Source organism: Beijerinckia mobilis (assembly GCF_000745425.1).
Taxonomy (GTDB): domain Bacteria; phylum Pseudomonadota; class Alphaproteobacteria; order Rhizobiales; family Beijerinckiaceae; genus Beijerinckia; species Beijerinckia mobilis.
The window spans coordinates 1-57,671 of the sequence record NZ_JQJH01000004.1; the positions used below are offsets into that span (position 1 = coordinate 1).

Here is a 57,671-nt window from a genome sequence, read left to right on the forward strand (position 1 = left end):
TTCATCTATCATGGATTGTTCGAGGCACGGCCAAACGACGATATCGGCTTCGGCATCGGCACGACGCATGTCAATCCGGCTGTCGCGACCGGACAATCCCTGGCCAATCTCGGCTATACGCAGAGCGGAGAACTGACTCTTGAAACCTTTTACGGCTTACAGGCGACAGGCTGGCTGAACATCAAAGGCAGCCTGCAATATATCCATAATCCCGGCGGGTACGGCAATTATGGGCATTATAATGATGCCTGGATCAGCGGCCTTCGGGCGACGATCGTCTTTTAACGATAACAGGATCAAGCGAAGGGAGGACAATATGCCGAAAGCATTCTATTGGGGTGTATCCGCTGTCGCAATGACAGGCTTGTTTGTCGCGACGCTGCACGCCTTCGAGGTGCAGAGCGAAGAAGCTTTTCACCTCGAACACATGAAGGCGATTCCGGCAAAAATGCACGATGGCGACATGGCAACCGTTCACCTCTTAAAGGTGAATGGAAAAAAGATGATCGCCATCCCGCTGAAATCTATTCCGCCGGAATTACGGGACGAGCTCTGCGTCAAGGATCCCGTCGGCATATGCGACGAATAGCAAGTAAGTGTTACCAATCTGATAGAAAAACACACCGATTCATTTCCCACAGCCAAAAAGGCCGAGATAATTTCGTATAAACTGATTCGGAATTACTGTGTGGTAGATCCAGGGTCATCTTGAGGACCTTTACGGGATCGACGTCTCGCCGGATCTCACGTCATCCGTCACTGGCTCCGTTCTGGAAGAGGTAAAGGAATGGCAGAACAAGCCCCCCGACGCCTGCTATCCAATCATCTTCTTCGACGCGATCCGCGTCAAAATCTGCGACGAAGGTTTCGTGCGCAACAAGGCCGTCTACAACAACGTCGGCGTGCTGGCGCACGGCGTCAAAAAGATTCTGGGCTTCTGGATCAAGTAGATGGAGGGAGTTAAATTCTGGCTGCGCGTGATGAATGAATTGAAGAACCGCGGCGTCGGGACACGCTACTCGCCATCGTCTTCGGCGAACGCTTCGTCATTCAATGACGGAATAAGCGGCCTCAATCACTAAATGCCTGTCAGTCCCACTCTCAACAAAGGTCAACAGGACACTCAATGAAATCTGATTCAACCGCCATTCGTGTTGGTCTCATTGGTTACGGCTTTTCGGGGAAGACTTTTCATGCTCCGCTAATCAGGGCAACACCTGGCCTTGAACTTACCGTCGTCGCGTCTCGTGATCCTGACAAGGTTCAGGCTGACATACATGACCTTACCGTCATCTCAGATCCAATGCAGGTCGCGAGGTCCGACATGGTCGATCTGTTGGTCGTCGCGACACCGAATGACAGTCATGCACCGATCGCGAGAGCGGCACTCGAGGCAGGCAAACATGTTGTAATCGACAAGCCATTCACGCTCGACCTAGCCTCGGCCCGTGAGTTGATCGCGCTTGCGGATAGCAGGGGTGTGTTGCTATCGGTGTTCCACAACCGACGCTGGGACAGCGATTTCCTCAGTATCAAGAAGGTCATTAACGACGGTCTGATCGGTACCGTCACCCATTTCGAGTCCCATATAGACCGTTTCCGCCCAGAGGTCCGTGTCCGCTGGCGAGAACAGGGTGGTCCCGGAAGCGGGTTATGGTTCGACATCGGCCCGCATCTGGTGGATCAGGCACTTCAATTGTTTGGATTACCTCGTCGAGTGCAAGGCAATCTAGCCAGGCAACGCTTAGGTGCTGTCTCCGACGATTGGGCGCATGCCGTTCTTGACTATGAGGAACGTCGCGTCATCCTCCATGCTGGCTTGCTGACCGCTGGCGGTAGCTATCGCTTCGTCGCCCATGGTGAAGGTGGCAGCGTGGTCAAGCAGCAAGCTGATCGTCAAGAGGATCAGTTGCGCGGCGGCATGAAGCCAGGCGATCCGGGTTGGGGTAACGATCCTGATCCCGTCATCCTCTTTGATGGTAGTGGTGCATCGCGAATGTTGCCATCAGTGGCTGGAGATCAGCGACACTACTACAAAGGTGTGGTGGATGCGTTGAAAGGCATCGGACGAACGCATGTGACGTCACTTCAGGCCTTGGGGGTCATGGCAGTGATGGAAGCAGTGATAGAATCAGCGCGGATGCATGCGGCTGTTGAATTAGCATTGGAACCGGAGGAACGCGCAATATGGATATAAGTGCGCCTAAAAAATCGATTCGTTAACCATGTTTGGCTGACGATATTTGCATGGCGAAACAGCTTTTTTCCTGGCGGCTAATGGGCTGGAATCGGGGCGTCGTTTCGTCAGATCCACCGCGCCCGAAGGGCAGTCGGCCACAGGGCGAGAACCGCGAGGTGCTAAATAGCCGTGCTCTGATTGCAGAAATGCCGGAGCGTGTGACCATTAGCCCTGCCGGCATCCGGCTCACACTGAACGGCAAGGGGATGGTGCCGAAGCCGGAGGTATAGACGAGACCCTGGCAATTGCCTGGACGCTACAGCCGTATCGGCGGCGGCGGGAGATTCTTCAGCCCGAAACTGCTCCAGGTCCGCTGCAACCGATCCTGACGGGGGAACGCCAGAAACTTCTCGCCGCGATCCTTCAGGCACGAACCTGGCTCGTTGATCTCGTGGTGCTGCCCGGAAATTGCCCATCTCGCGCGCCGCGAGCAGCGGACCGAGCGTTCGGTCCGCATGATCCTTTCGCTGGCCTTTCTCGATCCGGCACTGGTTCGGGCGGCGGTCGAAGCCCTGTTCCGGCGCGGCTATGGTGTGACCCGGTTGGTCGATCTGCCGATGCACTGGCCGGAACAATGGTGGGTCCTGTCCCTGCCGTAGCCGCGATAGCCTCGAGCTTTCCGCAAGGCGTTAAATCTCGACGTAGAGCCTGATTCGTGGATCCCGTGGGGATAGCCAGCGAGAGGAACAGAACCCTCCGACCCCAACGGATGGTTCTGTTGTCATTGTGCCACGGGAAAGAAACAAGGAAACGTCAGCACGGGAATCTGCTCAATCGTCCTGCTCGGTCCATCCTCGCTGCCGCGCGCCACAAACCGGTCTCTGAGCTGATGATCGGGAAAAGCGCGGAAAGGAAAATCGGGGCGTCTGAGACAGGAGGCCGGAGAGTGCTATGAAAGCCCCGAAATCCGGGCGTTTATGTCGCCAGAGACGCGGCAGGTTACTGCAAGCCCCCTGAAACATCGGAGCTTTAGCACAAGCTTAAAAGCAAGTGAAAACAATGTATCGTGCTGGTGGAGCTGAGGGGAATCGAACCCCTGACCTCTGCAGTGCGATTGCAGCGCTCTCCCATCTGAGCTACAGCCCCCAGTGCGGATTTATCTACGCGAGTGTTCGACGCTGTGCAAGCCGGAGTTTGACGATTTCTTTGCTGAAAGCTTTTTCCCGACGGGATGGTTTGGAGGATCTCGCGGAAACACCCCTAAACCTCTACACGAAATACGGAAAAAGGGCCTTACTTGTGGGCAAGCGGTTGGCTGCTTAAACAAAGCAGGAGCCCTTCTGGCTGTTGCCGCGAAGATCCATCAAAAAGAGAGCATTTCCAATGTCTTTGAATCGCAAAGCGATTTTGTTCAAAGGGAAATGCTGTCGGCTGCTGTCGGGAGGGGCAGGCAGCTTAGAACGCTCTGATCCATGATCCGCCGGCACGTTTCTGCGATTTGGATAATTCTTCGATTCCGGTGCGGCCAGGCTGGTCTGGATGGCTCTATGTGCTTAAATAAAAGTGTTTTCCATCGTCTGGCATAATCATCGATACAAATCAGGCGGAAGATGCTTCGGTAAAAGAATCGGCGTCACTAAAGTTCAAGGATCCTTCATGCGCGCGTTACTTGATGTCCTGCTGCTCGTTCTTCATCTTTATAGTTACGTCATTATCATTGTTGCCATAATGTCTTGGCTCATCGCCTTTAACGTTATCAATATGTATAATGATCTCGTGCGCTCGATCTGGAATGCGTTGAATGCTCTGACGGAACCGGTTCTCCGGCCAATCAGGTCGGTTCTTCCGGATCTTGGGGGTATCGATATTTCGCCGGTTATCTTGCTGCTTCTCCTCTTCCTCCTCGAAGATGTCATTCAGCGATATATCTATCCGAATGTCTTCTAACCTCCCGGCCGAGTTCGCAAATCACTCCTGAGCCGTGACATCACGAGGCGGCCGAATCCTCATTATATTTCTCAGCGTAATTCACTCTTGATGGGATCACGGTGAAGTGTGAAGCCTGCCGGACCTGCATGTGCTATTTTAAAAACGAATTGAAGAAAGATCGTTCGTTAAAGGCGCATGCCGGCAGCTTCTCAGGTTAGTTTATGGAACTTGTTAAATATGCTCTGAAGTTCCGTATTTCCTTCTATGTTCTGGCCATCGTCATGATGCTAGGGGGAATCGGTTCGGCAATCGTCATGCCCAAGGATGTTTTGCCGAGCGTTGATATTCCTGTCGTCGTGATTGTCTGGACCTATACCGGTCTCAACACGACCGATATGAGTCAGCGTATCACTACCTATAGTGAATATTCCCTCTCGAATAATGTCAATAATATCAGGCGTATGGAAAGTACGACGCTGCAGGGAGTGGCAATCGAGAAGATTTTCTTCGATCCCGACGTGAGCGTCGATCTCGCTATCACCCAAGTCGTGTCGGCGATGAATTCGATACGCGCGGTCATGCCGCCCGGTGTTCAGCCTCCTGTCGTCATGCGTTTTTCGGCCTCTGCGGTGCCGGTTATCCAGCTTTCTCTTTCATCGCAGAAGGATTCGCAGGCGCAACTCTTCGATTACGGCATGTATCGTATTCGTCAGACGTTGGCACAGGTTCCGGGATCGACCCTGCCGACCCCCTATGGCGGTGCACCACGGCAGATCATGGTCGATCTTGATCTGAAGGCGTTGCAGGCCAATGGCATGACGCCGCTTGATGTCGCCAATGCGGTCGGCACGCAAAGTCTCGTCGTGCCGTCGGGGCTCTCCAAAATCGGCAGTACGCAATATCCCGTCCGGTTGAACTCGACGCCTGAAGCGATCGAGACCCTGAATGAAATGCCTATAAAGGTAGAAAAGGGTACGCCGGTCCTTCTACGTGATGTCGCCTTCGTCCGTGATGGGGCCCCGCCGCAATTGAACATCGTGCGTGCAAACGGCACGCGTTCCATTCTCCTGACGATCTTGAAGAACGGAACAGCGTCGACGCTTTCTGTGGTCAATAATGTCAAGAAATTTCTGCCGGATATTCGGGCGGCGGCTCCGCCAAGCATGAAGATTACGCCGCTGTTCGATCAGTCGGTCTTCGTTTCCGGGGCGATTCGCGACGTGGTGCGCGAGGCGGTCATTGCTGCGGCCCTGACGGGTTGCACGATCCTGTTGTTCCTCGGATCCTGGCGTTCGACATTGATCGTATTGGTGTCCATTCCGCTTTCGATTCTCACGTCGCTGACGATTCTTGCATTCCTTGGGCATACGATAAACATTATGACCTTGGGTGGACTTGCGCTTGCTGTCGGCATCCTCGTCGATGATGCAACCGTGGCCATCGAAAACACTTATCGTCTCATGGAGGAGGGGCATGGTTTTCGTGAGTCGGTGGTTTATGGCGCGGCGGGAATCGCCAAGCCGGCGCTGATCTCGACTTTGTCGATCTGCTCCGCTTTCGTTTCCGTGTTCTTTCTCACCGATACACCCAAATATCTGTTTACGCCGCAGGCCTTCGCGGTCGTGTTCGCGATGCTTACGTCTTATCTTCTGTCGCGTACACTCGTTCCGATCCTGATCGACGTGCTCGTGAAAAAGGAATTTGATCAGCGTTTCGGTGAAGGGCGCGGAGCGGGACATGGGAATGCCCATGCTGCGCTGACAGGGCCGCAGCCCGAAGGTATCTCCGGATTTTTCGTCCGTTTTCATGCAGGCTTCGAACGAGGCTTCGCCCGGTTCCACCGCTCCTATCTTGGACTCCTGCATGCGATCATCGCGCACCGTCTCGTAACCGTATCGACGGTGATGGTGGTGATCGCTTCGTCAGGCGTCTTGTTCACCTTTGTGGGCCAGGATTATTTTCCTCAGATCGATGCTGGGTCGTTGACGCTCCACATTCGCACCCGCTCGGGCATGCGCATAGAAGCTGCGGAGCAGATTTTTGCACAGGTTGAAAAGACGATTCATGAGGTTATCCCGGAGGAAGAGCTTTCCATTATCGTCGATAATATCGGTCTGCCGGCTTTCAATTATAATTTTGCGTTCGGCGACGGATCTTTCGTCGCCTATAACGACGGTCAGATGCTGATTTCCTTCTCAGAAGAGCATGGATCGACCATCGAATATATGAAGAAGCTGCGCCCTATTCTGCGCGCACGCTTCCCTGATACGATCTTTTATTTCCAGCCGTCGGACATCATTACCCAGATTCTCGATTTCGGCAGCATTACGCAGATCGACGTTCAGGTACTCGGTCGTCATGAAGAGAAGGATCTTGAAGTCGCGAAGAACCTGGAACGCAAGATCAGAGCCGTGCGAGGTGCCGTCGATGTCCATATTCACCAGATCACCGATGCTCCGGAATATTACGGCACGATCAATCGCCAGATGGCACGTGAAATCGGGCTCAGCACGCAGCAATTGTCCAATTCGCTGAATGTGTCGCTCGGCGGCAGCTTTCAGGTCTATCCCAATTTCTGGGCCGATCCCAAAACCGGCATTCCCTATCAGCTTTGGGTCCAGACGCCAGAATATAGGACTGCCTCTCTCGCCATGGTGGAGAACACGCCGATTTACGTGAGCGGTCCCAATAATGCGACGCCTGGTATTGTCACCCTGTTACAGAATGTGGTCGATCTGAAGCGTCAGAGTGAGCAGACCGTCGTCAATCACGTTAATGTGTCGCCGAAATATGATATTTTCGCCAGTGTTCAGGACCGTGACCTGGGTTCGATTCGTAACGAAATCGAAAAGATCATCGCCGAAGAGCAGAAGAATCTGCAACCACCCGACAAGATTACGATCCTTGGCCAGATTCAGGATATGGATAATGCCTTTTTCAACATTGAGATCGGCCTCGGCATCGCTCTGGTTGCAGTCTATCTTCTGATGGCAATCAATTATCAGAGCTGGGGTGATCCCTTTGTGGTTCTGGCCGCGTTGCCGCTCGCGTTCTGCGGCATTATCATGAGCTTGTTCATTACACAGACCACATTTTCCATTCCGTCTCTGTTCGGCGCTATCATGAGTGTCGGTGTGGCGAGCGCCAATTCCATTCTGCTGGTGACCTTTGCAAGGGAGTATCGGGAGGAAACGGGTTGCGGGGCCATCGAGGCGGCGCTCAAGGCTGGTGAAACGCGCCTCCGACCGGTGTTGATGACGGCGAGTGCCATGTTCATTGGCCTCTTGCCGATGGCTATCGGTGTTGGAGAAGGCAGCGAGCAGAACGCCGCCCTGGCGAGAGCCGTTCTTGGTGGCGTCGCCGTCGGCACCTGTTCCACCCTGTTGTTCGTTCCTTTCCTTTATTCCCTCCTGCGCAGGGGTAAGGTCGAACCGATCAAGGATTATCTATGAGCGAGGCAAACCCACGGGCAGAGACTGGCTTGCATAGCCACGCGTCCACGGTCGATGTGGAACATTATCCCATGCCGTCAAGAAAAATCTTTCTGATCGTGTTTTTGGCGGCAGGTGGCGTGTTGGCTTACGGCGCCTATGGCCATTGGCAGCGCTATTCAGCTTCCGTCGAAGCGCAGGAAAAGACAGTCAATTTCGTGCCAAAGGTGCAAGTGTATAAGGCCCAACTGCATGAGGAACCGATTGAATTGACGCTGCCTGGGCAGACGGTCGCTTTCAATATGGCGGCCATCTATGCGCGTGCGACGGGATATATTGCCGAACGCCATGTCGATATCGGAAGCCGCGTCAAGACTGGCGATTTGCTCGTGCGCATTTCTGCACCCGATCTCGATCGTCAGTTCGATCAAGCCAAGGCACAGTTGAAACAAGTCGAGGCAGCGCTGGCGCAGGCACAGGCACAAGTCGTTCAGGCCGAAGCCAATGTGCGCCTTGCCGATGTGACTTATTATCGCGCCGACACGCTCAGCAAGCGCGGTTATCAGACCATGCAGGTGCGGGATAATCAGCAGGCGAATGTCTCGGTGCAGCAGGCGGCATTGGAAACAGCGCATGCGGGAGTCAAGCTCGCGCAGGCCAACGTCGATGCTCAGAAGGCAACAGTTGAAAGATTGCGGACCTTGACGGAGTTCGAAAGGGTCGTTGCTCCTTTCGATGGCATCATCACGACACGTAATGTTGAGGTCGGTGATCTTGTCAATGCGGATAATGGTACCGGAACACCAATGTTTTCCATCAACCGCGACGATGTCTTGCGTGTGGCCGTCAATGTTCCGCAGAGTGTGGCGATTGGCGTCGAGGATGGTCTGAACGCCCGCGTGAGCGTGCCGCAGATGCCGGAGAAGGTTTTCATCGGTAAGGTTGCTCGCAGCTCGGTGGCATTGACATCTTCTGCCCGAACCTTGTCCACGGAGGTGGATGTTCCCAACAAGGACGGTCTGTTGCGCCCCGGACTCTTCGTGGATGTAACATTTTCCGTACCGAGGACGCGCCCAAATGTTGTCGTTCCTTCGGAAGCCCTCATCTTCAACCAGCACGGGCTACAAGTCGCGGTTGTGGGTGAGGATAATCGCGTGAGTCTGAAACAAGTCACGATCTATCGGGATTTCGGCCGCACCGTCGAATTGAATGATGGATTGACCGGCCATGAAAAAATCGTGCTGAATCCTCCAGCCCTTCTTATGGACGGAAGTAGAGTTGAGATTGAGTCTGATGGGGTTGAAAAGCAGGCTTCCGCGACGCCGTAGAACAGCCAAAATATAGGTTTGCCACAAGGCTGTGGTCGCCGCGTTTTTCCGTTTCCAAGCGGAATTTCCTGAAATGGATGGTACTTTCTCGAAAATTTGTGACTTTAGAGAAATATAAAGTTTTATTTGGCGTCTGAGAGATCAGGTGCCTCCCTTATAAGAGCATGTTCGGCTGTTTCGAAAGCATTCTAGAGCATTGGACATGGCTTCATTCGAATTCCGATGCTTTAGAGGGCCTCAAGTCAGCCGAATATGTTTAGCCATTTTTGAGGCAATGCTCGCTTACCCATTGGATGGGCGAGGCATTGCTGTGGCGGAAGGCTCTCTATTGTATCTGCTACATTAGCCTTCCGTCTCTGTCCTCCGCGCTAGACGGTATGTTTCCGCGCTGCAAGAGCGTTTCAGATCTATCAAGAGACGCTTCACTCAAAAAATCAGAGCATTTTCAATGCTATGGAATCACGCGAAGCGATTCAACGGTGTCGGAAAATGCTCTAGAGCCACTTTTGTTTGAACAAAATCGCTGTGCGATTCGAGGGCATTGAAAAGGCTCTTGTTTTTATGTGGAGCAGATCGGGCACATCTGATCATGCTCTAGGCGATACGCGGAAGTCGGCTTTCATAGGAATCTTGTGCTTGCAGCACAGGAACCTACGGGGCGTGGAAGCTCGATTTCGCTGATCAGGCGACGCAGAGAATCGTAGGCAAGGGCGAGATAGAGATCGACCATCGGATCGTCGAGACCTACCGCGTCGTGCGCAAGAGCTTCGATTCCGGCGGCGAGGCCGAGTGCGTGATCGATGCGGCTGGTCTCGTGCGAAGATGTTTCAAGCGGCTTTGACATCGACTTCCATCTCCTTCGTGAGGCCTGTCATCGAGCGAATGTTGTTTTCGAGAGCTGGATGAATGTCCTGTAGACCAAAATAGATCGACGGACGCGTTGAATGATTGTGTCCGAGGATGATCTTGTTGACGCCGCAGCGACGCCAAACGCGGTGCAGGCTCGCTTCATAGATGGAGGTCACCTGAGTTACGCCGTGTTCCAGGCTGAACTGGCAGATGCCGAGAATGAGTTCGCAAGCGGTGCGCGAAATCCCGTTAGGTTGAATGACTTGGTCGTTGAAGACGACGAAGCGCGTGATCTCCCAAATCGTTGGAGAGCGAATCACGATGTCAGGAAACATTTTGTTGAAGACACTGACTGCCATATGCTCGCTGAGCGTATTCAGTAGGCGGACAGATCCGTATAACTCGCCGTTGTTGCCGAGGACGCAAAGATAGACGGAATCATCACGATCGAACTCATCGATTTCGAGATTGTCTTCGTTGACCTTGACGTCCCAGTTCTTCTGATCGTGAAAAATGATCCGCCGCTGACGGAACATTTCCGTAAACAGTTCCGGTTTCTCGTCTCTTTCGTAACCATACAACGTCATTAACATGGGAGTTCCTCGCGGGAGGGGAATGACCCATGTTTTATGCTTTACCTATAAAATAAACCTATTCCCCAAATCGGGGAGGTCAGCGAATGAGACCGGCCCGGATGGCTTTGGCGACGGCATGAACGCGGTTCAACGCGGCGAGTTTGTAGCGTGCGGAATCGAGATGCGCCTTCACGGTTTCCGGTGAAATCGACATGATGAGAGCCGTGTCATCAATTGTTTTCCCTTCCGCAGACCAGCTCAATGCTTCGATCTCTCTCTTCTCGTAATTGTGTTGATATCAATCCCATCGTCCTTGATATTCATTTCGAAGGCGCGCTGCTGAACGAAATGAGCGACGTGGACCATATCGCGGACGAGCTCATAATGGCGCGCCTGCCATTCCTGCTGATTATTGTCTGCAGTCAGGCAGAACAGGGCCCAGAGCCCATTGGTCGGCCCTCTGACGGGTATGGTCAAGCCTTGCCTTCCAACACCGAACTCGGTTGCTTCGCCGAAGAATTTCTGGACTTTCGGAGATTTACGGGGAAGCTTGGCCCAATCGATAGGCAGAAGAGAACGGGCCCCTATATTAATAACGGGATCAAGATTAACGTAATTATTATCCCGATAATGCGAAATCCATTCTTCTGTATAAGTTCCTAACGTATAGGGGTTTGTTATAGTACATCCTGGAAGGCTTGGGCAAATATAAAATATATTCTTTAAATCGTAGTGTGATTTAATGGAGACGATAAATTCTTCCAGGGTTTTTTCGGAAAGATTACTTTCAAGATCAAGCAACTTTGTGATGCTTATCGTTTCCATTGGACTGGACACTGTGGCAGGCGACGTGGAATGAACGAGCGATGGTGAGGCGATGACCGAATTCATTTTCGCTGCGCACATGAAACGCGTCGTCCTAGATTGAGCTTCGGATGAGTGGCTTATTTAAACATTTTTGTCGACAAAAGTTTGCCTGACGGATCATTGTTTGTCACGATTTGGCCCGAATCCGTCCAACAACCGTAAGTCGTAAAATTCGGCCGAAGAAATGGATTTTGCCGATATAAGATTTCAAGCGGGCGAAAATAGACGCGTAGATTAAGAAGAAAAATTCGCGATTATCATGAAAACTTATCCGAAAAAACATCCGGTCCAGACTTTCCGGTGCGACTCGAAGCCGTTTTGAGGAAAGAAGAAGAATTGTCCCATTGCCCGTATCTCACTTCCTGAGCCAGAGGTAAACGCGGGATGATAAACTAAAATTTATAATAACGCTGATCTGCAACTTCCGGTTTCCTATATCACAAAAAAGTGATCATAAGAAGTCTCGAGCTTAGCGGTCCCTGCAAAAAGAACGCTCTTTTAAATAGAGTTTGCACGCTGCCTTGGCATGAAGGAAAATTAATGGAGAAGGCGCCAATCGAGTGACCCAGCAAATGGTGGCTCATTTTCGATGAAGGAATGCATCGTGCGCTGACAGGTCGCGACCGTGATAGAGCGCCGGAATATTGCTCGAAGCATTGGGGCTCCACCGCGACGTTTCAATTGATCATGAGCGAGTGGCGACGCGAATCGACGGCAAATTACGCGCGTAAACAACTAAAAAATAGGCTTATTCTTCGATAAAGCCTATCGAGAGGTCAAAGAGATTGTCGGAAGTCGGTGTTATGTTTTCTGCCCCCTCATCTTGTTGAGCCGCGGTCCTGAAGGGCGAAAAACTCAGGCGATGAATGGGGCAGGGCCCATGATCCATAATGGCTGAAAGATGCATGCGCGTTGCATAACCGACGTGATGGTTAAAACCATAGGCTGGATAAAGCCTGGCAAAGTGGTGCATGAGGCGGTCGCGCGCGACTTTCGCGACGATTGAGGCTGCGGCAATCGACAGTGAGCGCGCATCTCCCTTGATGATCGTTTCGCCGGGACAAATGAGATCCGTCGGCATGTCATTGCCATCAATGAGGACGTAATCGGGTGTCTCATCGAGCGCCGCCAGTGCGCGACGCATGGCCATCAAAGTGGCTTGGCGAATGTTGATCCGGTCGATTTCCTGCGCACAGACAAAGGCGATGGAGACCGCTGCAGCCTTTTCCAGAATTGTTGTATAGAGCGCGTCGCGCTGTGTGCAGCTCAAAGCCTTGGAATCATTCAGTCCCTTCGGTAGCCGTGCCGGGTTGAGAATGACCGCAGCCGCCGTCACCGGGCCGGCAAGTGGACCCCGGCCGACCTCGTCAACTCCGGCAATCCTTCCGAAGCCGCTTTTACGCAGGCGTTTTTCCAGGTTGAAATCGGGAGTAGCGGGAAAGAGAGCAGTCGGCTTGACCATGGAACCTCAATGAGAAGTCTCTACCATGATGCCGCCCGACAGGCTTTTTGACCAGAAAATTTAAAATGATCGACCAGGTCGATGGAAAAACCCGGCCATTGCCGTGCCAGCCTGGGCCTCGGGGGGAAGGGATGGCTCTTCGTTGCACGGCAAATCTTTCTCCGGCAAAAATGGTTTCCTTTAAAAAAGACTGAGTTGCGCCGATTCCTGTACCGGATGCTGGAACAGATCGGTGCGCAGACGTTTGTGGGATTTTGTGTAGCCAAGTTTCGCCATGGCGATTTCGAACCGCCGGCCCACCATCCAGGCATAGGGCCCAGTTCCGGTCATTCTTTTGCCGAAAGTGGCGTCGTAAAGCTTGCCGCCGCGCACCGACTGGACCAGAGACAGCACATGTCGCGCTTTGCCCGGAAAATGTTGAACAAGCCATTCGGCGAAGAGGTCGCGCAATTCGAGCGGCAGCCGCAGCATCACGTAGCCGGCTTCTCGTACACCCATGGCGTAAGCGCGCGTGAGAATGGCTTCGATTTCGCCGTCATTGAGAGCGGGAATGATCGGGGCGACAAGCAGGCTGACAGGAATACCGGCCTCGGTCAAAATTCGCATGGCTTCGAGACGTCGTTCCGGCGTGCTCGCGCGTGGTTCCATCTTGCGGGCTAGATCAGCATCGAGCGTCGTTACCGAAATCGCTACTTTGACGAGACCTTTCTGCGCCATGGGGCCGAGCAGATCGAGGTCACGAAGGATAAGTGCTGATTTCGTCACGATGGCGACTGGATGATTGGTGCGTGCGAAAATTTCGAGAATTTGCCGGGTGATCCTCTGCTGCCTTTCGATCGGCTGGTAGGGATCGGTGTTCGTGCCGATGGCGATGGTTTTGGGTCGGTAGGATTGTGCCGACAATTCCCGTTCAAGCACTGCCGCTGCACTGGTTTTGGCGAAAAGCTTTGTTTCAAAATCGAGGCCGGGCGAGAGCCCCTGATAGGCGTGGGTCGGCCGCGCGAAACAATAGATGCAGCCATGTTCGCAGCCGCGATAAGGGTTGATTGAACGGTCGAAACCGACGTCGGGGGAATCGTTCTGCGTGATAAGCGAACGGACTTTCTCGGGGGTAACGCAAGTTGCGAGCGGCGGCGGCTCTTCATAGGTCCAGCCGTCCTGTTCTCGCTGGCGGGTTTCCTTTTCAAAGCGGCCGACGCGATTGGTGACGGCGCCGCGTCCACGCCGTTCCTGGGGCGGTGTTATATCTTTGAGGGACAGATCTTTGAAGGAAATGTGATCGAGTGGCCCGCGCTCGGCGCTTTTCCGCACCTTGGCAAAGATCTGTGGCTTGGCCACTGTTTGTTTCAGGAGAAGCCCAGTCTCCGCCATAGCGCACCCATTCATTCCATCTTTGTTCCGAAAATGATGAGAACAAAAATAGAACAAATGAGGCTTATGTCAAATGGTCCTGTGGATAATTCTGTGGCTGGTAAAGCCAATCATAGCGCGCGAGCGCCTGTTCGGGCGCGGTGAAGCGCATGACCATGTCGCGGGCGAAAGCGGCTGGTCCCTTGAGGTGATAGAGGCTTGCCTGTTTGTGTGAGGCTGCCTGTACCCGGCTCGCCCGCGCCAGGCGCACAGATTGATAGGCTTGGAAGGCTGCTTCGATATTTCCGGGTTTACGCAGCGCACTGGCGAGTGCCGCCGCATCTTCGATGGCCTGTGCCGCGCCCTGGGCAAGAAAGGGCAGCATGGGATGAGCTGCATCGCCAAGGAGGGTAACACGCGCCGCGCTCCAAAATGGCAGGGGAGGAAAAGCGACGAGGGGATGTGTGCGCCATTGCGGCGCGGCGGCGAGCAGGTCTTGCGCGGGCTTGGCCCAGTTTGAAAAACGGCGCGAGAGGACCGCAGGATCGCCACTTCCCGCCCAAAAGGGCTCTTTGGCGGAGGCCGCCGACGCTGTTTCGACCACCGCCACGACATTGACGACCTTGCCCTGGCGCAAAGGATAATGAACGAGATGCGTATCCGCACCGAGCCAGAGATTGGTACGCGGCAAGAGCAGATCGGCGCTGACCTTTTCCGCCGGAACAAGCGCGCGCCAGGCGATGCGTTGACGCCGGCCTGTCGGTTGCGCCGGCGGTAGGCCGGCGGCGGCAAGCAGGCGCGCACGGGTGAAGGAATGCACGCCATCGGCGCCAATCAGGCAATCGCCTTCGAATGTGCGTTTGACGGCACCCTGTTTGACGACCAGGCGGATGCCCCGGCCGTGCGTCGCAAAACCCGCGACTTCCATGCCGAGCATCAAGCTGATGTCCTTATGAGCTGCCAGCGTTTCCAGAAGCGCGCGCTGAAGATCGGCGCGATGCGCCACGAGATAGGGGGCGCCCCAACGGCTTTCGGCGTCGAGCAGTGGCAGGGTCAAAAGCGCCGAGGCATCGCGCGCGCGCCGCAGGATCAGGCCCCGCGGTTGCAGGGCCGCCTTCGCCAGATGGGGAAGCACGCCGATCGTGCGGAGGATGGAACTGGCGTTAGGAGAAAGCTGTAGCCCGGCGCCGACTTCTTCCAGGACGGGCGCCTGTTCGAAAAGACTGACGCGCCAGCCCTGGCGAGCAAGACAGAGAGCCGCGGTGAGGCCCCCGATGCCGGCTCCGGCGATAAGCGCATGAGGCTGCGGCATGGATGTCGTCTTGGGCTTTGGCCAGGTCTTGGGCTAGGGCTTGGGAAACGGCAGAGACACGCGCTCAGGCGGCAGCCGCGCCGGCGGTTTCTACCGGCTCGAAGCGGCATTCCGCTGGCTCGCAGCCGCCGTGCAGGCTCGCGTCATAGACATAATGGGTCGAGCAATAGGGGCAGATCGCATCTGAACTATCGCCCATATCGATGAAAATATGCGGATGATCGAAAGGTGGCAGGGCGCCGACGCACATGAATTCCTTGGCGCCCACCCGCACCGCTTCGACGCCGGGCTGGTTGTGAAAATGGGGAGTGCTGTGCGAAGCCATGCGAAACCCGATCCCTTGAAGTCATGGATATTCAAAATCGCCATATCGTCACGCGGGCGACAGGATTCGACGGCAAGCTTTAAGCGATCAGATCCGGATTGGATAGGGGCCGAATGTCAGGTTTGATGCATTCGTGATCAGTTTGCTCGCGCGATCAATCTGCTTGATCCATCAGGCTCAAGGCCGCAAAAGCTTATCGACTTCCGCCTTGACCAGCATAGGTCGCGTGGGTGGTGCCTCCGGCATCTGCTTCCCAAGGGGAACAAGCCATGAAGAAGGCGGCGACAGGGGAAGTCATGGAGACAAAGGGCGGCAGGAATCTGGCGAGAGAATCCGGAAGATATGGTCATGCAGGAATTTTCGGCGCGCGGAGTGCGACTGGCCTTCATCGACGAGCCGCCAGTCGGCGCGGATCGAGGGGAACCGATTCTCCTTATTCATGGTTTTGCTTCGACGCACGCGATCAATTGGGTCTTTCCGCAATGGGTGAAAACGCTGACGGAAGATGGCCGTCGCGTCATTGCGCTCGACAATCGCGGCCATGGGCGCAGCGAGAAATTCTATGATCCCGCAGCCTATCACATCAATGAGATGAGCGGCGACGCTCTGGCGCTTCTCGATCATCTTGGCATAGCGCAAGCGGATGTCATGGGCTATTCGATGGGCGCGAGGATCAGCGCCTATCTGACAGCCACCGAGCCGCAACGTGTCCGCTCGGTCATTCTTGCCGGGCTTGGCTATCACCTCGTGGATGGCGCGGGCCTGCCGCTCGGCATAGCCGAGGCGATGGAGGCGCCCTCGCTGGCCACCCTGACCGATCCGGCCCAGCGCATGTTCCGCAGTTTCGCCGAGGCCACGAAGAGCGATCTCAAGGCGCTTGCGGCCTGCATCCGGGGCGCCCGCCAGACGATGACGCGTGAGCAGATCGCTTCCATCCGCCAGCCGTCCCTCGTCGCGGTGGGAACCGCCGACGACATTGCAGGCGATCCGGAACATCTCGTGGCACTTTTGCCAGCCGGCCATTATCTGCCGATTCCCGGCCGCGATCACAATCGGGCTGTCGGCGATCCCGCCTATAAGAAGGGTGTGGTCGAATTCTTGCTAAATAGACCTTGAAAGACGTATGCACAAAAATCTTGGCGAGCTTTGCCTAGACATTCATCAGGCACTGCGCCTCGCTCGTCAAACTGATCGTTACCCCCCGATCCTGCCGGAGGATCGAGGAATCAAGGCTAACCCGAGGCGAATCGTTGGGCGGGTCTTTGAACCGGCCGGGAGATGAAAAGTGACCCATGCCTTGCAAGCGACAGCCAAAGCGATGGGGCTTCCGCAAGCCGATCCGATTTATGCCAAGCTACGGGCCGAGGCGGAGGCCACCGTCCGTCATGAGCCGGAACTCGCCGGCTTCGTCTTCTCGACCATCCTGAACAAGGATACGCTCGAATCCATCATTATTCATCGCCTGGCGGCACGGCTGGGACATCCGGATGTTCCCGCCGATCTCATTCGGGCGACCTATCTCGATATTATCGAGCAACAGCCGGCGATAGGACAGGCGTTTCGTGCCGATATAGCCGCTGTGGTCGATCGCGATCCCGCCTGCACACGCATTCTGGAGCCGGTCCTGTTTTTCAAGGGATTTCATGCGATCCAGACCTACCGGCTGGCGCATGCGCTTTGGGAGGCGGGGCGGACGGATTTCGCGCTCTATCTGCAAAGCCGGTCGTCCGAGGTTTTTCAGACGGATATCCATCCTGCCGCGCGAATCGGCAAAGGCATCTTTCTTGATCATGCGACCGGGCTTGTCGTTGGTTCAACGACGGTCATTGATGACGACGTATCGATGCTTCAGGATGTGACGCTTGGCGGTACCGGCAAGGAAAGCGGCGATCGGCATCCGAAAATCCGGCAGGGGGTTCTGATCGGTGCAGGCGCCAAGATTCTCGGCAATATAGAAATCGGCCGCTGTTCGCGTATCGCCGCTGGTTCGGTTGTCTTGCGTCCGGTGCCGGACCACAAAACGGTCGCTGGCGTCCCCGCGAATATTGTCGGTGAGGCGGGTTGCGCCGAACCGTCCCGTTTCATGGACCAGATTCTCGCGGATCTGCAAGCTTCCGGCATAGATTTCTGATCGAGACGGAGGTTCAGGCCGCTTCCGTCTGCTTTATCATGTCCTTGAAAAGCACGCGAGATCGGTCCTGACAGGAACGTGCGTCCGGACTGATGCGCTGAAGGTGTTTCGGGTTTTATCCACCACATCTCCGACCAGTTTCGGGAAAATCTAACATCTGTGTATGGATTTTCAGGAATTGCTGGAAAAATGCTGCGAATCCGAAAACAGTCGGAAGCTTGGGCGCGTTTAGGTCTCGCCCTCCAGTTTTTACTCTCCTCCCTGTCATTTTGAGGAATGAAGAGGCCTCACGAGGCTTTTCCTTTCCGCTATCCCCGCGTAATACCAAATCTCGATGGGCTCGATTCCTCAGGATCAGTCTTCCTGGGGATCGAACCTCGGCGAGGGTGCGGTGGAGGCCATCCATCCAGCCTCGCGGATTTGCGACGGGGCGGAACTCAAGAGAGCCCTTTATCGGACGGCTTTGGCAATGTCTTTGGGATTGACGCATTGCGTGAAGTAAAGCCCTTGAAACTATTCTCATTTATTGACGTGGTGCGGTTCAGGAACGGCCGAATGCGCTCATTGTTTCTGTAAACACATCGATCTGTCCCGAAAGGCGATGCCCCTTTTCGGTTTGATGCCATCGAGCATTTTCCGATAACGTTGAATCGCTTCGCGATTTCATCACTTTGAAAACGCTCTGGTTTTGCGTCCTGGAGAGCATGTTGGAAAAATCAGAACTGCATAAATTGCAAGGATTTCTGTGTCAGACGTTCGGCAACAAGGGGATCAGGGTCACGCAGGCGCGGAAAAACCCTGATGACGCCGACGTCGCACTTGGCGAACGCCAGATCGGTGAAATTTCCGTCGATGACGAGGACGGGGACCGTTCCTTCGCTTTCGCGATGAAAGTGCCGGTCGACCGGACCGTCCTGCAGGATTACCTTCGCCGGCTTTTTGAAAATGATCGCCTGAAGATCGTCCCACGTGGCAAGAAGACGGATTCCGTGGAGCTGAATTCCGGGGATGATTTTCTCGGCGTGATTTCCGCCGACGATGCCAAGGGAAAAAGTTTCACATTCCAGATGGCGATTCTGGATATTGATCTGGACGATTTCTAGAATCGCGATTTGCCGCCCCGCGACTATGGGGCGGCAGTTTCCCGCCGGATCTCATTGATTCCAACGGATTAGCATAACAGAATTCCGCAGGAATTTTTCGGTAATGCCTCGAAATCAATCCGCTCGCGCGTGGCGGGAGTCAGGCGAGGGCGTCCTGCCGCCCGCCGGAATAGACACGCAAATGGCCGTAACGAGAAACCGGCTGGCCTCCTGACGGGAAAACGGCGAGATTTTGGCGGATTCTGGCGCGCGCCGTGGGCAAATCCTGTTGGGGGGAAGCCGAATCGTTCCGCGTCATATGCGGAAGCTGGCGCAGGCTACGCAATGTAAGATGTTCGACCGGCAGCAGACCGAGCCAGGCCGGATGGTCGAATCCCGCGAGAGTACCGAGAATCCGCCCTTGCGCCATCGTATCGCAAGCGAGAGGCAGCAGCAGGAGCTCGAAGGCACTTTCGTCATGTCCGCTCGGAGCAGCGGTGACGCGTGCGACAATCGGGCAGGCATGATAGAGGATTCTCGGCAGCAATACCGCCATGCTGGCCGCTTCACGCTCGCGCCAGAGCGTGATGAAGGAACTGCCTTTCAGCTCATGATTGAAAAGGGCATTGATCCTCGCGCCGGCTAGGCGGATGGGAAAACCCAGATTTTCGTCCAATTCCAGCATGAAGGTATAGCTGAGGATATCGCGGATCGCGGCTGGGTCGATCTCGCTGCGCTGCGGCGCCGGACGGTCGCGCCGAAGTCGGTTCCAATAGGCATAGAGGTGTCGGCTTGCTGCATGTCGCATCATGCCCTCGCAGATATCGCGAAATCTGTAGGATTTTCGCGATATTGGAGTGGTTGAATTGACGTTCGGTTAAGATGTGCGGAAAGCCTTGCCGGAAAGTGGAGATCGCTTTGCGGGTGGAGTTTTTCGGATATATCGAAAACGTTCACCCGAAAAAATCAGCATATTTTCAATTGGATGGAATCGCGAAGCGATTCCATGCCATTAGAAAATGCGCTCCTGCCGGTTCAACCGCGCAGGCTGGCTTTCGCCCTTTGCCACCACCCGGAGCGTTTGGGTTGTGGCGGCGTGTTTTCCGGCGCCAGCTCCGGCTTTTCTTCCATATCTGTCTGAACCGGGGCTATGCTCTGACTTTCCGAGAGCGAAACGACGGGAGTCTTTTCGCTCTTCTCGGCTTCCGGCGCCTGGTCCGAAACCAATTCCTCGGATGGTTTCGTTTCCTGCGGCAAGGAGGAAGACGTTTCGGCTTTCTCTTCCTCACGGCCTCTCGCTTCGACCGTGACGGGAGCGGCCGGTGCGACAGTCTGATGGTCCGCAAGTTCAGGAGTCGCAATCTCCTCCTGGCTCAGAGGCGACCTGTTTTCCTGATCGGAAGGAGGCAGAGGTGTTTCAGTCTCCGCAGCCTCGAGCGCCTCAGCGGCCGGGCGCCGTGGACCGCGAGAGCGGGAACGGCGCGGTCTGCGGCTGGGAGCGGTGGCGGCTTCTTCACCCTGCATCTCGCCTGAGGCTTCGCTCGATTCCTGCCGTGCTCCTTCGCTGGCGGCTTCAGTCGCCGCTTCCTGTCCGTTGGCTTCGGCTGGTGCTTCGGCTTCCACCATCGGGACAGTCTCTGACCGATCCTCATGACCCCTTTCGAAGGGGAGCAGCGTCAAGTCAGCCTGTTCCGCGGCATAGCCGGAGACACCGGCGATCAGGCCAAGGGCATCATCGGAAGGTTGCGGGGCATTGGCGGAAATGCCCGAACCTTCGCGATCGGTGCCACGGCCACCGCGTCTGCGCTTGCGTCGCCGCCGCCGCCGGCCTTCCGCTTCGGTCTCGTTCTCGGAACCGCCGGCGCTTGCGGCTTCTTCCTCCTCGCCGACATCCTCGCCATTGTCCAAGACTTCCTGCTCATAGGCCTCGGCTGCCGGCTCGGTTTCTTCCTCCTCGAGCGGGAAGAAATCGGCGGGCCCTACTACGCCTTCCCGTGGTGCGGGGAGACGCGCGCCGGTCGCGAGCTCTCCGCGTTCCAGCGCGTGATAGGTCATGCCCGTCAGACTTTCGTCGGCGGCAACGGTAATGGTCACGCCGAAACGCTGTTCCAGCTCCCGCAGATTGGTCCGTTTCTGGTTGAGGATATAAAGTGCGATCGTGGTCCGCGTCTTGACGATGATGTCGTAGGCCGAATTCTTGATCAGCGCATCTTCGAGCAACCGCAGCACATGCAAAGCGATCGAACTCGTCGAGCGGACCATGCCGGCGCCAAGGCAATGCTGGCAGATGACCGTCGATCCCTCGAACACACCGGTGCGGATTCTCTGGCGCGACATTTCGAGCAGACCGAAATGCGAGATGCGTCCGACCTGGATGCGGGCACGGTCGTTCTTCAGAGCTTCCTTCAAACGACGTTCGACGGCGCGATTGTTGCGGCCTTCCTCCATATCGATGAAATCAATGACGATGAGACCGGCGAGGTCGCGCAAACGCAATTGCCGCGCGATTTCATCGGCTGCTTCGAGATTGGTGCGGACGGCCGTGTCCTCGATATTATGCTCGCGCGTCGACCGGCCCGAATTGACGTCGATGGCGACGAGCGCCTCGGTCTGGTTGATCACCAGATAGCCGCCCGAACGCAGGGTGACCTGATTGGAGAACATGGCGTCGAGTTGCGCCTCGACACCCGATTTGGCGAAGATGGGCTGCGGATCGCGATAGAGCTGGACGGATTTGGCATGGCTCGGCATGAGCATGCGCATGAAATCCTTGGCCTCGCGATAGCCTGCCTCGCCGGAGACGATGATTTCGTCGATGTCCTTGTTGTAGAGATCGCGGATCGCCCTTTTGATCAGCGATCCTTCCTCATAGACGAGGGTCGGAGCCGTTGATTGCAGGGTCATCTCGCGCACGGTCTCCCACATGCGCAGGAGATATTCGAAATCGCGCTTGACCTCGGCCTTGGTGCGGGAGGCGCCGGCGGTCCGCAGGATGACGCCCATGCCTTCCGGCACTTCGAGCTCCTGGGCAATGGCCTTCAAACGCTGGCGGTCACCGGCATCGGTGATCTTGCGCGAAATGCCGCCGCCGCGTGCCGTATTCGGCATGAGGACGGAGTAGCGGCCGGCGAGGGACAGATAGGTGGTGAGCGCCGCGCCTTTATTGCCGCGTTCTTCCTTGACGACCTGAACGAGAAGAATCTGCCGCCGCTTGATGACTTCCTGGATCTTGTACTGCCGCCGATAGCGCGGTGTGTGATGAAGAGCCTCTTCCAGAGTGTCGCTGTCGCCGCCGAGCTGCTCGACCTGCTCGTCTTCCTCGTTCTCGTCGCCGTCTTCGTCTTCGCCATTATCGTCGCCCTCTTCATCGGGGAAAGCGTCGTCGAACTGATGTCGAGCGGCGGGCGCCTCAGACGCGGAAAACGCTGCGGATGTCGCTGCGGATTCGTCGTTGTCCTCTTCCGCTGCCGCTTCTTGCCGCTCATCCTCTTCAGAAGCATCTTCTTCCAAATGCGCTTCTGCTTCGCCCGCCGTGGTGAAGGAAAAAGCCGCTTCTTGTGTCAAAGAGCCGTGTGCCCGGGAAGCATCCTCAAAAGAGCCATGCGCGGGAGCGCTCTCCTGTGAAAAGGCTGTTAAAGCTTCGGAAGCGCCTTCTTCATTGTCGCTGGAAGCGGATTGAGCTTCCTCGTGCTCGCGCAAATCCTCGTCCTGCTCAAGCGGTGCGTCAGCCTCGGCAGGTGGCGCAAGCAGAAGCGGCACCTTTTGCAGTGCTTCCTGCATACCCTCGTCTAGCTGTTCCTCGGATTCCTCGCCGATTGGTGCGGATTGGGCGATGATCTCATCTTCGGCGTCGTGGCGCCGCTTTTCGATACCGCGTTGTCCGTTGCCGTTGCCGTTGCGATCACCGCGCCGATAACGGCGGCTGCGGCGTGGCGTGACAGGCTCCTCTTCGTCTTCGTGCTGGGCGCGGGATTCTTCCTCGATCAATGCCTGCCGGTCGACGACGGGAATTTGGTAATAGTCCGGGTGGATTTCGGAGAAAGCCAGAAAACCGTGCCGATTGCCGCCGTAATCGACGAAGGCGGCCTGAAGCGAAGGTTCGACGCGGGTTACCTTTGCGAGATAGATATTGCCGCGTAGCTGTTTCTTGTTGGTGGATTCGAAATCGAATTCCTCGACGCGATTTCCGCGCAGCACCACCACCCGGGTCTCTTCCGGGTGGGAGGCGTCGATAAGCATTTTATTGGCCATGGTAAAACTCGTTGAGGCATGACGCGCCTGTGCCTTGGCCTTGAAACGCCCTGAAAAGGGTGTCTTCGCGAATGAGGATTGGCCGATGGATGACCGGCTTGGAAGAGAAGGAATGGATGGGCAAAATCGCGAGCCGCAGCCCGGCGGGATGGATTTTCGCAGAGCGATCCATTGCCGGTGCGCGTTTTTTGAAGGCGAAAGTGCTTTGTCCAGACAGGTCTCGTCCAGCCAATGGGCATCCGGCCAAATTTCATCCTGGCGAGAATCCTCCGACCAGCACCTGTCCGGTCAGGAATGATCCCGCTTGAAAGCGGCCGCCGGTTTTCCGGCGCGTCGTGCATTGGATGGGAAAAAAGGGAAAAAGCGAGAACTGGAGAATCAGAGAATCTGAATTCGAGAATCGCAATGGAGGGAATGGCTGAAGGTTCGGGCTCATTCCCGTCAGGGTTCGAGAAGAAATGAAGTGCGAGCTTCGGCAGCCGACGGTTCGACTGGATGGTTTGCTGACAGGGAATCCGGGTTATTATTCTACCCCGCACGGGTCAGACCATGTTCTCGCTAGGTTGCGTCAGGATTCCGAAGAATCCGGTTTGTCCGGCTCCGACAGACGTGTCGTCGCTTTAGCCTGAACCAGATGCCGATGCATGAGGGCGGGGTTAATCCCTCGCCTTGTCTGCGTTTCAAAGTCTGTGTTTCAAACCGCGATGGACTGACGGGTTGTTTGCCGCATTCTCGTCCATGAACCGACTTGTTTATTCATAACGATTATGTCGGGCATTTGGCAAGCTTCTAGCATGCTGCCCGACTTTTTTTACTGCGTTTCCCAATAGGTAAGCTGGTGAGGAGTCATTAACCAGAGGGACCTATGATGGAGGATAAGTCTGGTGCAAGCTTGATCTTGTTTTACAACAGGAAAACAATCTTGCGAAGGGCTCCCTGATGGAACCGCAAAGAGAATTTCTCTTCAAGCCAACGGCAACCATAGTCTCGGCACGGAACCCCGCAGTGTTGATCTTTCTTGTGAACAGATCGGATTGGTTTCGTGATCATCGCTTGGCAACGGGGCTGGTTGCTGTGCCGGTTCAAAATCTCCGATAAAGCCGGGGTGATTCTTCCTGAATCAATGCAATAGGTATTGCCAAGTCGGGATATCGAGCCGAGGCATGATGGGGGGATCCTGCCGGCTTCGCTTGCGGGACACTGCGCTTGGGAGAAACGACGATGAAATCCCTGAGCGTTTCTGGATCAGCATCCGGACTGGACAAGTGTCAGGAAAGGTGGCCTCTGTGATCGAGTCGGCAGCTATGCACACAGCCTATGCAGTGCCTGACCGGACCGGGCGCGACGGCTGGCGCCCCCGGCATCGAAACCTCATTGGTGCCTTCCTCAGCATCTGCATGATGTTTGCTGGCCTTCTGGCGGGAGGCGGCCGCGCCAATGCGCTGCAGGCCCCGGTCAAGTCCTTTGCCGTCCATCAGGAAATCGTCGGGAAGGAAAGCCGTCTCGTCTTCGACCTTTCAGCCCCCGTCGAGGCCAAGGCGATGGTTCTCGCTACGCCTGACCGTATCGTCATCGACTTGCCCGCCGTCGATTTTCTGTTCGACTCACCGCAAGCTTCCCCGTCTTCCCCTTCGGCGGCGCACCGCCAGCATGGCCCGGCGGGCGGCAAGGTTAAACCGCATGGGCTCATTGCGGCCTATCGCTTCGGCTCCTTTGCGCCGGGCCGTTCTCGGATCGTGATCGATCTCACTGGTCCGGCAAAGCTTGTTCGTGCCGATATCGACACGCGCGATGGTAAGAAGGTTGTCGAGGGGGCCGATAAGGAGGCGCCGGTACGTCTTGTCATCGCGCTTGCACCGACCGACCGGGCTAGTTTTCGCGCCTCGACGCAGCTCGCGCGGCAGCTGCAGGAGCAAGCCGAATTGCATGAATTGGCGACGCAGCAAATTTCCGCTGTTGGTTTAACCGATCCGTCACGGAAATCGGGACATGAGGCCGATCTGCCAGTCATCGTCATCGATCCGGGGCATGGAGGGGTCGACAGCGGCGCAATCGCCGGCGATCTCGTGGAAAAGACGCTGGTGCGTGACTTTGCCAAACGTCTGGAGGAAAGGCTTTCCGCTGCCCATCGCTATCGCCTCGTCATGACGCGCGAGGAGGATGTCTTCGTGCCGCTTGGGGAACGTGTGCGGATCGCACGGCAGAATCAGGCCGACCTCTTCATCTCGATCCATGCCGATATCCTGACCGAGACGATGGAAGTCGGGGGAGCGACGATCTATACCGTTTCCGACAAAGCCTCCGACGCCGAAGCGGCGCGGCTCGCCGATAAGGAAAATCAGGCGGATATTGCGGGGGGGCTCGAAACCAAAGAAGAACAGCCTGAAGTTTCCGATATTCTCTTCGATCTCACGCGCCGGGAAACACGCGCCTATAGCCATGTCTTTGCCCGCACGCTTCTTGATTATTGGAAAAAAGTCGGCCGCCTCAACAAGAATCCGCAGCGTTCAGCCGGATTTCGCGTCCTAAAGGCGCCGGATGTGCCTTCAGTCCTGGTTGAACTCGGCTATCTTTCCAACGAAAACGATCATGCGGCTTTGGGATCGTCCGAATGGCGGGACAAGATCGTGACCAAGGTCGCTGAAGCGGTCGATCAGTTCTTTGCCATGCGTGGTCCATCCCAGACTCATGCATCCGCGCAATTGGTGCGCCGGGGGGAAGCTCCGGAAGCTGGAAGCGTGCCCCCGCCGTTGGGGGATACGAAAGATCTGGCACAGCATCGTCATTGATCGGGCCGGGCAGACCCCATCACGGCAAGCCGGCGGCATTCTCCATTGTGGATAATAATGTCACGCTGCAGGTGACACACTGCCACCATAAAATTATTGCACGGACACAGCATCAGGCCGTGGCTCATTTCAATGTGCGGACGAGATGGGACGGCGTAGCGGTCTTGGGACCCGTGTTCGTTTCCGTTGCGGTTTCGCTCAAGGAACATTATCTCAGACCGCGAAGAACCATCCGAGTACGGGCCTGGCCTGGGCAGAGGCTGGTCGCGGTGGAGTGGACGCCACATCGAACCGAGAAGCGGCGACCTCTTTTCGCGGCAGGGTGATGTGTTTACAGAAACAATGCGCATCGCTCGTGGATCTGGTTTATCGAGCGATTCTCCCGAGCCCTTTTCGATAGGATGGAATCGCGTGGCGATTCCATCGCTTTGCAAAGGCTCTGATTTTTCGCGTGGCGCGTTTTCGGATATATCCGAAGCGTATTAGGTCTTCGCAGGGGTCCGGTGATAGTGATCCGAGCAGGTCACGCACCAATTCATGTTAGGATCATTTTGTTTCCAAGAAAATGGACATCAGGATGATTTTCGTCCCGCGCAAACTTCGCCAAGTTTGCCGACACTTTGAAAAGTTTTAGGCAGCCTTGATTTCGCTTTGGAAAAGCAAAATCAATCGTGGCCTGCACCACGCAGGGCTGCTCAGAGATCGCGTCCGTCTTTCGCGATTTCCAGCACGTTTCCTGCTTCCGGTCACATTGGCCGGATTCTCCATCAGAGGCGCGCTTTTCCGGCGTGCCTGACCTTGAGGCTTGATTGATGCGGCTCATCGCCCGTTTATTCGGTTTCCTCTTCGCGACGGCTACCATTGTTTTTATCGTCGCGGCTTGCGCGGCGGGCGTTCTTTTATGGAATTATCAGCGCGATCTTCCTGATTATACCCAGCTCAAGAATTACGAGCCGCCGGTCATGACGCGCATCCATGCCGCCGATGGCTCGATTCTGGCCGAATATGCCCATGAGCGCCGCCTTTATCTGCCGAGCTCTGCTATTCCTCCTCTTGTTAAAGAGGCATTCATCTCGGCGGAGGACAAGAATTTCTACAATCATCTCGGGGTGGATCCCGAGGGTATCCTGCGTGCTTTTCTGGTGCTCGTCGAAGGCGGGCATCATGTCCAGGGCGCCTCGACCATCACGCAACAGGTCGCCAAGAACTTCCTGTTGACGAATGAACGATCGTTCGAGCGCAAGATTCGCGAGGCTCTGCTCGCGCTGCGCATCGAGAATGCCTATTCCAAGGAACATATTCTCGAACTCTATCTGAACGAAATCTATCTTGGCCTTGGCAATTACGGCGTTGCCGCCGCGGCGCTGAATTATTTCGGCAAATCGGTCCATGAACTGACGATCGCGGAGGCCGCCTATCTCGCGGCTCTGCCCAAGGCGCCGAACAATTACCACCCTTTCACCAAGCGTGAGCGCGCCATCGACCGGCGGAACTGGGTCATCGACCGTATGGCGGAAAATGGCTACATTTCTCGTGCCGATGCGGAAAAGGCCAAGACCGAGCCGCTCGGGGTGAACCCGCGCGTGCTTTCCCCGAATGCCTATGCGGCTGGTTTCTTTGCCGAGGCGGTCCGGCGTGAGATTGCCGAGCGTTACGGTGAAAAGAAATTATATGAAGGCGGATTGTCGGTTCGCACGACGCTTGATCCGAAAATGCAGCTCATGGCGCGTCGCGCCCTTGTCGATGGACTCGTGCGTTATGATGAAGCGCATGGGTTTCGCGGCCCCATGCGCCATATCGATATCAGCCAGGATTGGGGCGTCGCGCTGGCGGACATTCCGGCTCTCGGCGATGTGGCGCCTTGGCGTCTTGCTGTCGTTCTCGATGTTGGCGATTCATCGGCACGCATAGGGCTGCAGCCGAAACGCGAGAAATCCGGCGAGCTCGCGCGCGAGCGGGAGACGGGCACGATGGTGCCTGTCGGGCTCCATTGGTCGCGTGGCCTCGGCGGCCGTGCTTCGCTCATCCCCGGGGATGTGGTCTATGTCGAGCCGATTGAAAGCCGGCCCGGGCAATATCGGCTGCGGCAGATTCCGGAAGTCGGCGGCGGCATCGTCGCCATGGATCCCTATACCGGCCGCGTCTTCGCGATGGTCGGCGGATTCTCCTTCGACCAGTCGGAATTCAACCGCGCGGTCCAGGCGATGCGCCAGCCGGGTTCTTCCTTCAAACCCTTCGTCTATGCGACGGCGCTGGACAATGGCTATACGCCGTCCTCGATCGTGCTCGATGCGCCGATCGAAATCGACCAGGGCCCGGGGCTCGGCGTCTGGCGTCCGGAGAATTTCGAGGGGCATTCGAGCGGCCCTCACACATTGCGTTACGGGATCGAACATTCGATCAACCAGATGACGGTGCGCTTGGCGCGTGACGTCGGTATGCCGCTCATCGCCGAATATGCCAAACGTTTCGGCATTTACGACGATTTGCCACCCTTCCTGTCGATGTCGCTCGGTTCCGGCGAAACGACCTTGATGCGTATGACCACCGCTTATTCCATGCTCGCGAACGGCGGACGGAAGATCAAATCGACCCTGATCGACCGGATTCAGGATCGTTATGGCCAGACACTCTATCGTCACGACGAACGTACATGTGAGGGATGCGACGCGCAGAAGTGGAACAACCAGCCAGAACCGCGCCTGATCGACAAACGTGAGCAGGTGCTCGACCCTCTGACTGCCTATCAGATCACCTCGATCATGGAAGGTGTGATTCAGCGCGGCACCGGCCAGGTGATCAAATCCGTCGGCAAACATCTCGCCGGAAAGACCGGAACGACCAATGATGCCAAGGATCTCTGGTTCATCGGCTTCTCGCCCGATCTCGCGGTTGGTGTCTTCATGGGCTATGATCAGCCGCGTTCCTTGGGAGATTCGGCGCAGGCCGCGCAATATACAGCGCCGATTTTCAGGGACTTCATGGCTATGGCCCTGAAAGACAAGCCGGATGTCCCGTTCCGTGTCCCGCCGGGGATCAAGCTGATCTCCGTGAATGCCAAAACCGGGACGCGTTCGACAGGCGCCGGTTCGATCCTCGAAGCCTTTAAGCCTGGAACTGCGCCGCCGGATACTTATGCGGCAAGCGATTCCGCGCCGCACGCGCAAACCGTCCATCCCGATGCCGATCGTCTCGTCGGCTCCGGAACCGGCGGCCTCTATTAAAGAGGTGTAGGGGACCCCGAACCTCGGTGCCCGTCGTTGGGTCAGTTCCCTGGCGCTAGCCCCGCGCGAGGCGCAATAGCGCCTCGCATGCCGAACCCCATGGACCCCGGTCAGTGTGATCCATGGGACTCGGTATCCCTCGTGAAACGGGTCTCAATCATTTGTCGGCGTAGCGGCAAAGGATCGAGACCGCACGTTACAAGGTAATGGAGTCCATGACTGTAGCAGTAGAGAACTGGATCGTCCCGCAATCGGTGATCTTCGACATGGACGGGCTGCTCATCGATAGCGAAAGCCTCGCCATGCGTGCGCTGGTCCGATCCGGTGAGGAATTGGGATACGATACTCCCCTTGATTTTTGTCAATTGATGATCGGCGCGCCGATTGATCATTGCCGCCGCCTCGTCACCGAGCGTTTCGGCGCGGATTTTCCTCTCGAACGCTATTTTGAGACCTCGGACAAACATTTCACCGCCCTCATCGACGATGGCCAACTGCAATTGAAGGCGGGTGTCAGAAATCTTCTCGATACTCTGGAGGAGAAGGGTATCAACAAGGCAGTCGCGACCTCATCGAGCCGGCGTAAGGCCGATCATCATCTCGAACTCATCGGCATACGCGACCGTTTCTCCGCCATCATCACGCGTGATGATGTCGAGCGTGGCAAACCCTCGCCTGATCCCTTTCTGCGTGCGGCGCAGGCGTTGAAGACGCCGCCCGAAGAGTGCCTTGCGCTTGAGGATTCGCACAATGGCGTGCGCGCTGCTCATGCGGCTGGAATGCGGGTGATCATGGTGCCGGACCTGTTGGGGCCGAATGATGAAATGCTCGAGAAGGCCTATATGATCGCCGAAAACCTGAATATCGTTGCCGATTTGATCCGCACAAATGCACCGGCTCCGACAACCCGGCAATGACAGGCTTCGCGTTTCCCTATGTTTGAAAATGCTCGTCTGGAGCGTTCCGGATAGATCCGGAACGCTCCAGATGATTGCAGTCGGCATCTACCGCGTCAGGTGCTCAGAACTGGTACTGAACACCAAAGGTCACACGCCGGCCGTTGTTGGTATAATTTGAGGAATTTTCCGAATAATTTACCGTCAATACGAGGTCATGAGGTTTGATCACGTAATTGACGCCAGCGTCGATCTGGTCGTTCCAGGTGTGCAGCAATGTGGCGTCGAAATGCTGATAACGGGCATAGGGTTGAAACTGACCCCAGCCGATCTTCTGCGGTATGAGATAAGCGGCGCTGAGGAGATAGGCATTGCCCTGTGTCAGGCCGCCGATATTCGCTGTCAGGCCGGCATTGTTGTAATTGGCCGGAACGTCGATGACGCCGCTCGTATCATAGCGATAATAGGCACCCTCCAAAGTGATGACGCCATATTCGCCGAGCTTTTTCTCCATCAGACCGTCGACGTTCCAGGCGCCGTAATTGCCGGGATTGATCGCATTGCCAACGCCATCCTGCTGGTACATTCCGGCGAAACCGATGGAGAGAATATCGGCTTTGCCGTAATAGGTGCTGGCGGTGTAATAGGCGTCGACGGGCTCCGGGTCCCAGAAATTATAGACGACGCGGCCGGCGAACAATGGATTGCGGCCCTGATTTGACGGTCCATAATAGCCGAAGGTTGTGGGATTGTCGCCGGGCTGAGGATAGCCGCGATAGCTGCCGAGATTATGCCCGGCGAAAATGCCGACCGAATAGACGAGTTTGTCGTCGAGCACCTTGCCCCAGACTGTCGCGCCAATATCGCGTCCGTTGAAACGCGAAGGATATTGCGAGACGAATGGATAATACCATTGACTGAGATAGAAAGGTCCGTCGAGATTGGAACGGTCGCTCGGCGGCAGCATCTGGCCGATCCAGACATTGACTTCTTTTCTCGGCTCGAACTGTGCGTAAGCATCGAGGATACCGATCGGCCCGTTGCCATAGCCGCGCTCGGTATTCACCGTCGCCTTCAAATATTGATTCCATGTATATTGCGTGTAGATACGGAAATCGTCGAGGCTGAACTTCCCGACCGTACCGTTCTCATATCCTCCCGGAGCATTCGGGGAGACCGAGCCGACGCCCGCTCTGATACCGGCGCCGAGTGTCATCGAATGGCCATTGCCGAGATCGAAAGTTTGCCCGGCCGAAGCGTTCGTCATTGTCACACCGGTCATGCCGCCCAGCATGATCATCGTGCAAGCGGCCCTGCTGAGCGCGTCGCGCTTCTTTTTATTTTTGTTATTCCTGCCGGTCCCGGCGAAATCTTCGACCATAGAAGGCCCCTCTAGCCATTCGCGTGAAGTCGGCTTCCTCCTTCTTGGGATGAAGCTGTTCGCCGAAAACTAAAGCGGGGCAAAAACTTTCAGAATACGCAGAACCGCGTAGTCGTTTCTCCGTGACGAGCCTTGATTGGCTATAGTGCACTGGCGTTAGAGGTCTTAGAGCAAGAAAAACAACAGAATAGTAATAAGGCGTCCGGGAGCTTGTCCCGAACGCCTCAAAGCGAACCATAAATTTCTCAACGCGCGGAAACCGGATCCCGTGGGGGCGCCTTCGCGATCCGATATTCCCGACCGGCTGGCGTCAGAAGCGGTCGGCAAGACCCATGGCGGGATCGCTCACCGAATGACGGCCGGTTTCAACGCGGCCGGCGACGCGGCGGTAGAAAGTCGTGTCGTAATCGCTGGTAACCACGAAATCATACCATTGGCCGGTGCTGTCGAGCTTCCAGGACAATTCGACCGGCTGATGGCCGTGCACCGTGACATCCCAGGAATTATTGCCGGGATGCGGCACCACGCTCAACGGCGGCATGGCAAGCGCCAGAAGGTGCCCATAGACGCCATTCGACTTCACCGTGAAGCGCATGATGCCGGGACCTGCATTGCGCAATTGCATCAACAATCCGCCGCCAATATTGTCATAGGCAACACGGATCTCGGGAACGGGCGCCTGAGGCGACTGCATCCGGTTGAGCGTGCCCTTGAACTGACGGTTGAAGCCGTTGGCGCCGAGCACCCAGAGGTCGTAAAGACCGCCATTGTCGCTCGAAACCGTCCAGACATCTTCCAGCGTCTTGCCGGGTTCGACCGCATAGCGACGCGGTATCAGGTCGAGGTTCAGCTTGTCGTAGACATGGAAGACGGCGCCGACATGGCCGGTGTTGACGAATGCGAGCGAGACCGTGCTGTTGGAAACATTGGTCTGTGCATGCGCGTGCAGCTCATAGGGCAGGGCGCGCGATGGACGCACGCCGGTCGCCTGCTGCGGCAGGACGGTGTCGGTCGGCGGCGTGATCTTGGGCAGGGCCTGCTGGGCGGCGGTGAGCGAATCCACCTCATCCTTGGTCTTGGTGCCGGCGAGCGTCGGCAGCCGCTCGTTGTTTGGGAAAGCGAAGTTGAAGGCGCTGGTAAGATCGCCACAGACAGTCCGGCGATAGCGGCTGATCTGTGGTTCGATCACGCCGAAACGCTTCTCCAGGAACATCAGTGTGGAAGTGTGGTCGAACACTTGGGAATTGACCCAGCCGCCACGGCTCCAGGGCGAGACGACCCACATCGGCACGCGCGGACCGGGGCCATAGGGACGGCCGTCGGTTGCCGGCTGGGATGAGGTCGCCGGCGTGTAATTATGATATTCGACAGCGAGGTCGCTGCTCGCCAGTGTGGTCTTGCCAGCGGTGCTGCCGTCGGGATTGATCGACGGGACCGCCGGAGAAGGCAGATGGTCGAAGAAGCCGTCGTTTTCGTCAAAATTGATCAGAAGAACGGTTTTGCTCCAGACTTCTGGATTTGCGGTCAGGGCGTTCAGCACTTCCTGCACATACCAGCCGCCTTTGGCCGGGCTCGACGGTCCGGGATGCTCGCTATAGGCGGACGGAGCGATGATCCACGAAACCTCGGGCAATTTGCCATTGGTGATATCGTCGCGGAAGGTCTCGAGGAAGCCATAGGGCATCGTATTGCCGAAACCTTTGGCGAGCGGGCTGAGCTTGTCGTCGATTGCCGGATCATAGAAGGGGCCGGCGAGATTGACGGGCTGTGTGATGTCGGTTGACGCGACATAGACCGGCCGGCGCTCGGCAGGCATTTGTTCGACAGCAGCGCGCCAGTGGCGGAAGCTCATCATTTCGTTGCAGCCGAAATTGTCGATCAGGCTCTGATAGACTTTCCAGCTCACGCCGCCCTTTTCGAGACGATCCGCATAGGTCGTCCAGGTCCAGCCATCGGTCGAGGCGCCGATGTCATTACCGCCATTGAACTGGTTGTTGAGCGCCGCGATTTCGACACGGCTGCCGTCGCTCGGGCTCACGCCATTCGGTCCGTTGGTGCCGCTCCAGTAGAACAGCCGGTTCGCGATCGTGCCGGTGTGCATGCCGCAATGATAATGGTCGCACACGGTGAAAGCCTCGGCGAGCGCGCGCTGGAACGGCACTTCCGCGTCTTCATAATAACCCAGAGACAGATGTGTCTTGGCATCCGGCCATTTATACATGCGGCCATGATCCCATCCCGCCTGCGCATCAGACCAGGTATGTGGCGTGCCACCGGCGCGCTGCGCATTGCCCTTGGTTTCGTCGAGGTGATAGGGCGTGTAGGTGCTGGCGGGCGTCGTCTTGGTATAGGTCTGGTAGAAGATGTTCTGGCCGTTGGGGGCGGGGAGAACGAAACGATCGCCGTAGCCGCGGACACCCTTGTAGGTGCCGAAATAGCTGTCGAAGGAGCGGTTCTCCAGCATCAACAGAACGACATGCTTGACGTCCTGGATGGTGCCGGTCTGGTTGAAGGCGGGAATGGCCAGCGCGCGGCGGATGCTGGGTGGGAAAGTCGCCAGGGTGGCGGCCGAGATACCGCCCGTGGCGGCACCTTTCAGGAATTGGCGGCGGGAGTTCATCGAAAACAACGACCTTTCTTGAGAGAAAAATAGAGCGCGGAGTGCGCAGCACTTGCTGGCACTCCCGGGGTCCGCGCAGGGAATGGGAAAGGAAAAGCGTGCGGCTCAGCGTGCGGGCCGTCGCCCGGATTCATTCAGCTGATTGCAGTTGAATGCTATCTGCCCGCTTGATTATGACAGTGACGCTTTATGCGCGCCGCTGCGGCGGCAACGCTCTTCATGGGCTCGTTGACCTGGATTGTCTTGAGGGATGTCCGCAGGCTGACGCATGCGCTGCTGCTGAATAGCTTCAGGTTACGAAGCAAAAATGACAGCTGGATCCTGTAGTCCTGCCAACTCGGGCCTGATGAACAGCGCAAAGCCCCTCTCGCTTTTGCGGAGAGGGATTGACCATCACCACTCTCCGGCGGCAAGAAATGAAAAATATATATTTATCAATATATTGATATAATTTGCGGAACAGAGCCTCATCGTCCTTCTGCTCTGTGATTATGACAGTGATGCTACGACAGGACTAAAAATGACGGCTTTTGTTTCTGTGTCTTCAGTATTTTGGTATTGCCAAACGAAGGCCGATACCGGCAATTTTTAGATCAAATCGTCGTGATATGTGAATGCGGCTGTGACGAGGACGCTTTTGAACACCCCGCGACAATCAGACTGTCTTCCAGATGGGAAGAGTTTTGTCTGTGAATACGAAAATGATGAGTGCTGGTGGATTGTTGGTCGTTGACAACTGTATGTAGGCGGGGAATGCTTGCATATATTTAGGGTTGTCTCTGTGGTGCCAGGTCGAGCGAATGCCTGCAAGCTTTTGATGGCTGTGATCATCGTTGAAGGAGAGCATGCATGCCGGCCGCTCTGATACCGCGTTTGGAAAGTGTATCGGCTCTCGGGCTATTCCTCGCAAAGCGATGCGCATGAGGCTTTTCGCGCGCTCATCGAAATAAAGGCTGCGGGATTCCACGATCCATCCCGTCCAATCCTTCAGGCGGCTTTCCGATGGGAAGGAAAGTTTGAGCCGGAGGAGGTGAATCGTGCTGGGCTTCCGTCACAATGGAAGGCGGGCTTGCCAATAGGGCAGGGTGAAGTGTCCTCGCCCCGCGGTCGCGGGGAGCCCGGTCTCAATGAGTCATGCTCAATAAGACCTCGTATTATTGGCGAATGGAACGGTTCTCGTTTATGATCTTTTTTCAACGCGCCGACATCTCCATAATAAAGCGCGGCACCACCAATTTCCTGAATAAAACGATTTGGGCTTTCCATGAACCGTTATGAACGCCGCCCCATTTCAATTGGCGAAGCTGAAGTCCAATATCTTGATGGCGACCTTCGCATCCTCCGTCCCGGCGCTTTTGTCCGTTGCGCGGTGACAGGCGTGTCGATCCCGATCGAGGATCTGCGCTATTGGAATGTGGATTTGCAGGAACCCTATGCTTCGCCGGAGGCGAAACTGCAAAGGTTGAAATCCGCACCGCAGGAATAACCACAGGATCGGGCATCCGGGTTCGTTCGGGCGCTGTTGGGCTCTATGCGAGAGGCAAGGGGCAACAGCCTCATGCGGAACGATCGGCGGTGTTTAGCCGCCGAACCGTCGGAAGAAGTCCCAGATCTGTTTGGTGGCATCGATGTCATTATTATGCGGACCACGCGAGGCACCGAGGCCAATGGCCGCGCCGCGATGACCGGGGATCGTGTGGCCACCGCCGTCGACGCGCAGGAGTTCCACCGGTACCTTGCAGCCGCTGAACTTTTCCAGCGTCACGCGTGTGCCGTCATTGGGGTCGCGGTTGGGCAGAAGCGTCGCCGTGTGGCTATCTCCGCAGCCGGCCGCCTTGCCGAACAGAGCGAGTGTCGTAGCGACGGGGAGCAGTTCGATCTTGTTGTCGGGCAAATTGGCCATCCCGCCCTGGAATGGCACGAAAGGATCCTTCGTGCCTGCGATCATCAGGAGTGGAACCGGCGCGCTGGGGGTGCAGCTCTGCTCGAGATCTGTCGGCAGGCTCGTCAAAAGTGTTGCGACCGCGGCCCACTGGCCGTGATTGGCACAGGCGAGGCGCAGAGCCACTATCCCGCCTGAGGAAACACCGATCAGGAAGATACGGTGCCGGTCGGCGATGCCGTCTTTGACCAGCCGGTCGATGAGATCGAGAATGAATTGTTCGTCACGTTCCGCGTCGGCTGGGCTGGTGATGGCCCAATGACCTCCGATCGCATCCGGATAGACCATCACTGGCCGGGCCGAGTTCAGGATCTCCTCGAGCCCGAGCTGGTGTCGCACCCGCGCGCCGTTACCGCTGCCTCCGTGGAGAACGATGATGACGGGCCGCCGGGATTTCTTGAGCCGCTCATGCTGCACCAATATGGCCGTTCGGGAAAGGCCGCCGGAATTCAGCGTGATCTTGCCTGAGGCTGCATGGCCGGGACCGGCGAGGGCGAAGGAGAGGGCAAGGGACAGGGCAAGGGAGGGGGAAGGAATCAACCCAAGGCAAAAGGCGCGTGTCCATAAAGCGCGGGTCCATGGGTGGCGGTTGACTCGCCTCATGCCGCATCGCTGCTGCGAACCAAGGCGGGCGATGAGAGACCAAGCACGCACCATGAGAAACTTCCAAGAAAGAACTGTCATTTATCGCCCGGCCGCAGCCTTGGACCACAACAAGTTTAAGCCGAATCTCCTTGCGCTGCAAAATTCCTGATTTCGCGTCCCGGTGAATTCGGAAGCGGAAAGACGCGTGCAGGCCTTGCACCGCGATTCGACCTTGCGGATTCCTGTCTGGATTTTCTGTGGAAATGGTGGCCGGGCCTTATGATTCACCAAGGATTGAACCCCAACAGGCCTTCTCCCGAGCAAGCAGAGGTTTCGGCAACAAGGCCACTGCGAAACGCCTCTATCGAAGAGGTGAGTGCAAGTGCGTTGTAGGAACGGGCGGTTTCCTTTACTGGAACGATTATCAATTCGCAGATGCAGAATTTCAGGCGGCGCCTCGCGGTGGTCTGTACAGGCTTTTTTCGGAAAGCAGCCGTTCAGCCTCTGCGAAAGGAGCGTCTGGAAGTCATCAAGAAAGAGAAGTGAGCGCGCCCATGGCCGAAATCAATCTAGGTCCTGGCAGGGTAGGAAACCAGCGGCCGTTGTCTCCGCATCTGCAGATTTACCGGCCGATGCTGACCATGATGATGTCGATTGCGCATCGCATCACCGGTGCGGCGCTCTATTTCGGTACACTTCTGCTCGCCTGGTATCTGATCGCGGCGGCGGCGGGGCCGGATGCCTTTGCGACGGCGTCGCATTTCTTCAATTCGATTCTCGGGAAGTTGATCCTTCTTGGTTTCACCTGGGCGCTTTTCCATCATTTCCTCGGCGGCATCCGGCATTGGATCTGGGACGCCGGTCATGGTTTTGATCCGGCCGGTCGCGAGCTTCTGGCCCAGGCGACGCTCGTCGGCGGTCTCGTCCTGACGATTCTCGTCTGGATCGCCGCGTGTTTCGTCGGCTGATCCGGCTGCCTTCAGGGATCCGATAGTCACGCTTGCATCCGGCACGTGGCATTCGATGGGTCCGTAAATGTTTGATTTACAATTGTCGGTTCTGGAGTGCCCGTATGTGGCAACCCGAGAATCGGTCTCTCGAAACCAATTCTTTGGCCGATTCTCGGGCTGATCCCTGGACCGATCCACAACGTGATCCATGGGCCAATCCTTCGAGACGATCGCCAGTCGCGCGGTCTGTCATTCGGGTGCGGGCCGGCGAGCTTGTAAGGGAAGAGACATTATGAGGCATGATCCATCCTCCATGCGGACCGCCGCCAGCAGAGTGCGTTTCCTTGGGTCCGCGCGTTCCGGCACCGCCGAAACCTGGCATATGCGCGTCACTTCGGTCGCGCTGGTGCCGCTGAGCATCGCCTTTGTCTTCATCGTTCTGTCTCTGATCGGCAAGGATTACGAGTCCGCGGTCGCCACCCTCGGCAGCCCGATCCCGGCGATTCTGATGCTTTTGTTCATTCTTGCCAGCGTCTATCACATGAAGATCGGCATGCAGTCGATCATCGATGATTACGTGCATGCTCCCCATGTCAAGGACTGGGCGCTTCTCGGCAATCTCTTCTTCTCGTTCGCCATCGGTCTCGCCTGCGTCTATGCCGTCTTGAAGCTCAGCTTCATGTGACGGCCGCCCGCGGATTGATCGCCCACTTTGGCTGAAAGGCATTATCATGGCCGTTAACGGATCAACGAACGGAACTGCGGCGCCCGCCTATAACGGGAATGCCTATCCGATCACCGATCACACGTTTGATGTCGTCATCGTTGGCGCGGGCGGGGCCGGTCTTCGCGCGACGGTTGGCTGTTCCCAGGCGGGTCTTCGTACGGCCTGCATCTCCAAGGTGTTTCCGACGCGTTCGCATACCGTTGCCGCGCAGGGCGGTGTCGCCGCCTCGCTCGCGAATATGGGGCCGGACAATTGGAAATGGCACATGTACGATACCGTCAAGGGATCGGACTGGCTGGGTGATCAGGATTCCATCGAATATATGGTGCGCAACGCGCCGGCCGCCGTTTATGAACTCGAACATTGGGGCGTGCCCTTCTCCCGCACCGAGGATGGCCGCATCTATCAGCGCCCCTTCGGCGGCATGACCACCGATTTCGGCAAGGGTCCGCCAGCGCAGCGCACCTGCGCCGCCGCCGACCGCACGGGTCACGCCATTTTGCATACGCTTTATGGTCAGGCACTGCGCAACCACACCGAATTCTTCATCGAATATTTCGCCATCGACCTGATCATGGAGGATGGCGTTTGCCGCGGCGTCGTCTGCCTGAAGCTCGATGACGGCACGATTCACCGTTTCCGTTCCCAGCTCGTCATTCTCGCCACCGGCGGTTATGGCCGCGCCTATTTCTCGGCGACTTCGGCGCATACCTGCACGGGTGACGGCAATGCCATGGTGCTGCGTGCCGGCTTGCCGCTGCAGGACATGGAATTCGTCCAGTTCCATCCGACCGGCATCTATGGCGCGGGCTGCCTCATCACGGAGGGTGCGCGCGGCGAGGGTGGTTATCTCACCAATTCGGCGGGCGAACGCTTCATGGAACGCTATGCGCCTTCAGTGAAGGATCTCGCCCCGCGCGACATGGTCTCGCGCGCCATGACCATGGAGATCCGCGAGGGACGCGGCGTCGGTAAGAACAAGGATCACATCTTCCTGCATCTCGATCACCTCGATCCGAAGATCCTGCACGAACGTCTTCCCGGCATTTCGGAAAGCGCGCGGATCTTCGCGGGCGTCGATGTCACCAAGGAACCGATCCCGGTCCTGCCGACGGTGCATTACAATATGGGCGGCATTCCGACCAATTATCATGGCGAAGTGGTCATCAAAAAAGGCGACGATCCAGACGTCGTGGTGCCCGGCCTGATGGCGCTCGGCGAGGCTGCCTGCGTCTCCGTCCATGGCGCAAACCGTCTCGGCTCGAATTCGCTGATCGATCTCGTCGTTTTCGGCCGCGCCGCGGGTCTGCGCGCCGCTGAAATCGTGACGGCAGGTGCGAAGCAGCCGGAGCTTCCTGCCGATTCGGCGGATCTGGCGCTGTCGCGGCTCGATCATTTCCGTTTCGCCAAGGGCAGCCTGCCGACTGCGGAACTGCGTCTGCAGATGCAGCGCGTCATGCAGAACAATTGCGCGGTCTATCGGACCGGCGAGACGCTTCAGGAAGGCTCCAAGCTCATCCATGAAGTCTGGGCCGCGAAGGACCAGATCGGCGTGACCGATCGCGGCCTGATCTGGAACAGCGATCTCGTCGAAACGCTGGAATTCGATAATCTCATCGTCCAGGCCGTCGTGACCATGGATGGCGCGGTCAACCGCACGGAATCCCGCGGCGCGCATGCACGCGAGGATTACACCGAGCGCGACGACAAGAACTGGATGAAGCATACATTGGCCTCGATCGATGCCACCGCGCATACGGTGTCCCTCGATTACCGTCCGGTGCACAGCTACACGATGACGAACGAGATGCAATATATCGAGCCGAAGGCCCGCGTCTATTAATCCGCCCCATGCTCTTGCAGGGATGCTGAACGCCCCCGTTCGACATCCGAGGTTTTCACGATGGTTCAGCTCACCCTTCCCAAAAATTCCACGATAACCAAGGGCAAGGTCTGGCCGAAGCCGGACGGCGCCAAGAATATCAAGGAATATCAGATCTATCGCTGGAACCCGGAAGACGGGTCCAACCCCCGTGTCGATACCTATTATGTCGACCGTGACAATTGCGCGCCGATGGTGCTCGACGCGCTCATCTACATCAAATCGCATATCGATCCGACGCTCACCTTCCGCAGATCCTGCCGCGAAGGCATTTGCGGTTCCTGTGCGATGAATATCGACGGTACCAATACGCTTGCCTGCACCAAAGGTATGGATGAGGTGAAGGGGGCGGTGAAGATTTATCCGCTGCCGCATATGATGGTGGTGAAGGATCTGGTTCCCGATCTCACCAATTTCTATGCCCAGCATGCTTCGATCGAGCCGTGGCTTCATACGACGACGCCGTCGCCGGAAAAGGAATGGCGGCAATCGCCGGAGGATCGCAGCAAGCTCGACGGGCTTTATGAATGCATCCTCTGCGCCTGCTGCTCGACCTCATGCCCGAGCTATTGGTGGAATGGCGACCGCTATCTGGGGCCAGCCGCTTTGCTGCAGGCCTATCGCTGGTTGATCGACTCTCGCGATGAGACGACTGGCGAGCGCCTCGATAATCTGGAAGATCCCTTCCGTCTTTATCGTTGCCACACGATCATGAATTGCGCCAAGGCCTGTCCGAAGGGGTTGAATCCCGCCAAGGCTATTGCGGATATCAAGAACATGATGGTCGAGCGGCAGCTCTAAGGCATTTTTCGGATTGCTCCCGCGGGCGAGCAGTCGAGGACACAGATGAAGGCCTCCGCGCTGCCAGGGCGCTGGAGGCCTTTCTGTTTTCACGTCCCGAGAGTGTTGTCGGGTCTCGTCCTGATGCCCGTAGCATTGTTGCAATGGAAGATGTCTGTCTCTCCTCGTCCTCGGTCGATGAGGAGCCAAAAAGCCGGTGCTCACGGCGAAATTGACTTAGGCCTTTCAAGATAATGAGATAGGCTCTGGTCTTCTGCCATTCGCGATCTGCGGATAGGCCAAGACAAATCCCCAATGGGAAAAATCAAGAGAATCGGGAGAGAAACGCATGCATGTCACTGCAGATGCAGCGTCGTCCGCCATTGAAGCGGCGCGTCTCAAGGCGCGGGAAATTGGCACGCAAATGTGCATCGCCGTGGTGGATTCCGGCGGCAATCTCAAAGCCTTTCTTCGAATGGACGATGCCTGGGTCGGCAGCATTGATATTGCCATCAAGAAAGCCAAGACGGCTTTATTCTTCGGCATGCCGACGGGAGCGATCGGAGGATTGTCCCAGCCGGGTGGTCCGCTATTCGGGATCGAACATTCCAATGGCGGTTTGATCACCTTTCCTGGCGGCCTGCCGATCGTCGATGATGATGGCGTGCTCGTCGGAGCCATTGGAGTCAGCGGGAGTTCGGTCGAGAATGATCATCTCGTCGCTCAGGCGGGCGTTGCCGTTGTGGGTGTCAGCGATCTGCCAAGCCATCCCTGGCGGACATGAAGGATGAAATCACCACTTCAACGAAAGCGTGGTGGCCGGACCTCGGCCATGGTGCCGAGGAATCAGGACCGGGTCTGCGAATTGAGGGTGAATCAGCCCAATCTTCGTTGACAGGGGCTGCTGGCGGAGTTTTCGTGCCTCCCGGACGTTTAGGCATGGTGGATAATATCGCCACGCTGCACTCTCCCTCGGCAAATGAAGTAAGGACCAACAGTTTAGTCAGACCGCCGAAGTTCCGTTCATCAGGATTATTGATGGCACTTTGATCATTTCATCCTTTCAGTTGGCGAATAGGCAGGCGTTACGTGCTTTCTCCACCAAAGGGCCTTCGCTTTTCCAGCGTCATGGTAAGGTTTTCGTGACGATTTCTGGTCATCATTGCAGCGAAAATTTTTGCTCACACTTGCATCAAATGCCAATGCGCTTTAAGGCTTAGCCTAGAGCGCGGCGGGAAAGGATGTGGCGTTTGGAATTTCGGGATATGATCGCCCGTCTCGCCGGACCTTCATCGATGAAACGTCAGGGCGCCTCTGCCGCTTTCCCGCCACATTTTCTGGCAACGATGAAGGTAGAGAAAGGACAGTCGATGGTTTCAGCCGTGAGATATCAGCTCTCGACCTCGCTTCGCCTGACGGTCGGCTTCACCGCCTGCGTGATCGCCTCTGGTCTCACCTTCGCTCCATCGGCCAGGGCGCAAACTTATCCTTCTCTCGATGCCAAGATCGCGCATTACGCTGCAATCCATGGTGTGCCTGCCCGGCTGGTCCACCGCGTCGTGCACCGGGAGAGCAAGGGAAACCCGCATCTCGTCCACCGTGGTAATATTGGTCTGATGCAGATCAAATATGGCACTGCGCGCAGCATGGGTTATTCCGGAGCCCCGCAGGGTCTCCTGGATGCCGAAACCAATCTTGCCTATGCCGTTCCTTATCTCGCCAATGCCTATCGGCTGGCAGGCGGTGATGAGGACCGCGCCGTTGGCCTTTATGCCGCCGGCTATTATTACACAGCCAAAAGCCATCACATGCTTGCGGACTTGCGCACGGCCGACTCGCCTCCCGTGGTTTCTCCCCTTGTTACCTCGCATCGTGTCGGTCCGCTAAATGTCGCGGATGCCCGCGATATGTCACGCGAGCTGGAACTGGCGCGCACCAATTATCTTGAAAATCGCCAGACTGCTGCCGCAGCGCCGCTGGCTCGGTCTGTTTCAGCCGCTGCGGGTTCCCCTCTGCCACCATCTCGCTCAGCCTCCGTGGGGGAGGGTGCGCGTGGCGACAGGGCTCCGGCTGAATATCAGGTCGCGAGTCTCGATTCCGGCCGTTCCATCGCCGTTTTCAGTGACCAGGCGCCGGAGGTTGCGCCTCTGCCGCCACCGCGTCCCTTCAGCGCTTATTGAGAACGGCCGTATTTTCGACTTGGCGTCATACAAGTCCAGCTCCGCCACGGCGCGGAGCCGCCTGACATGATCCAATCCTTTAGTCTCATGAAATGCCGCTTGCCGTTGGCTGTTGATCCTTGGCAGAAGGAGCCTCCAGCCGATCCTATGGTCGTTTCAGCGGAGCAAGCCATGTTCTATGCGATGAATCGTTTCAAGATCATCAAAGGCGAAGAGCAAGCCTTTGAGGAAAGATGGAAATCGCGCGACAGCCGGCTCAAGGAACTGCCGGGTTTCGTTGAATTCGATCTCCTGCGCGGCCCCGAGACCGACGCCTATACGCTTTACGCGTCGCATACGGTCTGGGCGACCAAGGATGATTTCCTGAATTGGACGAAATCGGAACAATTCCGCGCGGCCCATGCCGGGGCGGGGTCTTCCAAGCCGCTTTATATGGGGCCGCCAGAATTCGAAGGTTTCGAATCCGTGCAAAATCTCAGCAATCGCTCCGCTGCTTAAAGCGGTGATCAGACTGCCTTCAGATCAGCAATTGGCAGGTGAGGCCTCGCTTTGCGAGTGTTCACCTGTGCACTTTGCCGGTGCTCATGACGGTCTTGGTTTGCCTGGAAGGCGGCAGGGCCTATAAAGGCGGCCAGAACCCATTATTCTGCCGAAGATCCTATCATGACGCTTGTGCATCGCCCGATTGAAGCCGGCGACCGGGTCTTCCTGGTCGATGGATCCTCCTTTGTCTTTCGGGCCTATTTCCAGTCGATCCGGCAGGACGCCAAATATAATTATCGCGCCGATCGTCTGCCGACTGGCGCCGTGCGTCTCTTCTGCACCAAAGTGTTTCAGTTCATTCGTGAGGGTGCGGCTGATCTCAAGCCGACGCATCTTGCAATCATCTTCGACAAATCGGAAAATTCCTTTCGCAAGGAAATCTATCCTCCTTACAAGGCCAACCGCTCGGAGCCGCCGGAAGATCTCATTCCGCAATTTCCGCTCATGCGCGCGGCTGTGCGCGCCTTTGGCCTGACGCCCGTCGAGCAGGATCGCTACGAGGCCGATGACCTCATCGCCACCTACGCGGCGCAGGCGCATGCGTGCGGGGCCGAGGTGCTCATCATTTCCGCCGACAAGGATTTGATGCAGCTGATCGAACAGGGCGTCTCGATGTATGACCCGGCCTCCGGCGAGGCGGGAGCGAAAGGCGCCCGTGCCGAGCGCCGCATCGGGCTTGAGGAAGTCGAGGCTTATTTCGGTGTCGGTCCGGAAAAGGTCGTGGATGTCCAGGCGCTTGCTGGCGATTCAACCGATAATGTGCCGGGCGCGCGTGGCATCGGCATCAAGACGGCGGCCCAGCTCATCAAAGATTACGGTGATCTCGACACGCTTCTCAAGCTTGCGCGCGAGATCAAACAGCCGAAACGGCGCGAAATTCTGACCGATCCCGACAGCGTTGCCTTGATCGAAATCTCCCGCAAGCTGGTGACGCTTGTGCGTGATGTGCCGGTCGAGATTCCACTCGCCGATCTCGGCCTTCACGCGCCGGAGCCGGACAAGCTCGTCGCTTTCCTGAAGGCCATGGAATTCACCACGCTGACGAAACGTGTCGCCGAAGCCTATGGCGTCGATCTCGCCAAAGTGGACCCCGACCCCGACTTTTGCGGCCCTGCGGGGTGGCGCGGCCGCAATGGAGAAAGACTCGCTGAGGCAGAGGCTACGCCTGGGACGCCCGAAGGTGAGACCCCGCCGGAAACACCCTCTGGAAAAAAGGGACCGAAGCGCAACGCGCGTTATGGTGAGCCTGTCGAGAAAGAGGCGATTGCGAGCGGGCCAGGCCAACTCGCCGCGACCCGCGCCAAGGAGGAACAGGCGAGGCCGTTTGATGTCGCCTCTTATCGGACCATTGCCGATCTCGCCGAGCTGGATGCCATTATTGCCGAAGCCGCTGCTATGGGCCTGCTCGCCATCGATACCGAGACGAGTTCACTCGATACGATGCAGGCCGATCTCATCGGCATTTCCCTGTGCGTCGAACCGGGAAAAGGCGTGTACATTCCCCTCGGTCACAGGAGCGGGGAGGGGCAGGATCTCTTCGAAGGCAAGGGGCTTCTGCCGGGTCAACTTGATCTGCGCGCCGTGCTCGACCGGCTGAAACCCCTGCTTGAGGATGCCAGTGTCCTCAAGATCGGACAGAACATCAAATTCGACTGGATCGTGCTGAAACAGCATGGCGTCGAGATGCATCCGGTCGATGATACGCTGCTGTTGTCTTATGTGCTCGATGCCGGTCTTACCGATCATGGCATGGATGTCCTGTCGGAGAAACATCTTGGCCATAAGCCGATCCCGTTCAGCGCGGTGGCAGGAAGCGGACGTAATTTCATTGGCTTCGCTCGGGTGCCTCTCGACAAGGCGACGGAATATGCGGCCGAAGATGCCGATGTGACCCTGCGGCTCTGGCGTGTGTTGAAACCGCGCCTGCCGGCGGAGCAAATGGCCACGGTTTATGAAACGCTGGAACGCCCGATGATCGCGGTGCTGGCGCGGATGGAACGGCGCGGCGTCACCATAGACGTGCCGCTGCTCGCGCGCCTTTCGAGCGATTTCGCTCAGGATATGGCGCGTTACGAAGCTGAAATCTACGATCTCGCCGGTGAGAAATTCAATCTCGGTTCGCCGAAGCAATTGGGTGATATTCTTTTCGGCAAGCTCGGCCTGCCGGGCGCGAAGAAGACAGCGACCGGCGCCTGGTCGACAGCGGCGGGAGTTCTCGACGATCTTGCAGGGCAAGGTGTCGAGCTTGCCGCCCGCATTCTCGACTGGCGGCAATTGGCCAAACTCAAATCCACCTATACGGATGCCTTGCCGACCTTCATCAATCCATCGACCGGGCGTGTGCATACATCCTATGCGCTTGCGGCGACGACGACGGGGCGTCTGTCTTCTTCCGACCCCAATTTGCAGAATATTCCGGTGCGCAATGAGGCGGGCCGCAAGATAAGACGCGCCTTTGTCGCGGCGCCCGGATACAGGCTGGTTTCGGCCGATTATAGTCAGATCGAATTGCGCCTTCTCGCGCATATTGCCGATATTGGGCAGCTCAAGCAGGCCTTTGCGCAAAACCTCGATATTCACGCAATGACGGCCTCGGAAATATTCGGCATTCCGGTCGAGGGAATGCCGAGCGAGATCAGACGACGGGCCAAGGCCATCAATTTCGGCATCATCTACGGCATTTCCGCCTTCGGCCTTGCCAATCAGCTCTCCATCCCGCGCGAGGAAGCCGCCGCCTACATCAAGAAATATTTCGAGCGCTTTCCCGGCATCCGCGCCTATATGGATGACACCAAGAAATTCGCGCGCGACAAAGGCTATGTCGAGACGATTTTCGGCAGAAAATGCCATTATCCCCGGATCGGCGCGTCCAATCCTTCAGAGCGCGCCCTCAACGAGCGTGCCGCCATCAATGCGCCGATACAGGGGTCTGCCGCCGACATCATCCGCCGCGCGATGATTCATATGGAAGATGTGCTGGCGGCCGAAAGGCTCTCCGCGCAAATGCTTTTGCAAGTGCATGACGAACTGATTTTCGAAGTTCCCGAGGACGAAGTCGAGGCAACGATCGCCATCGTTCGCAAGGTGATGGTCGAAGCACCTTTGCCGGCTGTCGATCTCTCGGTCCCTCTGCAGGTCGATGCCAAAGCTGCTGGCAATTGGGATGAAGCGCATTGATTGCGCTTCGGGAAATCCACCTCATGTCCGGAGCCTGGTAGCCTTTGTCTGTTTCCGAGTCCTCCTCTCTCTGGCAAGCCGCGCCCTTCGCCGGTCTTCTGCTTTCGATCGCTCTGGGGCCGCTGCTTCTGAGCCACTTTTGGCATGCCAATTACGGCAAGGTGGCCATTGGGTGGTCGCTTCTGGCGATTTGGTTTCTGGTGGAGCACGTGGGCGGCGCGGCTGCTTTTCGCGAGATTCTGACGACACTGATCGATGAATATGTGCCGTTCATCCTGCTAATGTTCGCCTTGTTCACAGCGGCGGGAGGGCTGCTCATTCGCTTTGGCGTGGCCGGATCTGTCTGGTCCAATGCCGGCTTGCTCGCGCTCGGTGCGGGGCTTGCGAGCCTGATCGGTACGACCGGCGCCTCGATGATCCTCATCAGGCCGTTGATCGTGGCCAATCAACATCGGCCGCATAATGCCCATGTCGTGATTTTTTTCATCTTTCTCGTTTCCAATATCGGTGGTCTGCTGTTGCCGATGGGCGATCCGCCGCTGTTTCTGGGTTTTTTACAGGGCGTCGACTTCTTCTGGACTTTGCTTGCTCTGTGGCCGCATTTCCTTCTTTCCGTAGCGGTTCTGCTCCTGATCTTCGTGGCGATCGACTGGTATTTGTTTCGTGAGCCGATCGCGGCAGGAAAAATCGCCGTGCATGGACGCTTCACGCTGCATGGCGGCTTTAATATTCTGCTCCTCCTGTTAGTTGTTGTGACGCTGATCGTCAGCGGCAAATGGCATCCGGGTGTCGGTATCGATGTTTTTGGCGTCTCGATCCCGGCGGAGGCTTTGTTGCGGGATGCGGTGCTGGCCTTGATCGGCTTCCTTTCGCTCGCTTTCACAAAGCAGGAAATCCGCCGCGCGAATGGCTTCGATTTCGAGCCGTTGCGGGAAGTCGCCGAGCTGTTTGCGGCGATCTTCATCTGCATCATTCCTGTCATGGCATTGCTGCATCAGGGTGAGCAGGGACCTTTCGGCTTCCTCATTCAGGGACTTGACGGGCCTGACGGCAAGCCTTTGCCTGGGGCCTATTTCTGGGTCACTGGCCTTTTATCCGCCTTTTTGGATAATGCTCCGACCTATCTTCTGTTCTTTCAGCTCGCCGGCGGCGATCCGCAGATCCTGATGGGCGATCACGCGAGCATTCTCAAGGCGATTTCCTTCGCTGCCGTCAGCATGGGTGCTCTGACCTATATCGGAAATGCGCCGAATTTCATGGTCTATGCAATTGCCCGCAAGGCGGGCATCCGCATGCCGAGCTTTCTCGGCTATATGCTCTGGTCCTGCGGTTTCCTGCTGCCCTTGTTTGGCGCGATGACCTGGCTGTTTTTCGGCAAGCTTTAGCGCATCAGAGGCTCAAGGAACCGGATAGAGTACCTCCTTGCCGGTTCCTGCGGACGTTCCGGGTCTTGCGGGGCGGAATGATCCTATCACTTCAAATATTGAAAGACGGCCGTTTTTGAAACAATGGCCGTCACGCATGTTGCAGCCTGGAAAGCGCGTCGCGTGCGCATCCGACCAGTTTCTCCAGCATTTTGCGCAAGGTTTCCGGATCGCGAACGGGTTCTGGAAAAGCAATCCGTGCCGTGCGGTCGCCGCAGGCAAGATCGAGCCCATCCGGATCGATGCCCGTCGCCCGCCAGTCCCCGTCAGGAGCATCAGCCAGGGCCTTGGCGAGAAGCGCGAGAGCGACGGTGTGATCCGCGTTGAGATGGGTCAGAGCACGGCTTTCCGACGCGATGAGATCGGCGGCATTCTCGATCGATGTCATGATTGCGGCAGCTGGAAACTGGCCAGCCTTTCCGAAGCCGCCGTTGAGATGGGCATGCAGAAGGCGAATGCGGCAGAAGGAAAAATCAGGAAAATCGGCATAAAGCGCGGATTTCGGATGGCGGTTGAGGAACCGCTTTTTGACCGACTCGCGGATTTGGGCATCTTTAACGAGTTCCGCGCGGCCGATCAGAGTGAGGCGCGGATGCGCCAGGGGATCGCCGGCCCCGCCTTGCGCCAAGAGGAGCGAGACGCGATCATCGGCCAGAATATGTTTCGTATGGGTTGCAAGACCCGAGACTAGAAGCAAGGGGGTTCCGTCCGGTTCGGTCGCAACATTGACGAGGCTCGTAAAGGGAAATCCATCTTCCGGCGTGATCGTGGCCAGACTGCCTGCGCGTATCGTGCGTAACAGACGCTTGGCTTCACTTGCCGCATCATAGGATCGAATAATTTCGGACTTGTCTTCGCTTTCCTTGAAAGGCATGGGGCTCACATTCAAGTTCGAAATGATTGAATCAAAAGGAGATCCGACTTATCGGGAGAATTTTGAGGTGTGCAATGGATGGAGGCTTTCAAGGCGATGCCGCTGGCGTCGCGCTGGCCGTAAAGGATGGCACTATCCCTCTTTTGGGATATGTCCCGGTACGTTTCAAGCAATTAATCGTTCGAAAATCATCAATTCTGCTGCCCGCGCAGCGCATTGCGAGCAAATCTTAAGCTGATCTTCGGGAAACCGTTTCGTTTTTCAACCGGTTTCGGGTGGCGAGGTCTCAGGGCTCCGTGCATTGCTTCCAAATCTTTGAATCGATGGCTTCAGCTGAGCGTAAACCATTGGAAATTTTGCATAAGTCCTGGAAAGGATTGCTTCGTGAAGCCGCCTGCCGTAACATGGTGGTAAGGCTTCCGATCGGCAGCCGCGAAGCGAGGTCCCTGCAAATGCTCCGGCTTGAGCGCCTACACGAGTGTTCAGGATCGATCAGCGCCCTCAAAGTCATAGCCGGTTCAGGAAGCGTATAGTTTTGACTTGGAAAGGACTTTCGGGAAGTCCTTCCATCGCCGCCAACTCGCGCCGCCGCCAGATTGATCGTTGGCTGTTCCGGTACGGTGGCGGAACATTGCAGGGACGGTCACATTTCGGCCGTCAATTCCCGCGAACGTAGCAGCACATTTCTTCGAAATTCCCCGAGATCATGCTGATGTTCGCTTCCATTGGCTTTAAAGCCGGCGACTTCTTCGAATGGGATTCTTCATGCCGACCATCGCACTCGTCGACGACGATCGTAACATTCTGACGTCCGTCTCCATCGCACTCGAAGGCGAAGGGTATCGTGTCCAAACTTATACCGACGGTACGACCGCGCTTGACGGTTTGAAATCGAGCCCTGCCGATCTCGCCATCTTCGATATTAAAATGCCGCGCATGGATGGAATGGAACTTCTGCGCCGCCTGCGCCAGAAATCCGATATTCCGGTAATCTTCCTGACTTCCAAGGATGATGAAATCGATGAATTATTCGGCCTCAAAATGGGTGCCGACGACTTCATCAAGAAGCCTTTTTCCCAGCGTCTGCTTGTCGAGCGGGTCAAGGCCATTCTGCGCCGCGCCAATCCCAAGGAAGTCACGCCGCAAAAGGAAACCGAGCTCAAGATTCTCGAGCGTGGCCTGTTGAAGATGGATCCCGAACGTCACACCTGCACCTGGAAGAATGAAGGCGTGACGCTGACCGTCACTGAATTTCTCATTCTGCAGGCGCTCGCGACCCGTCCTGGCGTCGTCAAGAGCCGTAATGCCTTGATGGATGCGGCCTATGACGATCAGGTTTATGTCGACGACCGCACCATCGATAGCCACATCAAGCGCCTGCGCAAGAAATTCAAGGCGGTGGATGATGATTTCGAAATGATCGAAACGCTTTATGGCGTCGGCTATCGCTTCAGGGAATGATCGGTCCAGATTTGCCTATATGGTCCAGCCCGCGCGCTTCCTGCGGGACGCTGCGGATGGGACATGGCTATCGCCTATGGCTCAGGCGCTTTCTTGCACATGCGGCAGCATTTCCTATAATCGCACTTTCTGAAAAGACGGAGCGATGACCCTCGACGCACGGGAAGCTTTCCCCACACGCCCCAATGCCCCGGCCGGCGCAACCTCCAGACGCAATGGGCTCGATACGGCGCGCAGGGCTCGACGGGTCAGGCGGATGCGGCGCGGCGTCATGCGCTATATGCGTTCGCTCTGGCAGGCGCTGACTGCCCGCTTTTCCTCATCGCTGACGCGCCGCATCATCGTTCTTAATATCGGCGGTCTCGTCGCGCTCCTGTTAGGCTTCCTTTATCTCAATCAGTTTCGCGCGGGCCTCATCGACGCGCGCATGCAGAGCCTGCAGACGCAGGGGGAAATCATCGCCGCCGCCATTGCCGCCTCGGCCTCGGTCGAAACCGACGCGATCACTATTGATCCGGAACGGTTGCTCCGGCTCGCGCCGGGGGAAAGCTACGGATTTTCGGACGACCGGCAGCAATCCTTCGAATTTTCCATCAATCCCGAAAGAGTCGGCCCGGTGCTGCGACGGCTCGCTTCGCCGACCCGCACTCGCGCGCGTATCTACGATCGGGATGGCTATCTGCTGATCGATTCAGAATCCTTGACGAGCCGCGGCAATATTCTGCGTTATGATCTGCCTCCGGTGCCTCCGGCTCCCTCCGCGCCCTTCTACGAGCGCTTCTGGCATTTCCTGCATGAGCGGTTTCGCATGACCGAATTGCCTCTCTACGAGGATATCGGCGGGGGCAATGGAAAAGCCTATCCGGAGGTGAGCCGCGCACTCGCCGGCGCGGAACTCTCAGTCGTGCGCCTCAACAACAAAGGCGAGACGATTGTTTCCATCGCCGTGCCCATCCAGCGATTCCGCGCGGTGGGGGGAGCGCTGCTGCTCTCGACACAGGGCGGTGATATCGATCAGATCATCGCTTCCGAACGATGGGCTCTGGTGCGCATCTTTCTCGTCTCCGCCGCCATCATGTTCGTGCTTTCGCTGTTTTTTGCCGGCACGATCGCCGAGCCGATCCGTCACCTCGCCGAAGCGGCGGATCGCGTGCGGCGCGGCACCAAATCGCGCCAGGAAATTCCTGATTTTACCGACCGGGCGGATGAAATCGGTCATCTGTCGGGAGCCCTGCGGGATATGACCCAGGCGCTGTATAATCGCATCGAAGCGATTGAAAGTTTCGCCGCCGATGTAGCGCATGAGCTGAAAAATCCGCTCACTTCCCTGCGGAGCGCGGTGGAAACATTGCCGATTGCCCGCACGCAAGAATCGCAGCAGCGCCTTCTCTCGATCATTAATCACGACGTGAGGCGACTTGATCGCCTGATCAGTGATATTTCCGATGCCTCGCGGCTCGATGCCGAACTGGCGCGTGCCGACATGGATTTCGTCGATCTCGCCAAATTGCTCGAGGCGGTCGTCGGTATGGCCGGCCAGATCGCCCAGGAAGACGGCGTTGCCGTGACGCTCGAAAAGCAGATCATCAAGGACCATGATCATCGGTCGCAGCGGTTGGATTTCTTCGTGCTGGGCTTTGATTCGCGGCTGGGGCAGGTATTCATCAATCTCGTCGATAATGCGCGTTCCTTTTCGTCTCCGGGCAATACCGTGCGCCTGACGCTCCGTCATGCGCGGATCGAATCGGATGGATGGCAGAGCGCCGATGGGATCGAGATCGTAGTCGATGATGACGGTCCAGGTATTCCGGCCGATGCTCTCGAACGGATTTTCGAGCGATTCTATACGGATCGGCCGAACCAGGGGTTCGGTCAGAATTCCGGGCTCGGTCTGTCGATTTCGCGTCAGATCATCGAGGCGCATGGCGGCAGAATCGTCGCGATGAACCGGATCGAACCGGGGTCTGATCGTGCGGATGAGAATGGCGAGCCTTGCGATGGGCAAGAGGATTCTGGCGAAGACGGAGCGGGCGGAAGTGAGGGCGGCCCGAGCGAGGAAATGCCGAGTGCGGAAGGTCAAAGAGGCAAAGTGTGCGGGGCGCGTTTCGTCGTTTGGCTGCCGCTTGTCGCTGCTCCTCCCGTTGCTGCTTCGCTGCTGAAGAAAGCCGATCATGGGCATCATCTCGGCTGGTATGCCTGACGCTTCCAAGGCGGGGCCCTATTGCCATGCGACCGCCGTGGTCATCGGCGAAGCAGGGCTCATCATTCAGGGGGCTTCAGGCTCGGGCAAGAGCAGTCTCGCCCTCGGTTTGCTGGACCGTGCTGCGGATAGAAAGATTTTCGGCCGTCTCGTCGGTGACGACCGTATTCATGTCGCAAGCGTGAATCAGAGGATTCTCATGGGGCCGCATCCAGCCATCGCCGGCCGGCTGGAACAGAGGGGGCGTGGCATTCTGACGCTCCCTTATCTGGGTCGCGCGGTCGCACGATACATTATCTCGATCGAGGCAGAGCCTCTGGCGCGCCTGCCCGACGCGGGTTTGGAAGGGAGGTTACCGGAAATGTTCGTCGCCGGCATCGCTTTGCCCTTGATTCCCTTGGATCCGCGCCAGGGGCCGCTGGAGAGGGTCGCGCAACTATGGTTCGACCTCGCGCAAAGAGGATGGGTGTGACCTTCTGTTCCGACGTGGCGCTGCTCATGCACGCCGCGTGTCATTGAAAGCAGGACCAATTCTCTCCATGATCGAGCATCGGGGCCATATCGGGGGCCATGACGAGAAATTCCTCTCTTTCAATATCATATGATCTTTCATAAAAGATGGCCTGGATATGCCCCCCATATCCTCCGGTCGTTGACCTTGAACCCTTCGAGAGCCGACACGCTTTTCGCCAGCCGACTGGCTTAAGACCCCCTTTCAAGGACCATGGATTCTCTGCCATGCTCAAGACCGCTGCCTTCACCCTCGCGAAGGTCCATGCCTTGGGCGTGGCACTGGCATGATAGGATGATTTCCGATGATCGGTATGGTCCTCGTGACGCATGGGCATCTGGCGACGGAGTTCCGGGCGGCGCTCGAACATGTCGTCGGTCCGCAGGATCAGGTTGCGACCATCTCTATCGGGCCTGACGATGACATCGAGGAACGGCGCAAGGATATCGTGCAGGCGGTGGCGCGTGTCGATTCGGGAGACGGAGTCGTGGTGTTGACCGATATGTTTGGTGGAACCCCCTCCAATCTCGCCATTTCCATCATGAATGGTTCGCATGTCGAGGTTGTCGCCGGCATCAATCTGCCGATGTTGATCAAGCTGGCTTCCGTCCGCGATGTCTGCTCGCTTGAACAGGCGGTGATCCAGGCGCAAGATGCGGGCCGCAAATATATCTATGTGGCGAGCCGTGTTCTGAGCGGCAAATGATCCTGCTGCGGGCACAAGATTATGCAAGATGAAAAGAAAACGAGCGGGGAGTGTGCGTCCGTGGATAGTGAGTGCCCGGAAGATTGTTGTCCCGATTGCGCCGTTCCGGAGGGCGCGCTGGCACGCACGCTGATGATTGTCAATCGCAAGGGTTTGCATGCCCGCGCGACCGCCAAACTGGTTCAATGTATCGACGGATTTGACGCCGAGGTAACGGTCGGCCGCTGCGGCGAAATTGTGGGCGGCACCTCGATCATGGGTATTTTGACGCTCGGCGCGGCGAAGGGAATGACGATTACCGTCAGCGCCACGGGTGTGCAGGCGGAAGAGGTGCTGGAAGCGATTGCCGTGCTGGTCGCCGATCGTTTCGGCGAAGAGGAATGAGACGTTCCAGGTCCTCGTCGCGATCCTCGTGGGGCGCTCAGCTCTGTTCGGGATTTGACGAGCGCCAAGCAGCGCCTCAATGCTATCGAAAAATGCTCTGATTTTTTGAGAGAAGCGTTTCCGGACATCTCGGGAAACGCTTCCCTGTAAAGCATCACTCGCGGGATGACGTCCGAGTGATGCTTCAGGCTTGGAGCCCTTCCGAGATTATCCCTTCTTGTGCCGGCGGATCTCGGTAACGAGGCCCCTCGTGGACGAATCCAGCCCTTCGAGCGAGGTATCGCTGTCACGGATGAGCGGCGTCAGTTCGTTGGCGAGTTCCTTGCCGAGCTCCACGCCCCATTGATCGAAGGAATCGATATTCCAGATCACACCTTGCACGAAGACCTTGTGTTCGTGCAAAGCGATCAATTGTCCGAGCACCCGCGGTGAAAGGCGCTTGTAGAGGAAGGTCGATGACGGGCGGTCGCCCGGAAAGACTTTATGCGGAGCTAGCGCATCGATTGCCGCCTGATCGAGCTTTTGCGCGGTAAGCCGGCTTTTCACTTCTTCGAGGCTGCGGCCCTGCATGAGCGCCTGGCTCTGTGCGAGGCAATTGGCGAGCAGCAATTGATGGTGTTTCGGATCGGCTCCGGAGGGCTGTGCGGCCACGAAGAAATCGACAGGAACGATTTCCGTGCCCTGATGCAACATCTGGAAAAAGGCGTGCTGGCCATTGGTGCCCGGTTCGCCCCAGACGACCGGAGCCGTCGACTGCGTTACCTTTTCGCCTGAAATCTGGATCGACTTGCCGTTCGACTCCATTTCAAGTTGCTGCAGATAGGCAGAGAAACGGTTCATACGCTCGTCATAGGGAATGACGGCCCGTGTCATGTAATGCCAATAATCATGATACCAGATTTCGAGCAGCGCCATCAGTACGGGTACGTTGCTTTCGAGCGGCGCGGTCTGGAAATGCTGATCGATATCCTGGCCGCCGAGCAGGAACTTCTCGAATTTTTCTGCGCCGATGGCGATCACGACGGAGAGCCCGATGGCCGACCAGACCGAATAACGGCCGCCTACCCAATCCCAGAAACCGAACACGCGGTCAGGCTTGATGCCGAAGGCCGCGATCTTGTCGAGTTGTGTCGATACGGCGCAGAAATGGTCTGCTACCGCCGCCTCACCGAGCTTTTCGGAGACGAATTGCCGCGCCGTCTGGGCGTTGGTCATCGTCTCGAGCGTGGTGAAGGTCTTCGAGCAGATGATGAAGAGCGTAGTCGCAAGCGGCAGCTTCTTCAGCTTGTCGCCGAGATCGGCGCCGTCGACGTTCGACACAAAATGTATGGTCAGATGATCGGCGACGAAGGGCGTCAGCGCCGTCACCACCATGCGCGGCCCGAGATCGGATCCACCGATTCCGATATTGACGATATCGGTGAAACGCTCGCCATTGGCGGCCTTGATGGTGCCGTTGCGGACGGCTTCGGCGAAGGCGAAGATTTTCGCCCGTTCGGCGCGGACTGCCGGCATGACATCTGTGCCTTGTGCGAACATCGGCCCGTCATCGAGCTTGCGCAGCGCCATATGGAGGGCAGGGCGGTGCTCGGTGATATTGATCGCCTCACCGCCGAAGAATTTGCTGCGCCTTTCGTCTACGCCCGCTGCGCGGGCAAGGGCGAACAGGAGATCGAGTGTCGTCCGTGTGACGCGATGTTTTGAATAATCGAACAATACGTCATCGAGCTTGATGTGAAAATTCTCGAAACGCTTGGGGTCGACGCGAAAGAGATCCGCGACGGTCTCATGGCTTGCCTCGCGATGCGCCTGCAAGGCCCCGACGGCCTTTGTGATGTCCTCACGGTTCATGAGAGTCCTTCCCGTCTTGGTCGAATCAAATCGGCTCGCCCTTATGGATAATTCTCTTGGCGAATTTTGGAAACAGCACCGAACCGTAAAGCTGTAGGTGGAAGCTCTGGAAGGCAAAAGAAAAAGAGGCCCGCTGGTGCCAGCGGGCCTCTTTAATGATTTTCAAATCTTATGGCGTCACGCGTGCCCTGTGGCGGCGGGTGCCGCCACGGTCACATATTATAGGTTATAGGCGCGTTCCCCATGGCTCGAGACATCGAGGCCTTCGAGTTCTTCCTGCTTGCTGACGCGGAGACCGAAGATCAGATCGACGAGCTTATAGAGGATAGCCGAACCGACGCCTGACCACACCAGCGTATAGACGACAGCCTTGAGCTGGATCAGCACCTGGGCCGCCATATTGTAATCGCCAGCCACAGCGAAACCCGGCTTGGCCAGATAGTCGGTGAGGCCGGTTCCGCCGAGAGACGGCGCGACCACGATGCCGGTGCCGATCGCGCCGACGATACCGCCGATGCAGTGCACACCGAAGACATCGAGCGAATCGTCATAACCCGCCGCTTTTTTGACGACAGCGACAAAGAAGAAGCAGACCGCGCCACCGATCAGACCGAGGATCACGGCGCCGCCAGGACCAGCGAAACCGGCCGCCGGGGTGATGACCACGAGACCCGCCACGGCGCCAGAGACCATGCCGAGCATGGAAGGCTTGCCGGTCTTAATCCATTCCACGATCATCCAGGACAAAGTCGCGGCGGCTGTGGCGATGAAGGTGTTGACGAAGGCGAGCGTGCTCGCTCCGTTGGCTTCGAGTGCTGAACCGGCGTTGAAGCCGAACCAGCCGACCCAAAGAAGGGAGGCGCCGATCATCGTCATGGTCAGCGAATGCGGCGGCTCGATTTCGCGCGGATAGCCGGTACGCTTGCCGATGATCAGGGCGCCCACGAAACCGGCGATACCGGCATTGATGTGGACGACGGTGCCGCCGGCGAAATCCAGCGCGCCGAGCTGGAACAGATAGCCGGCATTGGCGAGCGTGGCGTCAAGATGTGCCTGAGCCGCGGCTTTGGCTTCGTTGCCGGTGGCTTCGGCGAGTGCCTTGGCGGCGGCGGCGAATTCATCCGGACCTGCCCAGTACCAGACGGCGTGAGCGATCGGGAAATAGATGACCGTCAGCCACAGGAGGATGAAGACGAGAAGCGAGGAGAATTTGATGCGCTCGGCGAAGCCGCCGATGATCAGCGCCGGGGTGATGCAGGCGAAGGTCATCTGGAACGCGAGATAAATGAATTCGGGAATGACGATACCATTCGAGAAGGTCGCCACAGTCGAATCCGGTGTCACACCCTTCAAAAGAAGCCGGTCGAAACCGCCAATGAAGGGCGTATAGGTGCCGCCATTGGTGAAGGTGAGTGAATAGCCGTAGAGGAACCATACCACCGAGGCGAGCGCCACTATGGCGAAGACCTGCGAGAGGATCGACAGCATGTTCTTGGTCCGCACCATGCCGCCG

Annotated in this window: 49 protein-coding genes, 1 tRNA gene and 1 pseudogene (1 of these 51 running past the window's edge); 33 read left to right on the forward strand and 18 right to left on the reverse strand. The window is 57.0% G+C overall.

Annotation, left to right across the window (positions count from 1 at the left end; genetic code table 11):
* The 6 genes and pseudogenes from DL88_RS05470 to DL88_RS05490 form a co-directional block, all read left to right on the forward strand.
* Window positions 1-285, forward strand: a 285-nt coding sequence (locus DL88_RS05470) for a carbohydrate porin (protein ID WP_034993144.1), incomplete at its 5' end; no start/stop codon positions are given.
* 31 nt (window positions 286-316) lie between these two features.
* Entirely contained in the window at window positions 317-589 is a 273-nt protein-coding gene (locus tag DL88_RS05475) for a hypothetical protein (RefSeq protein ID WP_034993147.1), read from the forward strand.
* Between the two features lie 106 nt (window positions 590-695).
* Window positions 696-1,036, forward strand: a pseudogene (locus DL88_RS19795) (transposase); the annotation flags it as partial.
* 90 nt (window positions 1,037-1,126) lie between these two features.
* Window positions 1,127-2,197 carry an oxidoreductase gene (locus DL88_RS05480; RefSeq protein ID WP_034993150.1) on the forward strand — a complete coding sequence of 357 codons (1,071 nt, stop codon included), beginning with the start codon at window positions 1,127-1,129 and terminating at the stop codon, window positions 2,195-2,197.
* A 50-nt stretch (window positions 2,198-2,247) separates the two neighbouring features.
* Window positions 2,248-2,469 (forward strand): hypothetical protein, encoded by a 222-nt coding sequence (locus DL88_RS20660; RefSeq protein ID WP_034993155.1) that lies wholly within the window; start codon window positions 2,248-2,250, stop codon window positions 2,467-2,469.
* Between the two features lie 153 nt (window positions 2,470-2,622).
* The gene (locus tag DL88_RS05490) at window positions 2,623-2,838 is read left to right on the forward strand and encodes a hypothetical protein (RefSeq protein ID WP_034993168.1); all 216 of its coding nucleotides are present in this window, start codon (window positions 2,623-2,625) and stop codon (window positions 2,836-2,838) included.
* Window positions 2,839-3,249: 411 nt separating this feature from the next.
* On the opposite strand, the gene DL88_RS05495 is transcribed toward DL88_RS05490, so the two are convergent.
* Window positions 3,250-3,325, reverse strand: a tRNA-Ala gene (locus tag DL88_RS05495).
* 510 nt (window positions 3,326-3,835) lie between these two features.
* On the opposite strand from DL88_RS05495, the gene DL88_RS05505 reads away from it, so the two are divergent.
* The 3 genes from DL88_RS05505 to DL88_RS05515 all read left to right on the forward strand — a co-directional run bounded on the left by DL88_RS05505 (window position 3,836) and on the right by DL88_RS05515 (window position 8,867).
* Window positions 3,836-4,126, forward strand: a complete 291-nt coding sequence (locus tag DL88_RS05505; RefSeq protein ID WP_034993176.1) for a YggT family protein — start codon at window positions 3,836-3,838, stop codon at window positions 4,124-4,126.
* A 203-nt stretch (window positions 4,127-4,329) separates the two neighbouring features.
* Window positions 4,330-7,560, forward strand: a complete 3,231-nt coding sequence (locus DL88_RS05510) for an efflux RND transporter permease subunit (RefSeq protein ID WP_034993179.1) — start codon at window positions 4,330-4,332, stop codon at window positions 7,558-7,560.
* 71 nt (window positions 7,561-7,631) lie between these two features.
* Window positions 7,632-8,867, forward strand: coding sequence for an efflux RND transporter periplasmic adaptor subunit (locus tag DL88_RS05515; RefSeq protein WP_034993650.1), 1,236 nt, complete (start codon window positions 7,632-7,634; stop codon window positions 8,865-8,867).
* 619 nt (window positions 8,868-9,486) lie between these two features.
* On the opposite strand, the gene DL88_RS05520 is transcribed toward DL88_RS05515, so the two are convergent.
* From DL88_RS05520 to DL88_RS05550, 8 genes are all read right to left on the reverse strand, one after another.
* A complete protein-coding gene (locus tag DL88_RS05520; protein WP_034993183.1) occupies window positions 9,487-9,711 on the reverse strand; it encodes a hypothetical protein in 225 nt (74 codons plus the stop codon).
* On the reverse strand, window positions 9,695-10,309 hold the full coding sequence (locus DL88_RS05525) for an acyl-homoserine-lactone synthase (protein WP_034993187.1): 615 nt from the start codon (window positions 10,307-10,309) through the stop codon (window positions 9,695-9,697). Before DL88_RS05525 ends, DL88_RS05520 begins: the two co-directional genes overlap by 17 nt.
* Window positions 10,310-10,388: 79 nt before the next feature.
* On the reverse strand, window positions 10,389-10,553 hold the full coding sequence (locus DL88_RS20750; RefSeq protein WP_245270640.1) for a LuxR C-terminal-related transcriptional regulator: 165 nt from the start codon (window positions 10,551-10,553) through the stop codon (window positions 10,389-10,391).
* Entirely contained in the window at window positions 10,550-11,182 is a 633-nt protein-coding gene (locus DL88_RS05530) for an autoinducer binding domain-containing protein (RefSeq protein WP_245270642.1), read from the reverse strand. Before DL88_RS05530 ends, DL88_RS20750 begins: the two co-directional genes overlap by 4 nt.
* A gap of 724 nt (window positions 11,183-11,906) precedes the next feature.
* Complete coding sequence (gene rnhB, locus DL88_RS05535; RefSeq protein ID WP_084704989.1) at window positions 11,907-12,620, reverse strand: ribonuclease HII; 714 nt, start codon at window positions 12,618-12,620, stop codon at window positions 11,907-11,909.
* Window positions 12,621-12,800: 180 nt separating this feature from the next.
* Complete coding sequence (locus DL88_RS05540) at window positions 12,801-13,991, reverse strand: PA0069 family radical SAM protein (protein WP_034993192.1); 1,191 nt, start codon at window positions 13,989-13,991, stop codon at window positions 12,801-12,803.
* Window positions 13,992-14,055: 64 nt separating this feature from the next.
* Window positions 14,056-15,282 carry an FAD-dependent monooxygenase gene (locus tag DL88_RS05545; protein ID WP_034993196.1) on the reverse strand — a complete coding sequence of 409 codons (1,227 nt, stop codon included), beginning with the start codon at window positions 15,280-15,282 and terminating at the stop codon, window positions 14,056-14,058.
* Between the two features lie 64 nt (window positions 15,283-15,346).
* Window positions 15,347-15,607: a zinc-finger domain-containing protein gene (locus DL88_RS05550; protein WP_034993199.1), complete on the reverse strand. Its 261-nt coding sequence runs from the start codon at window positions 15,605-15,607 to the stop codon at window positions 15,347-15,349.
* 348 nt (window positions 15,608-15,955) lie between these two features.
* Between DL88_RS05550 and DL88_RS05555 the strand changes: the two genes are divergently transcribed.
* The 3 genes from DL88_RS05555 to DL88_RS05565 all read left to right on the forward strand — a co-directional run bounded on the left by DL88_RS05555 (window position 15,956) and on the right by DL88_RS05565 (window position 18,841).
* On the forward strand, window positions 15,956-16,723 hold the full coding sequence (locus tag DL88_RS05555; RefSeq protein WP_034993655.1) for an alpha/beta fold hydrolase: 768 nt from the start codon (window positions 15,956-15,958) through the stop codon (window positions 16,721-16,723).
* 202 nt (window positions 16,724-16,925) lie between these two features.
* Window positions 16,926-17,738, forward strand: coding sequence for a serine O-acetyltransferase (gene cysE / locus DL88_RS05560; protein WP_034993656.1), 813 nt, complete (start codon window positions 16,926-16,928; stop codon window positions 17,736-17,738).
* Window positions 17,739-18,445: 707 nt separating this feature from the next.
* Entirely contained in the window at window positions 18,446-18,841 is a 396-nt protein-coding gene (locus tag DL88_RS05565; protein ID WP_034993659.1) for a DUF3126 family protein, read from the forward strand.
* 139 nt (window positions 18,842-18,980) lie between these two features.
* On the opposite strand, the gene DL88_RS05570 is transcribed toward DL88_RS05565, so the two are convergent.
* Both DL88_RS05570 and DL88_RS05575 read right to left on the reverse strand, forming a co-directional pair.
* Entirely contained in the window at window positions 18,981-19,631 is a 651-nt protein-coding gene (locus DL88_RS05570) for a PAS domain-containing protein (RefSeq protein ID WP_051955637.1), read from the reverse strand.
* A 224-nt stretch (window positions 19,632-19,855) separates the two neighbouring features.
* A complete protein-coding gene (locus DL88_RS05575) occupies window positions 19,856-23,071 on the reverse strand; it encodes an Rne/Rng family ribonuclease (protein ID WP_034993203.1) in 3,216 nt (1,071 codons plus the stop codon).
* 85 nt (window positions 23,072-23,156) lie between these two features.
* On the opposite strand from DL88_RS05575, the gene DL88_RS05580 reads away from it, so the two are divergent.
* Window positions 23,157-23,369: a hypothetical protein gene (locus DL88_RS05580; RefSeq protein WP_156970956.1), complete on the forward strand. Its 213-nt coding sequence runs from the start codon at window positions 23,157-23,159 to the stop codon at window positions 23,367-23,369.
* A gap of 1,006 nt (window positions 23,370-24,375) precedes the next feature.
* A complete protein-coding gene (locus tag DL88_RS05585; protein ID WP_051955638.1) occupies window positions 24,376-25,860 on the forward strand; it encodes an N-acetylmuramoyl-L-alanine amidase in 1,485 nt (494 codons plus the stop codon).
* A 535-nt stretch (window positions 25,861-26,395) separates the two neighbouring features.
* Here the strand turns inward: DL88_RS05585 and DL88_RS20165 are convergent.
* Window positions 26,396-26,683, reverse strand: a complete 288-nt coding sequence (locus DL88_RS20165) for a hypothetical protein (protein WP_156970957.1) — start codon at window positions 26,681-26,683, stop codon at window positions 26,396-26,398.
* Between DL88_RS20165 and DL88_RS05590 the strand changes: the two genes are divergently transcribed.
* Together DL88_RS05590 and DL88_RS05595 are read left to right on the forward strand one after the other, a co-directional pair.
* Entirely contained in the window at window positions 26,673-29,084 is a 2,412-nt protein-coding gene (locus DL88_RS05590; protein WP_034993216.1) for a penicillin-binding protein 1A, read from the forward strand. The genes DL88_RS20165 and DL88_RS05590 overlap by 11 nt on opposite strands.
* Before the next feature lie 215 nt (window positions 29,085-29,299).
* Window positions 29,300-30,001, forward strand: coding sequence for an HAD family hydrolase (locus DL88_RS05595; RefSeq protein WP_034993669.1), 702 nt, complete (start codon window positions 29,300-29,302; stop codon window positions 29,999-30,001).
* A gap of 103 nt (window positions 30,002-30,104) precedes the next feature.
* Here DL88_RS05595 and DL88_RS05600 read toward each other — a convergent pair whose 3' ends face one another.
* Entirely contained in the window at window positions 30,105-31,247 is a 1,143-nt protein-coding gene (locus DL88_RS05600; protein ID WP_245270644.1) for a putative porin, read from the reverse strand.
* A gap of 25 nt (window positions 31,248-31,272) precedes the next feature.
* Between DL88_RS05600 and DL88_RS20755 the strand changes: the two genes are divergently transcribed.
* On the forward strand, window positions 31,273-31,434 hold the full coding sequence (locus DL88_RS20755) for a hypothetical protein (RefSeq protein ID WP_245270645.1): 162 nt from the start codon (window positions 31,273-31,275) through the stop codon (window positions 31,432-31,434).
* A gap of 237 nt (window positions 31,435-31,671) precedes the next feature.
* Here DL88_RS20755 and DL88_RS05605 read toward each other — a convergent pair whose 3' ends face one another.
* Entirely contained in the window at window positions 31,672-33,981 is a 2,310-nt protein-coding gene (locus tag DL88_RS05605; RefSeq protein WP_034993219.1) for a phosphocholine-specific phospholipase C, read from the reverse strand.
* A 1,264-nt stretch (window positions 33,982-35,245) separates the two neighbouring features.
* On the opposite strand from DL88_RS05605, the gene DL88_RS05615 reads away from it, so the two are divergent.
* Window positions 35,246-35,467 (forward strand): DUF2093 domain-containing protein, encoded by a 222-nt coding sequence (locus DL88_RS05615; protein WP_034993234.1) that lies wholly within the window; start codon window positions 35,246-35,248, stop codon window positions 35,465-35,467.
* 93 nt (window positions 35,468-35,560) lie between these two features.
* Here DL88_RS05615 and DL88_RS05620 read toward each other — a convergent pair whose 3' ends face one another.
* Window positions 35,561-36,580: a CE1 family esterase gene (locus tag DL88_RS05620; RefSeq protein ID WP_245270646.1), complete on the reverse strand. Its 1,020-nt coding sequence runs from the start codon at window positions 36,578-36,580 to the stop codon at window positions 35,561-35,563.
* Between the two features lie 482 nt (window positions 36,581-37,062).
* Between DL88_RS05620 and sdhC the strand changes: the two genes are divergently transcribed.
* From sdhC to DL88_RS05665, 10 genes are all read left to right on the forward strand, one after another.
* Window positions 37,063-37,476: a succinate dehydrogenase, cytochrome b556 subunit gene (sdhC, locus tag DL88_RS05625; RefSeq protein ID WP_051955640.1), complete on the forward strand. Its 414-nt coding sequence runs from the start codon at window positions 37,063-37,065 to the stop codon at window positions 37,474-37,476.
* Between the two features lie 274 nt (window positions 37,477-37,750).
* The gene (sdhD, locus tag DL88_RS05630) at window positions 37,751-38,143 is read left to right on the forward strand and encodes a succinate dehydrogenase, hydrophobic membrane anchor protein (RefSeq protein ID WP_034993236.1); all 393 of its coding nucleotides are present in this window, start codon (window positions 37,751-37,753) and stop codon (window positions 38,141-38,143) included.
* 46 nt (window positions 38,144-38,189) lie between these two features.
* On the forward strand, window positions 38,190-40,028 hold the full coding sequence (sdhA, locus tag DL88_RS05635; protein WP_034993239.1) for a succinate dehydrogenase flavoprotein subunit: 1,839 nt from the start codon (window positions 38,190-38,192) through the stop codon (window positions 40,026-40,028).
* A gap of 60 nt (window positions 40,029-40,088) precedes the next feature.
* A complete protein-coding gene (locus DL88_RS05640) occupies window positions 40,089-40,868 on the forward strand; it encodes a succinate dehydrogenase iron-sulfur subunit (RefSeq protein ID WP_034993243.1) in 780 nt (259 codons plus the stop codon).
* A gap of 328 nt (window positions 40,869-41,196) precedes the next feature.
* The gene (locus tag DL88_RS05645) at window positions 41,197-41,631 is read left to right on the forward strand and encodes a GlcG/HbpS family heme-binding protein (RefSeq protein WP_034993246.1); all 435 of its coding nucleotides are present in this window, start codon (window positions 41,197-41,199) and stop codon (window positions 41,629-41,631) included.
* A complete protein-coding gene (locus DL88_RS20170) occupies window positions 41,628-41,897 on the forward strand; it encodes a hypothetical protein (protein ID WP_156970958.1) in 270 nt (89 codons plus the stop codon). The genes DL88_RS05645 and DL88_RS20170 overlap by 4 nt, the downstream gene beginning before the upstream one ends.
* A 215-nt stretch (window positions 41,898-42,112) precedes the next feature.
* Window positions 42,113-43,027, forward strand: coding sequence for a lytic transglycosylase domain-containing protein (locus tag DL88_RS21000; RefSeq protein ID WP_305953008.1), 915 nt, complete (start codon window positions 42,113-42,115; stop codon window positions 43,025-43,027).
* 171 nt (window positions 43,028-43,198) lie between these two features.
* The gene (gene hmuQ, locus DL88_RS05655) at window positions 43,199-43,525 is read left to right on the forward strand and encodes a heme-degrading protein HmuQ (RefSeq protein WP_034993685.1); all 327 of its coding nucleotides are present in this window, start codon (window positions 43,199-43,201) and stop codon (window positions 43,523-43,525) included.
* Window positions 43,526-43,690: 165 nt separating this feature from the next.
* Entirely contained in the window at window positions 43,691-46,747 is a 3,057-nt protein-coding gene (gene polA, locus DL88_RS05660; RefSeq protein ID WP_034993248.1) for a DNA polymerase I, read from the forward strand.
* A gap of 44 nt (window positions 46,748-46,791) precedes the next feature.
* Window positions 46,792-48,132, forward strand: a complete 1,341-nt coding sequence (locus DL88_RS05665) for a sodium:proton antiporter (protein ID WP_034993250.1) — start codon at window positions 46,792-46,794, stop codon at window positions 48,130-48,132.
* 130 nt (window positions 48,133-48,262) lie between these two features.
* Here the strand turns inward: DL88_RS05665 and DL88_RS05670 are convergent, their stop codons facing one another.
* A complete protein-coding gene (locus tag DL88_RS05670) occupies window positions 48,263-49,045 on the reverse strand; it encodes a HugZ family pyridoxamine 5'-phosphate oxidase (protein WP_034993253.1) in 783 nt (260 codons plus the stop codon).
* Between the two features lie 765 nt (window positions 49,046-49,810).
* On the opposite strand from DL88_RS05670, the gene DL88_RS05675 reads away from it, so the two are divergent.
* The 5 genes from DL88_RS05675 (at window position 49,811) to DL88_RS05695 (ending at window position 54,307) form a co-directional block, all read left to right on the forward strand.
* Window positions 49,811-50,506 (forward strand): response regulator transcription factor, encoded by a 696-nt coding sequence (locus tag DL88_RS05675; protein WP_034993256.1) that lies wholly within the window; start codon window positions 49,811-49,813, stop codon window positions 50,504-50,506.
* A gap of 145 nt (window positions 50,507-50,651) precedes the next feature.
* The gene (locus DL88_RS05680; protein ID WP_370736385.1) at window positions 50,652-52,706 is read left to right on the forward strand and encodes a sensor histidine kinase; all 2,055 of its coding nucleotides are present in this window, start codon (window positions 50,652-50,654) and stop codon (window positions 52,704-52,706) included.
* Window positions 52,678-53,178, forward strand: a complete 501-nt coding sequence (locus tag DL88_RS05685; protein WP_051955641.1) for an HPr kinase/phosphorylase — start codon at window positions 52,678-52,680, stop codon at window positions 53,176-53,178. Before DL88_RS05680 ends, DL88_RS05685 begins: the two co-directional genes overlap by 29 nt.
* 343 nt (window positions 53,179-53,521) lie before the next feature.
* Window positions 53,522-53,923 carry a PTS sugar transporter subunit IIA gene (locus tag DL88_RS05690; protein ID WP_034993258.1) on the forward strand — a complete coding sequence of 134 codons (402 nt, stop codon included), beginning with the start codon at window positions 53,522-53,524 and terminating at the stop codon, window positions 53,921-53,923.
* Window positions 53,924-54,055: 132 nt separating this feature from the next.
* Window positions 54,056-54,307, forward strand: coding sequence for an HPr family phosphocarrier protein (locus DL88_RS05695; RefSeq protein WP_245270661.1), 252 nt, complete (start codon window positions 54,056-54,058; stop codon window positions 54,305-54,307).
* 207 nt (window positions 54,308-54,514) lie between these two features.
* On the opposite strand, the gene pgi is transcribed toward DL88_RS05695, so the two are convergent.
* Entirely contained in the window at window positions 54,515-56,158 is a 1,644-nt protein-coding gene (gene pgi / locus DL88_RS05700; RefSeq protein WP_034993265.1) for a glucose-6-phosphate isomerase, read from the reverse strand.
* Between the two features lie 219 nt (window positions 56,159-56,377).
* On the reverse strand, window positions 56,378-57,671 hold the 3' portion of the coding sequence (locus tag DL88_RS05705; RefSeq protein ID WP_034993268.1) for an ammonium transporter. Its footprint extends 239 nt past the window's final position; only the last 1,294 of its 1,533 coding nucleotides appear in the window; the start codon falls outside the window, past its right edge — the gene reads right to left on this strand; its stop codon occupies window positions 56,378-56,380.

Excerpts from the sequence above, each read along its gene's own strand:
- DL88_RS05475 (WP_034993147.1), top strand. The coding sequence starts at position 317 with ATGCCGAAAGCATTCTATTGGGGTGTATCCGCTGTCGCAATGACAGGC.
- DL88_RS05480 (WP_034993150.1), top strand. The coding sequence starts at position 1,127 with ATGAAATCTGATTCAACCGCCATTCGTGTTGGTCTCATTGGTTACGGC.
- DL88_RS20660 (WP_034993155.1), top strand. The coding sequence starts at position 2,248 with ATGGCGAAACAGCTTTTTTCCTGGCGGCTAATGGGCTGGAATCGGGGC.
- DL88_RS05505 (WP_034993176.1), top strand. The coding sequence starts at position 3,836 with ATGCGCGCGTTACTTGATGTCCTGCTGCTCGTTCTTCATCTTTATAGT.
- DL88_RS05510 (WP_034993179.1), top strand. The coding sequence starts at position 4,330 with ATGGAACTTGTTAAATATGCTCTGAAGTTCCGTATTTCCTTCTATGTT.
- DL88_RS05515 (WP_034993650.1), top strand. The coding sequence starts at position 7,632 with ATGCCGTCAAGAAAAATCTTTCTGATCGTGTTTTTGGCGGCAGGTGGC.
- DL88_RS05520 (WP_034993183.1), bottom strand. The coding sequence starts at position 9,711 with ATGTCAAAGCCGCTTGAAACATCTTCGCACGAGACCAGCCGCATCGAT.
- DL88_RS05525 (WP_034993187.1), bottom strand. The coding sequence starts at position 10,309 with ATGTTAATGACGTTGTATGGTTACGAAAGAGACGAGAAACCGGAACTG.
- DL88_RS05530 (WP_245270642.1), bottom strand. The coding sequence starts at position 11,182 with ATGAATTCGGTCATCGCCTCACCATCGCTCGTTCATTCCACGTCGCCT.
- rnhB (WP_084704989.1), bottom strand. The coding sequence starts at position 12,620 with ATGGTCAAGCCGACTGCTCTCTTTCCCGCTACTCCCGATTTCAACCTG.
- DL88_RS05540 (WP_034993192.1), bottom strand. The coding sequence starts at position 13,991 with ATGGCGGAGACTGGGCTTCTCCTGAAACAAACAGTGGCCAAGCCACAG.
- DL88_RS05545 (WP_034993196.1), bottom strand. The coding sequence starts at position 15,282 with ATGCCGCAGCCTCATGCGCTTATCGCCGGAGCCGGCATCGGGGGCCTC.
- DL88_RS05550 (WP_034993199.1), bottom strand. The coding sequence starts at position 15,607 with ATGGCTTCGCACAGCACTCCCCATTTTCACAACCAGCCCGGCGTCGAA.
- DL88_RS05555 (WP_034993655.1), top strand. The coding sequence starts at position 15,956 with ATGCAGGAATTTTCGGCGCGCGGAGTGCGACTGGCCTTCATCGACGAG.
- cysE (WP_034993656.1), top strand. The coding sequence starts at position 16,926 with ATGGGGCTTCCGCAAGCCGATCCGATTTATGCCAAGCTACGGGCCGAG.
- DL88_RS05570 (WP_051955637.1), bottom strand. The coding sequence starts at position 19,631 with ATGATGCGACATGCAGCAAGCCGACACCTCTATGCCTATTGGAACCGA.
- DL88_RS05575 (WP_034993203.1), bottom strand. The coding sequence starts at position 23,071 with ATGGCCAATAAAATGCTTATCGACGCCTCCCACCCGGAAGAGACCCGG.
- DL88_RS05580 (WP_156970956.1), top strand. The coding sequence starts at position 23,157 with ATGGATGACCGGCTTGGAAGAGAAGGAATGGATGGGCAAAATCGCGAG.
- DL88_RS05585 (WP_051955638.1), top strand. The coding sequence starts at position 24,376 with ATGCACACAGCCTATGCAGTGCCTGACCGGACCGGGCGCGACGGCTGG.
- DL88_RS05590 (WP_034993216.1), top strand. The coding sequence starts at position 26,673 with ATGCGGCTCATCGCCCGTTTATTCGGTTTCCTCTTCGCGACGGCTACC.
- DL88_RS20165 (WP_156970957.1), bottom strand. The coding sequence starts at position 26,683 with ATGAGCCGCATCAATCAAGCCTCAAGGTCAGGCACGCCGGAAAAGCGC.
- DL88_RS05595 (WP_034993669.1), top strand. The coding sequence starts at position 29,300 with ATGACTGTAGCAGTAGAGAACTGGATCGTCCCGCAATCGGTGATCTTC.
- DL88_RS05600 (WP_245270644.1), bottom strand. The coding sequence starts at position 31,247 with ATGACGAACGCTTCGGCCGGGCAAACTTTCGATCTCGGCAATGGCCAT.
- DL88_RS20755 (WP_245270645.1), top strand. The coding sequence starts at position 31,273 with ATGATCATCGTGCAAGCGGCCCTGCTGAGCGCGTCGCGCTTCTTTTTA.
- DL88_RS05605 (WP_034993219.1), bottom strand. The coding sequence starts at position 33,981 with ATGAACTCCCGCCGCCAATTCCTGAAAGGTGCCGCCACGGGCGGTATC.
- DL88_RS05615 (WP_034993234.1), top strand. The coding sequence starts at position 35,246 with ATGAACCGTTATGAACGCCGCCCCATTTCAATTGGCGAAGCTGAAGTC.
- DL88_RS05620 (WP_245270646.1), bottom strand. The coding sequence starts at position 36,580 with ATGGTGCGTGCTTGGTCTCTCATCGCCCGCCTTGGTTCGCAGCAGCGA.
- sdhC (WP_051955640.1), top strand. The coding sequence starts at position 37,063 with ATGGCCGAAATCAATCTAGGTCCTGGCAGGGTAGGAAACCAGCGGCCG.
- sdhD (WP_034993236.1), top strand. The coding sequence starts at position 37,751 with ATGAGGCATGATCCATCCTCCATGCGGACCGCCGCCAGCAGAGTGCGT.
- sdhA (WP_034993239.1), top strand. The coding sequence starts at position 38,190 with ATGGCCGTTAACGGATCAACGAACGGAACTGCGGCGCCCGCCTATAAC.
- DL88_RS05640 (WP_034993243.1), top strand. The coding sequence starts at position 40,089 with ATGGTTCAGCTCACCCTTCCCAAAAATTCCACGATAACCAAGGGCAAG.
- DL88_RS05645 (WP_034993246.1), top strand. The coding sequence starts at position 41,197 with ATGCATGTCACTGCAGATGCAGCGTCGTCCGCCATTGAAGCGGCGCGT.
- DL88_RS20170 (WP_156970958.1), top strand. The coding sequence starts at position 41,628 with ATGAAGGATGAAATCACCACTTCAACGAAAGCGTGGTGGCCGGACCTC.
- DL88_RS21000 (WP_305953008.1), top strand. The coding sequence starts at position 42,113 with ATGATCGCCCGTCTCGCCGGACCTTCATCGATGAAACGTCAGGGCGCC.
- hmuQ (WP_034993685.1), top strand. The coding sequence starts at position 43,199 with ATGTTCTATGCGATGAATCGTTTCAAGATCATCAAAGGCGAAGAGCAA.
- polA (WP_034993248.1), top strand. The coding sequence starts at position 43,691 with ATGACGCTTGTGCATCGCCCGATTGAAGCCGGCGACCGGGTCTTCCTG.
- DL88_RS05670 (WP_034993253.1), bottom strand. The coding sequence starts at position 49,045 with ATGCCTTTCAAGGAAAGCGAAGACAAGTCCGAAATTATTCGATCCTAT.
- DL88_RS05675 (WP_034993256.1), top strand. The coding sequence starts at position 49,811 with ATGCCGACCATCGCACTCGTCGACGACGATCGTAACATTCTGACGTCC.
- DL88_RS05680 (WP_370736385.1), top strand. The coding sequence starts at position 50,652 with ATGACCCTCGACGCACGGGAAGCTTTCCCCACACGCCCCAATGCCCCG.
- DL88_RS05685 (WP_051955641.1), top strand. The coding sequence starts at position 52,678 with ATGGGCATCATCTCGGCTGGTATGCCTGACGCTTCCAAGGCGGGGCCC.
- DL88_RS05690 (WP_034993258.1), top strand. The coding sequence starts at position 53,522 with ATGATCGGTATGGTCCTCGTGACGCATGGGCATCTGGCGACGGAGTTC.
- DL88_RS05695 (WP_245270661.1), top strand. The coding sequence starts at position 54,056 with ATGATTGTCAATCGCAAGGGTTTGCATGCCCGCGCGACCGCCAAACTG.
- pgi (WP_034993265.1), bottom strand. The coding sequence starts at position 56,158 with ATGAACCGTGAGGACATCACAAAGGCCGTCGGGGCCTTGCAGGCGCAT.